Below are 57,671 nucleotides of genomic sequence, written 5' to 3'. Positions count from 1 at the left end.
GCTCGTAATGGGGGCGCTCGCTACGTTTTATCCAATCGCTTTGACGGTCGCAGGCTTCGAGATCGCGCTGCCCATTGGTCTCTTTACCGGGCTCGCCGTGTTCATTCCGTACATCGGATTCGCGACCGGACTGGCGCTCGCGCTTCTTGCCGCGCTGCTGCAATTCGGCAGTTGGTATGGCGTTGCCGCGGTGGCGGTCGTGTACGGCATTGGCCAGATTCTCGAAAGTTTCATTCTTACGCCACGCCTCGTCGGCGAACGCATTGGCCTGCATCCGCTCGCGGTGATTTTCGCCTTGCTCGCATTCGACCAGCTTTTCGGTTTCTTTGGGGTTCTGCTCGCGCTTCCAGCCAGCGCAATTCTGGCCGTAGGCCTGCGCGAACTCCGCGGCCGTTATCTGGCGAGCGCGTTTTACGGGGGATAGCAGGGCTTGATCAGCGGACGCGCGATTTTGCTCTGCCACGCTTGGTATCCGGCCTGCCCGTGGGTAACGGCAGGCGCGCAACTCTTTCCGCCTCCGCGCGCTTGAGTCCAAGCACCTGCAACACGACCGCCGCTACCCGTTCCGCGAAGTTCTGCTCGCCGAATCCAGACGCTTTTTGCCGCCGGGCCGCCGGCGTAACCAATGCGGCAAAGTGCAACTCGGCGGCGATCGCCGCGAAGATGATGCCCGTGACCGACACAACGCACACCAAATGGTCAGGGACGACAAAGCGCTCCGCGGAAATGCCTCTTTGGCTATCGCGCAGCAATCGTTGGCCGAGGCCCCAGCCCAGCGCATGCACAGACAATCCCTCGCGGATCAGCAGCCGCCCCCATACCGGCTCACGGCGTGCGCGCATCAATGTGTGCCGCACTGAGACGGCGACTATTTCGGCCGGGTCGGACAGGTCGCAGGCCAGTTGGTCCAGTGTATCGGCGAATTCCTCGAACACCCATTCGACGAGTGCAGTGAAGATCCCTTCCTTCGACCCGAAGTGGTTGTAGAACGAGCCGAAACCGACGTCGGCGGCCTCGGTAATGTCGTTGATAGCCACCGAATCCATTCCTCTTTCCGCCATCAGCCTCAGTGCGGCGTCGAGCAAGCGGGTGCGGGTTTCGCGCTTGCGGCGGGTACTGCGCGGTTGGCGCCCTTCGACCGCTTGAGCCGGGCCGCTCAAGGTCTGCACGCGCTGCGGGTTTCCACAGGGGTTCGCGATATCAGGCATCTCGACTCCAGGTCTTGGTATCGTCATATTTTAGAATTATACGTCATGATTGACAATATAATCAGTTATGGGTCTAATGTCACCTTAGCCAGAGAATCGGCAGCCGCGCAGACGAAATGAGAAGCGACGGTATCCACCCGCGTGCGATGACGAAGTATGAAGAGTTGCAAGCGGCTCGTATCAGAATGGGCGGATAGGAATGCCAAGTTAATGGCGTATGGAATCGTCCTTGACACATAGAGCAAAAGCATGTCGCCGGACGCGCCGTGTCTCCCTATGCCTCGCCTATTTTTCATTGCTGGACTATCACCTGCCTTGTGAACATCGTGAAACTATCCGGTCTTAACGCGCGGAATTTCGTGCGTCCCATCCTGTCTTCCATCGCCAGGCCACCGTTCAGAGGGCGTCTGCTCGTTGCGGCTTGTGGTGCAATTCTGCTCTCGGCTTGCCACCGCGGTGAAGTGGCGCCGCCGGTGCCCAAACCGGTTGTCGCGCTCGCGGTTCATCCCGACGCAAGCATTCCGACTGCCTCATTGCCCGCTCAAGTAGAGGCGCGCTACTCCACGCCACTGTCGTTCAGAGTTGGGGGCAAGGTTATCGAACGAAAGGTTCATCTCGGCGATACCGTCACGGCGGGGCAAATCGTTGCGCTGCTCGACCCCACCGATCTGCGCAATAACCTCGTCAATGCCCGCGCGCAACTGGACGCCGCCGAACATCGTCTCGTGTACGCCAGGCAGCAGCGCGATCGCGATCAGGCTCAGATCCAGGCACACCTGATTGCACCGGCGCAGATGGAACAGACCGAAGACGCGTACGCTACCGCGCTTGCGCAGCGCGATTCGGCCCTCGCGCAAATGGCGCTCGCCTCCGACCACCTGCGCTACGCCACGCTCACCGCGGATCACGACGGCGTCATTAAGTCGGAGGATGCGGACACCGGCCAGAACGTCCAGGCGGATCAGGCGGTTTATCACATCGACTGGACGGGCAGCGTGGACATCGTCTGCGACGCACCGGAGCGGGCGCTTGGCGCGATAGCCGTCGGCAGCAAGGCGCGCGTGAGCCTGTCCGCGCTGCCCGGCAAAAGCTTCGAGGCGACCGTGCGCGAGGTATCGCCCGCCGCCGACCCGCAAAGCCGCACGTGGCGCGTGAAACTCACGCTAGCCGCGCCGAGCGCGGAAGTCCGCGTCGGCATGACGGCCAATGTCACATTCGATGCCGCCAGCGGCGTGCCGGAGGCGGCGCCGTTCGCACTGCCTGTGACGGCGCTTTTCCACAAAGGCGAGAACCCCGCTGTATGGGTGGTGCGCGCCGGCAGCGACACTCTCGAACTGCGCGTCGTCAGCCTCGTGCGCTACGACGCGCGGACCGTCTCCGTCAGTGGCGGACTTCACGAAGGCGACCGCGTCGTGATGCAAGGCGTTCATGCGGTGAGCGCGAACCAGCACGTGCAGGTCGTGGCTCCGCTCCATCCGGAGGATTTTTCGTCATGAACGCCCGCGACCGTGAAACCGCGCGCGACAGCGCGCCCGTCATCCCGCCTGACGCCGAGGCACGCAGCGAAGGCGGTTTCAATCTGTCCGCGTGGGCGTTGCGCCATCAGCAGCTCGTGATATTTCTGATCGGGCTTGCGACGCTGTTCGGCGTGATCGGCTATACGAAGCTTGCCCAGTCGGAAGACCCGCCGTTCACGTTCCGCACCATGGTGGTCAAGACCTACTGGCCGGGTGCGACTGCCCGCGAGGTGCAGGAACAGATCACGGACCGGATCGGCCGGCAGTTGCAGGCCGCGCCGTACGTCGACAACATCAAGAGCTACTCGCGGCCCGGCGAGTCGATGATTTTCTTCGCAATGAAGGATTCGGCGCCGGTCAAGGAAGTGCCCGAAACCTGGTACCAGGTGCGCAAGAAAGTGGGCGACATTGCCGCGACACTGCCGAAGGGAACGGTTGGACCGTTTTTCAACGACGAGTTCGGCGACGTCTACACGAACATTTATGCGCTCGAAGGCGACGGCTATACGCCCGCGCAGCTGCACGACTACGCGGATCAGTTGCGCGCGGTCCTTCTGCGTGTGCCCGGTGTCGCCAAGGTCGACTACTTTGGCGATCCTGACCAGCACATCTTCGTCGAAATATCGAATGCGCAACTGACTCGGCTCTCAATCACGCCGCAGCAGCTCGCGCAGGCCATCGACGCACAGAACACGGTGACGCCGGTCGGCACCATCACGACGGCGGACGACCGGGTGTTCGTGCGCCCGAGCGGTGCGTTAAAGGACGTGCAGGCGCTTGCAGACACGCTCCTCACCGTGAACAAACGCGAGTTCCGGCTGGGCGACATCGCAAAGATCACGCGTGGCTACGACGATCCGCGCGTCACCGAGATGCGTGTCGGTGGGCAGGCGGTGCTCGGCATTGGCGTGACGATGCAAAAGGGCGGCGACGTGGTCAGCCTCGGCAAAGCGCTTGACGCGACAACCGCCGAACTGCAAGCCGCCATGCCGGCGGGACTCAAGCTGGCTCCCGTCTCGAGCATGCCTCACGCGGTTAAGCACTCAGTGGACGAGTTCGTCAGGTCGGTCGCCGAAGCGGTAGCGATCGTGCTGGTCGTGAGCCTGGTTTCGCTCGGCCTGCGCACCGGCATGGTCGTCGTGATCTCGATTCCGATCGTGCTCGCCGTGACGGCGCTGTGCATGCATGTGTTCAACATCGGGCTGGACCAGGTATCCCTTGGCACACTCGTGCTCGCGCTGGGGCTGCTCGTCGACGACGCGATCATTGCCGTCGAAACGATGGCCGTGAAGCTGGAGCAGGGGTGGACTCGCACGCGCGCGGCGGCCTTTGCGTACACGAGTACGGCATTTCCCATGCTGACCGGCACGCTCGTGACGGTATCGGGCTTCCTGCCGATCGCACTCGCGAAATCGAGCACGGGAGAATACACGCGGTCGATTTTCGAAGTGTCCGCCATTGCGCTGATCGTGTCCTGGTTCGCGGCTGTCGTGCTGGTCCCATTGCTGGGCTTTCACATGCTGCCCGAGCGCAAGGGCCAAGGCGGCGGCCAGCATCACGAGCACGACGTTTACAACACCGGCTTCTACCAGCGCCTTTCAGGCTGGGTATCGTGGTGTATCGACCGTCGTTGGGCCGTGCTTGGCGTTACCGGGGTGCTTTTTGTGATCGCGATGGCAGCGTTCACGCGCGTGCCGCAACAGTTCTTTCCGAACTCGGAACGCCCCGAGTTGCTCGTCGACCTGCGGCTGCCGGAAGGCGCTTCGTTCGAGGCGACGCTGCGTGAAACGAAGCGCCTCGAATCGGCGCTCAACGGCAAGCGCGAGATCGACCACTTCGTCGACTTCGTGGGCACCGGCGCGCCGCGCTTTTATTTGCCGCTCGATCAGCAGCTCCAGCAGCCCAACTTCGCGCAATTCGTGGTCACCGCGAAGAGCGTCGAAGATCGGGACGAGTTGATGCGCTGGCTCGATGCAAAACTCGAGAAGGATTTCTCCGGCGCGCGTGCGCGTGTGGCGCGGCTCGAGAATGGTCCGCCGGTGGGTTTCCCGATCAAGTTCCGGGTGAGCGGCAGCGATATCGCGACCGTGCGCTCCATTGCCGAAACGGTAGCCGACAAGGTCCGTGCCGATTTCCGCACGCGCAACGTCCAGTTCGATTGGGACGAGCCGGCAGAACGGTCGATCTCGTTCGAAGTCGATCAGATCCGGGCGCGCCAGCTCGGTGTGACGTCGGAGGACGTATCGAACTTCCTGGCCATGACGCTCTCGGGCTACACGGTCACGCAATTTCGCGAGCGGGACAAGCTGATCAACGTCGATCTGCGTGCGCCCAAGGGCGAGCGCGTCGATCCCTCGAAGCTCACCAGCCTCGCGGTGCCGACTCCGAACGGTCCGGTTCCGCTGGGTTCCCTCGGACACATCAAGGACACGCTCGAATACGGTGTGATCTGGCAGCGCGACCGGCAGCCGACGATCACGGTGCAGGCCGACATTCGGGGCGACGCGCAGGGTATCGACGTGACCCGCGATATCGAGCACGCACTTGCCGGCGAGCAAGCCAGATTGCCGGTGGGTTATCGCATCGAAGTGGGCGGTGCGGTTGAAGAAAGCGTGAAAGGCCAGACCTCGATCAACGCCGAGATGCCGCTCATGATCATCGCCGTTCTGACCTTGCTGATGATCCAGCTAAAAAGCTTCTCGCGGACCTTTATCGTCGTGTTGACCGCACCGCTCGGGCTGATCGGCGTCGTGGCTGCGCTGCTGCTGTTCGGCAAGCCCTTCGGCTTTGTCGCGTTGCTCGGCGTGATCGCCATGTTCGGCATCATCATGCGCAACTCCGTGATCCTGGTCGATCAGATCGATCAGGACATCGCGGCGGGGCATGGGCGCTTCGACGCGATTGTCGGTGCGACCGTGCGGCGCTTCCGCCCGATCATGCTGACGGCCGCCGCCGCCGTGCTCGCCTTGATTCCGCTGCTGCGCTCGGCGTTTTTCGGGCCCATGGCGACCGCGTTGATGGGCGGGATCACGATCGCCACCTTACTCACGGTGTTCTTCCTGCCGGCTCTTTACGCGACGTGCTTCAGGGTCCAGCGCGACGAGCGCGGGATGCAGCCGGTCGTCGTCGAGCACACGGAGATTTGAAGATGAAGTTTGCCCATAAGACATCCGTTGTCGCCGTCGCTATGGCGCTCGCGCTAACGGCTTGCTCGTTCGGCCCCGGCGGCGAACCCCCAGTGATGCCTTCGCCAACGCATTACGGCGCGCAGGCGCAGGCGTCCGGGACGGTCGTGGCAAATGGCGTCGCGCAGCAGTTCGATATCGGTTCGACGGCAGTGCCGCAATGGTGGCGGCTGTACCGGTCGGACGCGCTCGATGCGCTGGTCGAGGAAGGTCTGCGCAACAGCCCGACGCTTGCGGCGACGCAGCGCACGCTTTCGGCCGCACAAGAGGAATTGCGCGCGCAGGTCGGTTCGTCCACGCTGCCTTCGATCGACGCCGCCGCGCAGATCGAGCGGGCGCGTTCACCGGTCGTGCCCGGCATTGGTCCAACCGAGGTCCGGTACAACTTTTTCGCCGGGCAGATTCAGGCGCACTACACCTTCGACCTTTTCGGTGCGACGCGCTACGCCAACGCAGCGGCTGCCGCCCGTGTGAACGTGCAGGGCTATGAACTCGAAGCGGCTCGGCGTGCGCTCGCCGCGAACATCGTCGGCACGGCGATCGATGTGGCGGCGCTTGATCGTCAGATCGATCTCACCGAGCGGCTCGTTGCCGTGGCGAGCGAAACGGCGAATGAGGACCAGCAACGCTACACGCTCGGATCGCTCTCGCACGTGCAGGCGCTGAACTCGAAGGACGACGCGGAGTCGATTGCGGCCAGTCTGCCGCCCTTGCGGCAGCAGCGCGCTACAGCCGTCCACGCGCTGGCGGTGCTGATGGGGCGTACGCCGGACGACGCACCGGCCGTTCCCGACCTCGACAGCCTGTCTTTGCCCGACCACGTGCCGGTCGCCGTGCCATCGGATCTTTTGCGTTCGCGCCCCGACATTCTGGCGGCCGACGCCGCGGTGAAAGCGGCTGCGGCCGACGTTGGCGCCGCGACCGCGCAGCTCTTTCCGAGCCTGTCGCTGACGGCCGCGATGGGCCGCGGTGGCTTTAGCTGGCCGATGCTGCTCTCAGGCGCGGGCGGACTGTGGGCGATCGGGGCGGGTCTGTCGCAACCGATCTTTCATGGTGGGGCGTTGTTCGCGCAGCGCAGGGCCTCGATCGAGTCATACGACGCCGCGGTTCTCCACTACAAGTCGACGGTTCTGTCGGCATTCAAGGATGTCGCGGATTCGCTTGCCGCGCTGGAGAACGACGCGCAGGCGCTGGCGTCTACCGAACGAGCGGCGCAGGCAGCCCGTGCGGCCTTCGACGAAACCGCGTCGCGCGCCCGCCTCGGTTCCTTGCCGTCCACGGCGCAGTATGCCAGCGAGCAGCGATTTCTCACTGCGCAGCTGGGCGCCGTGCGCGCCGGAAGCCAGCGCATGACCGATACCGTCACACTGTTCCAGGCGATGGGCGAATTGCCGTCTGCTCAGCAGCACGTGACGTCAAAAGAGTGACGCGTCCCAGCATGGAACATCGGAACCTGATTGCCTGCCACGAATGTGACCTCCTTTTCCGCAAGCCGCCGCGCCTGGGTGGGTTGGTTGCACGGTGTCAGCGGTGCGGTGCGGGTTTCAAAGGACTGCATCGCAGTGGTCCGTCGCTCGAGACGATCTGCGCTTTGACCGTCGCTGCGTTGATTACTTTTGTGATTGCGCAGGCGTTCCCGGTACTACGGCTGGAGACAAACGGGATCGGCTCGCAGACCACGCTGTTTGGTGCAGTGCAATCGCTGTGGGGCGAACACATGCGTGTCGTCGCATGCATGGTGTTCTGTTCGTCGATGCTGTTTCCGCTGACGGAGTTGCTCGCCGTTCTTTACCTGCTGGTTCCCGTTCTGATGGGTAAACGGCCGTCCGGCTTCAATCGGGTCATTCGCCTCATTCAATTCGTTCGACCGTGGGGAATGATCGAGGTATTCATGCTCGGGGTGTTCATCACGATCGTGAAAATGGTAAGCATCGCGCAGGTGATTCCGGGGCCGGGCCTGTTTGCATTCGGCGCATTGACCGTGATGCTGGCTATCGTTGCCGCGTTCGACCCTGCCGTGTTGTGGGAGGTTTGCGACGAAATGAAAATTCGTCGGCGCGCCGACATTGCCCGGTCGAGCGTGAGTGACAGCCGCGTTGTGCCGGGTGACACCTCCGGCTCGCCGGAAACAGGAGCCACGGGTGATGTCTCGGCAAGACATGCAGGACTTCTCGCGTGTCATACCTGCGGCCTGGTTCAGACGGCAATCGCGCATCAGCCGCATCAGCACTGTTCGCGTTGTGACTCGCTGCTGCACGAGCGCCGTCCGCACAGTGTGACGCGTTCGCTGAGTCTGCTTGTCGCCGCAGCGATCGTCTATATTCCGGCGAATCTTTTGCCGATCATGCATGCCTCGTCGCTCGGCCGCTCAGAGGACGACACGATTCTCGGCGGCGTCGGCTACTTCTGGAGCTCGGGAGACTGGCCGCTCGCGGTCGTTATCTTCGTGGCGAGCGTCATGGTGCCAATGCTCAAACTCACGGTTCTCGCACTGCTGACCTTGACTGCTCGCCGGGGTTCGGACTGGCGCCCGCTCGAACGCGCGAAGCTGTTTCGTATTGTCGAGCGGGTTGGCCGGTGGTCGATGCTCGATGTCTTCGTTGTTGCACTCACGGTTGCCCTGGTGCACTTCGGCTCCTTTGCCTTCGTTACCGCGGGTCCGGGCGCGCTCGCTTTCGGGGCGGTCGTGATCCTCACCATGCTGGCATCGCATCAGTTCGACCCACGGCTCACCTGGGACAACGTCCGTCGCGCACAACCGCATTCCGAGGACGTCGAATCCGCACGGGTTCGTAGCTCCGTCGCCCCCATAAACTGAAATCAGCAACACTATTCTCTAGCGATGCATCTTCCTGATCTACCCCTTCCCGACATCAAACCACGAAAACGCTGGCTTCCCTCGTTGATCTGGTTGGTCCCCCTGATCTCGGCGTTGATCGGCATTGCGCTGGTAGCCCGATCCATTTCCGAAAAGGGGCCAGTGGTCACGGTTTCGTTCAATAACGCAGACGGAATGGAGGCAGGCAAAACGAAGGTCAAGTACAAGGATGTCGAAATCGGCTCCGTTCAGGCCATTACGCTGACGAAAAACCTCCAGCAAGTGATGGTAAAAATTCAACTCACCAGGGAGGCAGAAAAATTCGCGACACAAGGCACGCGTTTCTGGGTGGTCCGCCCGCGCGTGGGGGCCAACGGCATTTCGGGCCTCGGTACTTTGCTTTCCGGTGCGTACATCGGCGTCGACATCGGGCAATCGTCAGAGCGACTGACGGAGTTTGTCGGACTCGAGAATCCTCCCATCGTCACCAGCGGCCAACCGGGGCACCAGTACACGCTGCGAGGGGATTCGTTGGGGTCGGTCGATATTGGTGCACCTGTCTTTTACCGTCGTGTGCAGGTGGGCCAGGTGGTCGGCTTTTCACTCGACCCGCACGGCTCGGGCGTGATCGTGAACGTCTTCGTCAATGCGCCATTCGATCAGTATGTCGGGACGAACACTCGCTGGTGGCATGCGAGCGGTGTCGATCTTCGGCTCGACTCGAGCGGGCTCAAGATCAACACGCAGTCGCTGGCGACAGTGGTTGTGGGAGGTCTCGCGTTTCAGTCACCGCCGGGTCAAGACGCCGGACAACAGGCCGCTGACAAGGCGGTGTTTCGACTCGCGGCGGACGAGTCGGACGCGATGCGCGAGCCGGACGGACAACCACTCAATGTGGTGATGCGATTCAACCAGTCGCTGCGCGGATTGTCCGTTGGCGCACCTGTGGACCTGCGCGGCATTGCATTGGGTCAGGTGACGGAGATTGGTATTGAATACAGCGAAATGGACAAGAGTTTCAGCATGAAGGTCTCGATGGCACTTTATCCCGACCGGCTCAGCCGGCGCAGCAGGGAGGCGCTACCGGCCCCCAACACGCCAGGTGGGCATGAGCTGCTTCAGCACCTCGTGATGGAAGGGTTGCGTGGCCAGTTGCGAACCGGCAACCTTTTGACCGGGCAACTCTATGTGGCGCTGGACATGTTCCCGAAAGCCCCGCGTGCGACCGTGGATGTGCATCAGAACCCGATCGAACTGCCGACCGTGCCTAACACGCTTGACGAACTGCAGGTGCAGATCGCGGACATCGCCAGGAAACTGAACCAGGTGCCGTTCGACAAGATCGGCGCCAACCTGAATGGCGCGCTGGAAAATGCCAACAAGCTGTTCGGTCATCTGGATACGGAGGTTGTTCCACAGGCTCGGGATACGTTGGCGGCAGCGCAGCGGACGTTCGGAACCGCTGAGGCGACGCTTCAGCAGGCGGCGCCGTTGCAATCGGACGTGCAGGATGCGATGCAGGAACTGACCCGTACGCTGCAGTCTCTCAACGCACTCGCGGATTATCTGGAACGTCATCCCCAGGCGCTTCTGTTCGGCAAGAAAGGAGACCGGCCGTGACTCTGCTTCAGTCTTATTCGCTGCGCGCTTTCGTTCGTGTGGCGGCGGCAATCAGTCTCGCTGCTCTGGCGGCGTGTGGTTCTCCGCCGAGCCGGTTCTACACGCTCGACGCCGGCGGCGGTTTGCCCACGGCGGATCGCACGGCAAGCCCCGCCGTTCTGATCGATATGCGGCCCGTTACAGTGCCTTCCGCGCTGGCGAGGAGCCAATTTGTCGTTCAGGTGAATGCCACTCAGGTCAAGGTGCTGGAGGACGATCGCTGGGCGTCGCCGCTGCCGGATGAAATCCGCACCGCAGTGCTGGCAATGGTGACCCGGCAGTCGGGTGCGCTCGACGTGCACGGGATGGCGCGCACGGACGAGGTTCCGCTGTACCGCATTTCGGTGCAAGTGCAGCGCTTTGAGACGTGGCCTGGGTCGCACGTACTGATTGAAGCTGTATGGAGCATACAGCCGTCAAATGGTCAGGAAACGATGACCTGCCACAGCATAGCCAGCCAGCCGGTCTCAGCTGGCTATGATGCGATCGCAGATGGGCATCGGCAGGCGTTGCAACGAATCTCTACGCAGATTGCGCGGGGCCTCCGCGAGCTTGGCATGACGTCAGCATTGCACGGGAGCCGGCAAGCGGTGACACGCCCGGCATCCTGCCCGTTGATGGCCTATGCTGAAGCGGGGATCGGGGTGACCCGACGCCCCTGACAGTCCTTTTTCGCGTCCGCCTTATTCCGCCTCGACTTCCGCTTCGATGAGCGGCAACGCCCGCGTCGAAATCTTCTCAGCCTCCGCGCGCTTGAGCCCGAGTGTTTGCAAAAGCGTTGCTGCCGTACGCTCGGCAAAGTGTTCCCCGCTGAAGCCGAGTTCGTCGAGCAGCGCTGCCGCCGGCGCGCCAGGCGCGACGAAATTCAACTCGGCTGCGATTGCGGCAAGCACCGTACCACCCACCGAAAGAAAGCCGATGAAGGGGTCAGCGACCACGAAGCGCTTGGCGGCGATGCCATTTCCAATGTCCCGCAATAGCCGCTGGCCCAACCCACGGCTCAGGATGTGCGCCGAAAAACCTTCGCGTATCAGGAAACGTCCCCAGACGGGATCGCGCCGCGCTCGCATCAAGGTGTGGCGCATGGAGACGGAGATCACTTCCGCCGGATCGGACAGGCCGCCGGTGAGGCGATCGAGCATGTCGCCGAACTCCTCGAACACGTTGTCGACGAGCGTCGCGTAGATGGCTTCTTTCGACTCGAAGTGGTTGTAGAACGAACCGAAGCCCACGTCGGCGGCCTCGGTGATTTCGTTGATTGCAACGCCCTCCATGCCCTTGTCCGACATGAGCCTGAGCGCTGCGTCGAGGAGGCGCGCGCGCGTTTCACGTTTGCGGCGCGCTCCGCGCGGTTCGCGCTCCTCGGGAACTGGAGCCGGGGAATCGGAAGCCGCGGAAACGCGGGTCACACGGCCGGCGCGCTTAGGTGCAGGCCGGTTCAAAGAGTTCGCCATGACGAGTTCCAGTCTTTGCTCATACCCAAGTATAGATTGAAATGTCTCTATTGACAAAACTATCATCTATGACTTTAATGTCACAAAAGCGTGCGGCGACGCCAGATAAACAAATAGACAGACGGAGTGACAGTGGAGACAGGAGCAATAAACACTACCGGGCCGTTCGGCCCGCGCAACCCGGCTCAGCCGTCGGCGCATGAGGTCGACCGTGCTGGGCCTGTTCGGCAGCGTGAATTCGCTCGGCAGCCTGAATGCCGATCCGAAGTTCGTTACGTCGAGTCTCATCGGCACGCGCCGGCTTTCAAAGCCGAATACGGCCATTCAAACCGTTTGATTTCCGTCCTGCCATGAAACAGACCACCGTACAGCCGGCCCGTCATCCCAATCCCACGACGAAAGCCTCGGCATTGACCTACCTGATATTCGATCGGCCGGATCTTGTGAAGGCCGAGGCATTTCTCAGTGATTTCGGTCTACGAACCGTGTTGCGCAATGAAGAGCTTGTCCTGCTGAGAGGAACGGGCGCTTCGCATTTTTGCTATGTGATCCAAAGGGCGCCGAAATCCCGGTTTGTCGGCCTTGGGCTGCAGGTCGACACCAAGGCCGAGCTCGATGCACTTGCAAGGCTGCCTGGCGCATCTGCGGTCGAACGATCGCAGTTGCCGGGCGGCGGCTATACCGTGCGGCTGACTGACCCTTCCGGTTTTCGCGTCGATGCGATATGGGATCAGGCGCCGGCTTCAGTGCTATTTCATCGGCCACCGTTGCCGTTCAATTCCGTGGACGCGGCCGTGCGCATTAACGGAACACAGCGGCCACCCGAATGTGCGCCGGAAATCATCCGGCTTGGACATGTGGTGCTAGAACTCGTCGACTATCAGGAAACCTGCGCGTGGTACACGCAGCACTTCGGCTTCATTCCAAGCGATGTGCAGGTACTTCCCGATGGTTCCCCCGTCGTTGCGTTCATGCGGCTCGATCTTGGCGAACGGCCGGCCGATCACCATACGCTAGCGCTTGCACAAGGCTTTGTACCGACCTACAGCCATAGTGCGTACGAAGTCGTTGACGCTGACGCAATTGGCATGGGGCAGCGCGTGTTGCGCGACAAGGGCTGGACGCACGCGTGGGGGATCGGCCGGCATATCCTGGGTAGTCAGATTTTCGACTACTGGCAAGACCCGTGGGGCGACAAGCACGAACACTATTGCGACGGCGATCTTTTTACAGCCGACACGCCCGTGGGCGTGCATGCGGTGAGTCGCGAAGCGATGGCGCAGTGGGGACCGGCAATGCCACGCAGCTTCACCAAACCAAAATTCACGCCCGCGAGCATCGTGGCGCTCGTCAAGAACCTGCGTCGCAGCCCCGACCTGACGCTCTCCAAACTTCGCAGGCTGGCAAAGATTTTCGCCTGAACCAATCCATTCCATAAGATCCGGAGATCTAACCATGGCACTTCACGTTCTGCATTACAGGCATCATGGCCGTCCCCAATGGGGTGTCGTCGTCAACGGCGCGATCACGCCGATTCCGGGCGACTTCAAGACGACCGCTGAGTTTATCGAAGCCAATCCGGTTGAGCGGCTGTTCATGCTGAGCGGTCCGACGATTCCCGAATCGGAAGTGCAGTGGTTGTCGCCCGTGACAGCCAATCAGCAATTCATCTGTCAAGGCGCGAATTACCGCCAGCATATGATCGAGTCCGGACTGGATCCGGATGTGAAGAAATTCAACATGATCTTCACGAAAGCAACAAGCTGCATTGTCCCAGCCGACTCACCCGTGGTTAAACCGAAAGAGGTGCGGTTCCTCGACTACGAGATCGAACTCGGGCTCGTGCTCAGACGCGACATCAACTCGCGCGAAATGGTCTCTGACGCAAACCTGCATGACTATATAGCCGGCGTCGTGATCGTCAACGACTACTCCGCGCGCGACATCCAGATTCCTCAGATGCAGTTCTACAAGGGCAAGAGCTATCGCACGTTCGGCCCGGTGGGTCCTTACCTTTGCTTGCTGGAGGAACAGGATATTCCAAAGCTGAAAGAGTTCGTGCTGACGCTCATGGTGAACGGAACGGTCCGGCAGAGCGATTCCACGGCGGGCCTTGTCTATGGTCCGGCCGAGACGCTAACCGAGCTTTCCGCCGTCCACGACCTGCACGCCGGCGACCTGCTCGCCACCGGCACACCTTCGGGCTGTGCGCTGAGCATTCCGTCGCCCGAAAAGCAGCGCGCCGCGGCGCAACTGCCCGAAGCAGAAAAGTGGCGTCTTTTTCTGAAGATGCAGGAGGACAGGCCGCAGTACCTGCAGGCGGGGGATCTCGTGGAGGCGCATATCGTCAGCAGCGACGGTTCCATCAATCTGGGCGTGCAGCGTAACTTCGTTGTTGACGAGGCAGCATGACAGGCGTCGCGAACATGGACGATGTCCAGGCCATCGAAACGCAGGCGCGGTTGGCGGACCTGCCGTCGAGTACCTACGAGATGATCTGTCGGGGCGCCGCCATCAATCCATCGGCGCCCGCGCTTTCGTTCTTTGCAACGGCCGACGAGTACCGGAACGGCGAGTGCTGGACCTATGGCCAACTGGTGCGCGACATCACGCGAACCGCGAACCTGTTTTCGCGGCTGGGAGTACAGCGGGACTCAGTTGTCGCCTATGTACTGCCCAACCTTCCGGAGACGCACTTTGTGATCTGGGGCGGCGAGGCGGCGGGGATCGTGTGCGCGATCAACCCGCTGCTTGAAGGGGAGGCCATCGGCGACCTGCTCAATGCTTCGGGCGCCAGTGTGCTCGTCACACTGGCACCGTTTCCTGGGGTCGATCTCTGGCAAAAAGTGCAAACCGTGCTGCATACAGTGTCTTCCCTCAAGCATCTTGTGCTCGTCAATCTGGCCGACCGGATGCCGCGCGAAAAGCGTTCCGCGGCCCGAACGCTGCAGCGTGATGAGTCTTCAAGATTGCATGGACCTGGCGGCATTCATAGTGCCGTTCCTTCGCATATTTGCGTTCACGATTTCGGCACCGCGATAGCCAGTGAAGACGGCGATGTGCTCAGCAGCGTGGTTGAAATCGGTGTCGAGGATGTATCGTCGTTGTTCTGCACGGGCGGCACCACCGGACTGCCGAAGATTGCGATTCGACGGCACGGCAACGAGGTGGCCAATGCGTGGAGTGCGGGGCAATTCCTTGGCGAAAGCGTTGGTCCGGGAAAAACGATTTTTTGCGGATTGCCGCTCTTCCACGTCAATGCCGTGCTGGTGACGGGTCTGCTGGCGTTCTCGCGTGGTGCCCACGTCGTGCTCGGCACTCCGCAAGGCTATCGAGGCGACGGCGTTGTAAATCGCTTCTGGGAAATTGTCGAGCATTACCGCATCAACTTCTTTAGCGGGGTCCCGACACTTTATGGGTCTCTGCTGGACGTTCCCGTTGGCGCGCACGATATCAGTTCGCTCGAGTATGGACTGTGTGGCGCCGCCCCCATGCCGGTGGAACTGCTTCGCACGTTCCAGAATCGTACCGGCGTAAGAATCCTTGAAGGCTACGGCCTCACGGAGGGTACCTGCGTCAGCAGCGTCAACCCTCCGCTTGGCGAGCGCAGGGCCGGTTCGATTGGGCTTCGTTTGCCCGGTCAGGCAATGAAGGCAGTCGTGGTCGACGAAAACGGCCGCTACGTACGGGATTGCGTGGCGGATGAGGTCGGCCAACTGATTATCTCCGGGCCAAACGTGTTCGCTGGCTATATGCGAACGGACCAGAACAGTGGCATCTGGATGGAAGGCGGTGACGGTGCGCACTGGCTCAACACCGGCGATCTCGGACGCTGCGATCCCGACGGGTACTTCTGGCTCACCGGCCGGAAGAAAGAACTGATTATCCGAGGGGGGCACAACATCGACCCCGCGGCAATCGAAGAACCACTGCATCGTCATCCCGCTGTACAGATCGCAGCAGCGATAGGGCGCCCGGACATGCACGCCGGCGAATTGCCGGTTGCCTATGTCCAGTTGAAGCCTGGCACCACCGCAACCGAAGCCGAATTGGCCGAGTTCCTGCGCCGCGAGATAAACGAACGTGCCGCACTGCCAAAGGGCATACGGATCGTGGATGCGATACCTCTGACGGGCGTTGGCAAGATATTCAAGCCCGCACTGAAGCGCCGTGAAATGACGGACGCGATGCGGTCGGCCCTCGCGGAAGCGGGCGTCGAGGACGCAACCGTTAGTCTGATTGATGACACCTCACGCGGGGTTTCACTGCACGTCGAACTTTCAGACCCGACGTTGGAAGTATTGGCGACTTCCGTGCTGGGGCGTTTTCCGTTCGCATTTTCGATCTCGGTCTCCGCACGGGATTAGAACTTAATCAGAGGGCCACGTGGCGATGCCGCGATTCGATGGAAATGCGGTGTTGGTAAGTTAGTAAACCTAATTGGTGATAGGGACGAGGATAAGGGCTGTATTAAACAGGGAAGGAGAAGAACCCGCCAATCGGGAAATTGCAAAGGTCACACCAATAATCCATAAAAATTTTTAGGCAAAGGGACAGGAGAAGAGACATGGAAAATTGCAAACGAGCCTTCAGATCGGTCGGTATCGCAGCATGCATCTGCTTGGCCGGCTTGATCGGCAACGCCAATGCGCAGTCGGCCGGAAGCGTGACACTGTCGACAGGATGGCTTCACATTGCACCGCAGGGCGATGCAACACCGCTGACCGTCGAAAGCGTCGGTGGCGTAGCGGTGAATCGTCAGTTGACCGGCAGCGGGGCGCATGCCAGCTCAACCAATACGGTGGGCATCACCACCGAGTACTACGTCACGGACAGCATCGGTGTCGCAGTGTTGTTCGGACTGCCATTGAAGGTAAATCTGATTGGCGACGGCACGCTGCAGAAGTATGGCAACCTGGGTTCCACGAGACCGATGCCGCCAGCGATCGAGCTTCGATACCACCTTTTCTCAGCCGAATCGAAATTCCGCCCATTCGCCGCATTAGGCTTGAACTACACGTGGTTCACCCAGGTTCGGACAACCAATAGCCAGTTCGTGACCGATAGCGTGGGTCCAGGCGGTTCGGCACACGCCACGCTCAGTTCATCGTGGAATCCGGTGTTCGAAATCGGGGCAAATTACGCGATTACGAAGCACTGGTCCGTCGGAACCACTGTCAACTATATGCCGGTGAAAACTAATCTGGTGTTGTACGGACAGACAGCGACTGGAACGCAGATCGTGTCCAGATCGACGCTTCGGCTCGATCCCCTTAGCGTCTTCGTGAACGTCGCCTATACGTTTTAACGAGTACGGACCTTTGACTCCCAGCGTGACATGACCGCGCCAGTCAGGGCCGCTCACATTTCACGCAAGCTTGCCGCTCAGGCGTTCATGCCGCCGCTTGTGCAATAAGTTCTTTTTGGATCGAATATGAAACGACAGGTCCTCAAGACCATTCTTTTTGCGTTGCCCAAGCTCCTTGAGTTGACGGCACGCCGGTTTCCCGCCTATCGTGAACGCCTGAAGCAGCGCGATCTGGTCGTTTCGATCGGGCTCATGGACGGAAGTATCAATCGGCTCATCGAGTTCAAGAATGGCCACATTCGGTCGCGTGCCGGCAATCATCGGCGCTCCGACGTGCGCATGGCTTTCAAGGATGTCGCCACCGCGCTGAAGTTCTTTTCCCCCAAGCCGGACCAGGGCGAGATTATCCACGCCGCCAAGAACTTCAAAGTGGTGACCGAAGGCGAGGACGAACTGCTGGTTTGGGTCATGCAAACCCTGAGCATGATGCAGACCATCGGTTTGCCGATGGGCACGCGGATGCGCGACGGTACGCGCCGCTACACCACGTGCACAAACGGCGGCCCGCTGTTCGTCTACGTCAACCGTGGCCGCGTCGTCCGGGTCACGCCCATCGATCTCGACAGCACCGACGCGCCGAGCTGGGTAATCGAAGCGCGTGGACGCCGCTTCAGTCCGCCACGTCGTGGACTGGTCGCGCCCCACGCGTTGACGCTCAAGTCGCTCGTCTATTCGGACAAGCGCATCCTTCATCCCATGAAGCGAGTCGACTTCGATCCTGACGGCGAACGCAATCCGCAAAACCGCGGCAAGTCCGGCTATGTACGTATCGGTTGGGAGGAGGCGCTGGACATTGTCGCCAAAGAAATCAACCGGCAGAAGCGCGTTCATGGACCAGGTTCGATTACGTTCCCGCTGTCGTCCCACCACCAGTGGGGGAACGTGGGCTATTACCTCAGCGCGCTGACGCGTTTTGCCAACCTGATCGGTTTCACCCGGGTCGCCGCGAACCCCGACAGCTGGGAAGGCTGGTACTGGGGCGCGATGCATCATTTCGGCAATTCGATGCGGATCGGCGTTCCATCCGGCTATGGCGGTGTCGAGGATTGCCTGAAAGAAGCTGACATGATCGTCTTCTGGTCCTGCGATCCCGAAAGCACCAATGGCGCCTATGCGGGATTCGAGGGGACGCCGCGACGCCTGTGGGCCAAGGAACTCGGCATTGAGTTCGTGCATATCGACCCGCACTGCAATCCCACCGCGCAATTACTCGGCGGGCGATGGATTCCGGTCCGACCGCAAACCGACGCCGCACTCGCTACCGCCATCATGTACGTGTGGGCCGTGGAAAACCTGTACGACAAGGATTACGTCGCTACCCGCACGACCGGGTTTGACGAGTGGAAAGCCTACCTTCTCGGCGAAACCGACGGCGTTGCCAGAACGCCCGAGTGGCAGGAAAGCGAGACCGGCGTGCCCGCCAAGGACGTCCGCGCGCTTGCGCGCCGCTGGGGGAACAGGAAGGTCCATCTGGCTGTCGGGATGACCGGTGCGGGATTCGGTGGTGCGGGCCGAGGCGCGACGGGAGCCCAATGGGCACGCTGTATGATCATGATGATGGCGATGCAGGGCTGGGGTAAGCCGGGCGTGAATTTCGGCTGCCTTGAAGCGGGTGTTCCTCACGACCTCCATTTCTATTTCCCCGGCTACGCTGACGGCGGCATTTCCGGCGACCTGGCGTGGACCGCCAACGCGGTGAACAATTACCAGCGCATGCCGCATATCCTGACCATGAATCCCGTCAAGCAGATGGTGCCGCGGCAGCAACTTCCCGATGCCATCGTCAACGGTCATGCCACAGGCTACCTGTGGGACGGCATGTCGCAGGAAGCCCAGTTCGCGCCGTTTACCTATCCCATGCCCGGGTATTCGCCGATCCACATGATCTACCGTTACGGCGGATCCGCCTTCAGCACGGTGACGAATTCCGGACGCTGGGCCGACGCCTACCGACACTCGAGTATCGAGTTCGTGGTCAATCAGTCCATCTGGATGGAGGGTGAGGCTCAGTTTGCCGACATCATCCTGCCTGCCTGCACATCTCTGGAGCGCTGGGACATCGGGGAATGGTCGAATTCCGGCGGCTACGCACATCATGGCTACAGCACGGTCAATCATCGCATCATGACGCTGCAGCACAAGTGCATCGAGCCTTTGGGCGAGTCGCGTTCCGACTACGACATCTTCACCGCGATCCTGACCCGGTTGGGCCTGGGCGCCGTGTTCACCGAGGGCTGCAGTGAGCTTGACTGGGTCAAGCGCGTCTTCGACTCGTCGGATCTGCCGGATCATATTTCGTGGCGCCAGTTCTGCCGCAAGGGTTATTTTGTCGTGCCGCCCGAGAAGCCCGAATTGCGCCATCCGGTGGACATGCGTTGGTTCGCGGAGGGCCGGCGCAAAGACCTGCAGGAACCCCACCCGTTGCCGTCGCAGTTCGCCGAAAAATTCGGCTCGGGTCTGCAAACGCCCAGCGGCAAACTGGAGTTCGTACCCGAGTTGCTCAAGCGGCACACGGCAGACAATCCCGAACGGCCGGCGCTCAATCGCTACATTCCGTCGTGGGAGGGAATGCGTTCCGAACTCGCCGACCGGTATCCACTCCAGTTGATTGCCACGCACAGTCGTTACAGCTTCCATACCCATTGCGACGGCAAAAATTCTTCAGTGAACAGCATTGATGACCATCGCGCGCTGATCGGCGGCCACCGCTTCTGGCTGCTCAGGCTGAGTGTGGCGGACGCGGTGCTGCGAGGCATCGCCCATCGCGATCTGGTCAAGGTTTATAACAACCGGGGCGCTGTGATCTGTGCCGCCGACGTCTCGCCGCTGGTCAACGCGGGCGTTGTCAAGTCATACGAGGCGAGTGCCGAATTCAGACTGATTGAAATTGACGGCGAGCGCGTCGAGATCGGCGGCTGCATGAATATGCTGACCCCCGACCGGTCTCAAACCGCCGGCACGAGCAGCATGAGTCCCAACTCGTGTCTGGTGCAGGTCGAAAAGTGGAAATCCGCCGAGGCGTTCATGCTCGGTCGTGCAGCGTGAGGAGCATGGAATGAGCAAGTGGAATCTGATTGTCAAGGTCGGGCAGTGCGAGAACTGCCAGAACTGCGTCATCGCCGCCCGGGACGAGCATGTCGGAAACGACTTTCCCGGTTATGCCGCGCCCGCGTCGGCCAATGCAGAGAGCGTCGTGCGCATCCTGCGCCGTGTTCAGGGTGACGCCCATATGGTCGAGACCACGTATCTGCCGGTCATGTGCAACCACTGCGACGACGCGCCGTGCATGCGGGTGGGCGGCGATGCGATTCGCAAGCGCGCCGACGGCATCGTCATCATTGACCCGGACAAGGCGCGGGGTCGCAAAGACATCGTGAAGTCGTGCCCGTACAAGGCAATCGTCTGGAACGAAGAGCTTCAATTGCCACAGACCTGGATCTTCGATGCGCATCTGCTCGATCAGGGCTGGTCCCGGCCGCGCTGTCAGCAGTCCTGCCCCACCGACGTATTTGAGACCGTCAAGCTGGATGACGCAACAATGGAGGAGAAGGCCCGGCGCGAGGGGCTGAAGGTGTTGCGGCCGAATCTCGGCACGAAGCCTCGCGTATGGTATAGCGGCCTCGAGCGCTGGGAAACCTGCTTCATTGGAGGAAGCGTCAGCGTGCAGATGGAAGACGTGACGGAGTGCGTCGCGGATGCAGTCGTCACGTTGTACGTCGGTGACGAGAAGGTGGGCGAGACCGTTTCGGACTGCTTTGGCGATTTCCGCTTCGGTGGGCTTGCCAAGGGAAGTGGCCTCTATCGGGTCGAAATCCATCATGACGCCGGTAACGCCCGGCGTAATTGCGAACTGGACGAAAGCGCTTACCTGGGCGAGATCAGGCTCGCCCAGTCGACAACCGGCGTGGGAGTCGCGCGATCATGAGCACCGCAACACAGCTGCTTTGCCCAAGACCGGCGGATCCTATCTGGCTGGGATACGACAGAACGCGATGCCCCGACCGGGAAAAGGCGAGGATCTGGTCCGGCCTACGAGAGAGTTCCAGGTAGGATCCGCTTTGGGGGTCAGCCCAAGCTGACATCAATGCGGCGTGGTTTTGCTTCCTCCCGACGCGGGATGGTCAGCCTCAGCACGCCATCTTTCAGGTTAGCCTCAATCCGCGACGTGTCGAAATCATCGCTAACGGCAAACTGTCGCGAAAAGTGGGGGGCGCGTATCTCGGCGTGGGAGAGACGCAGGTTTGCCGGGGTAGGCACTGCCGACTGAGCTTCGATGGTCAGGCTCCCGCCATGGACGTTCACATCAAGCCGTTCCCTGGTGACGCCAGGCAAGTCAGCCAGTAGCGTCACACCATGACTGTCCTCGAAAATGTCGACCGCTGGAGTCAGCGTTAGCCGACGGGTCTCGTCTGCGGCGCTGCGGCTTGCTGGATCGGTCTCGCGCTGTGCAATTTGCGTGGTGTCGCTCATCGTGTCACCTCATTACTCAACTGTAATTGCGCGGGGTTTGGACATCTCGCGCTTACCAACCGAAATCAACAGGCATCCGTTCACGTAACGCGCCTGTACCTTGTCGGGATCGGCATGCTGGGGCAGCTCGACCGCTCGCCGGAAAGAGCCGGCAAAGCGCTCGTGCGTGTAGGCCCGTCGGCCGTCGGCGGGATCGGGCAGTGAACTCGTCCGCTCGCCGGCGATGGTCAGCAGGCCCTTGTCGATGGAAATATCCAGCTTCGATGCATCAATACCGGGCGCAAACGCGACGATTTCAATCGTATCGTCGGTCGTCCCGATGTTGATGGGTGGAAAGGTCCCGACTCGGCTTGAGCGAAGGCTGGAAGGAAATCCGCCGAAAAGGTTAGACATCTGCCGCTGCAGACGGTCCAGTTCGCTGAAGAGTTCGGTGCCAAAGTAAAGGTCACTCATGGTCGCTTTCTCCTCTGGTGGCGGGAAGACGAACCGGTGAACGCGCTCCAGTCCGCTTGCCCCAGCCGCAAAACAAACAAGGTTGAAACACGCAGCGCCCGCGTCGACCCGCGAGCGACTGCCCGAGCGTTTTCAAAATAAGATGCAGGAAAAGATTTTCAAGCCCCTCATTTGAGGAATTTTTCTGGCTTGTTGTCGGGCTTGAAAAACCGATGACCGCCCTTATCATCCGCGCACCAGTGTCACCCGAGGAGAACTCCATGGAATTCGAAACAGAGTGGATAACTCTCGGAAAGCATCGGTTGAGGTTGCGCTCGACGAAAGGCTTTCCGACTGAAGTGATGCATCAGCTTGCCGGCGTCGTGAGACTGGCGGTCGATAACAACATGAGCGCGCGAGCCCGCATAGTCGAAATCGTGCAACGGAAGGAGCAAAGTTATGACATATCCATAGGCACGACACTCGCCGAAGACCGCATTTGTGCGCCGCAACTTGAGGGCGCAATCTCAACAGTGATGGGACTGCTACCCGACCAGGTCAACGTTCTAGTCCAGACAGTTACGCAGGAAGAGGTAGACCTGCATTTCGGCGTCTATGAACGCATGCTGGCCGAAAAACTCGGTGTTGTGCCGCCTATCCAGTGATAAGGTTGCGTGGCCCGTTACCGCTCTCGGCCGCGGGTCCACTTCGGCTTTCCGGTCCGTTTGCAATCACGTGGAGCAGGATTTTGTGACTGCAGTCGATACTGGCCGTAGCAGCAGCCGTGATGCGGTTGCGAGGCCAACCGCGAAGGTCTCGTCCGTCTATGCGCTGCCGCATAGCTTCGCCACGGTTGTGAGAACGACGTTGATAGGCGCCGGCTTTTGCAGGCAGACGTGGTAACAATTCGCTTCACGAGCGGCCGCTGGCGCTGCTGTATGAACAAGCACAGGAATGCGTGAAAGTTCGGGATTCGATTTGATATGACGGCATAGCTCCCGACCGTCAACCAGCGGCATCATCCAGTCGGTGATGATAAGGTGCGGCCGCCAACCGTCCAGAATCCGGAGCGCCTCCGCGCCGTTCGCGGCGCATCGCACTTCGTACCCCTCTCCAATGAGAATCAGATGCCAGGCCGTCAAAATATCCGGCTCGTCATCGACAAGCAGAATCGAGTGCATGAGACGACTGCCTATATGTGTTGAGTAAGCGGATACGTGAGCGTGCAATTCGCGTTCCCGGTGTCTTCGCGCCGGTTACCCGTTCGCTGACGCTCGCTTATTTGGGGCAGCTGACCGGGGGGGCTGTTCAAACGAACTTGGGATGGCTCGGGAGTCGACGAATGAGGACAGAGTGCTCCCATCGCAGAACTTATATTGCGCCTGAAACGCGCGAGCAATTCGTACCTCCAGTACGTCCTTCGTAAGCTCGCGGCAATTTGTGCAGGGCAACTCATGCGGATCCATAGAAAAGGCTGTTGTTTTGTTGGGCGGGTAGATCTTTCCTGGCCACGCTATGGCAACGCGGCGACAGTGCGCCCAATTGGACGTTATTACCGACAGGCTCTGGCAATCTCCAGCGCCGCTCTCGCGTTAAAGTTATTTCGTCGGAGGCCGTTATGCCGTCTATTGGGCGGTTTCTTTGGGGCAACAAGTTGTCGCTATTTTCACCAGAAGCAGCACTTGGAACTCTTTGGATAAATAGCCGGTACGAACGAACTTGGTGTTGTGGCGCCACACGGGATAAGCGTGAACGAAGAATTCGAGGCGGTGCGAATAGGGGAGCTGGCTGGATTGGATACTGCCCGGTTAGATGAAATGCAGTTTGGCGTCATCGGGTTAAGCCCGGATGCACTTGTCACGGTCTATAACGCGACCGAATCGAAGAACGCCGGATTGCGGGCGCAGCGAGTATTAGGGAAACATTTCTTCGAAGAGGTGGCCCCGTGCATGAATAATTTCATGGTGGCGCAGCGCTTCGAAGACGAGGAGGCAATTGACGATATTGTTCCCTACGTTTTGACCTTGCGCATGCGCCCGACCCCGGTGCGGCTCAGGCTGCTGAAAGCGCCGGACTGCGCGACGCGGTTTGTCCTGATTGAGCGAAAGGCGGCCCATTGAACGCGGTGAATCCAGACACGAACGACCTCGAGTCCGAATACGAGGCGTTACTCTCGTTCATGTACCTGTCCCCGGTCGGGATTATCCGCAGCGACCAGGCGGGTCTCGTGGACATGATGAACCCCCTTGCCGCGCAGCTTCTCATGCCTCTGGTAAAAGGCGGCGGTATCGAGAATATTTTCGATAGCCTGGCGTCAGTGGCGCCGGAGCTTCGCAACCTGGCGGCCAGCTTTGAGGGCGAGCGGGGGGCAGTGTGTGAAAACCACCGGGTGTTTGTGACGCCGGCCAAAGAGGGGGCGGTCGTGCTCGCCTGTTCCATCATCAAGGTGGGTGAGAATCTGCTGATGACGGTGCTGACGGACATTTCCCGGCAGGTTGCGGCCGAGAGAAGAGCGCGGCAAACAGAATCGTGGCTGGCCGGAATCTACACGAGCGTCAACGACTTTGCTTTCTTCTCGCTTGATGCGCAAGGGCGTATTGAAAGCTGGAATCCATCGGTTGAACGCCTGACGGGATTTGGCGAGACCGACGTCGTCGGGCACACGCTCTCGTGCTTTTATGCCCGCGACGAGCACGTATCGCACCGCTCACCGGAGCATATCGCGCTAACGCGTGACGAGGGTTGGCATGTGGAGGAGTTCTGGTGTGAAACCAGGGGCGGTCGACGCTACTGGGGGCAGGTTCTCGTCGCGGTGCTGCGCGAAGAGGAAGGGGAGATAGCGGGGTATTCGGTCGTTCTGAGGGACGTGACGGAGCGCAAGGTGAGCAGCGACAACCTTGCGCGCCTGCTTACGACCGACCACCTGACAGGCGTATCGAGCCGGGCCCACTTCTTTGAAGTTGCGGAATCCGAGGTGGCACGCGCCGAACGACATGGGCGGGCATTGTCGGTCGTTATGCTGGACGCGGATTACTTCAAGCGGATCAACGACACGGCCGGGCATCAGGCGGGTGACGAGGTTTTGAAACGGATCGCCGGCGAAGCGAAGGGACTGTTACGCACGTCCGACACGGTCGCGAGACTCGGCGGCGAGGAATTCATTCTGATGCTGCCGTCTACGACGGCCGGCGAGGCGTTGGTGGTCGCTGAGCGACTGCGGGTTGCGGTCGAGCGGGCGCGAATCGAAACGGCGGTCGGGCAATTGAAAGCGACGATCAGTCTGGGCGTCGCGACATTGAGTCCTGCCAATCCGACGCTCCAGGGATTGCTGGCTGCCGCCGACCGCGCGCTCTACGACGCGAAAAGAGCAGGGCGGAACTGCGTACGCGGCGAGGTTTTGGAGCCGGCGGGCGAAGCATGCTCCGCCTGCGAAGAAGCCAACACACCGGGAGACTGACGGCCGCCCCGCAGCAGGACCAACGGCGTCAACCCTAATCAGCAAACAATCAGCGCGATAACACCAGATGGATTCCTTCATGATTCGTAGCCCCGATGGGGTGGCGGGACAGCCGCAACGATGTTCCGGGTGCAGGGACATAACGCCCCTGCCGATAGAGATCGATTTCGCGTTTCAGCCCATCGTCGATGTGAGCGCCCAGGCTGTTTTCGCATGCGAGGCGCTCGTGCGTGGTGCGAGCGGGGAATCCGCGCACTCGGTGCTGTCGCAGATCGACGATGCAAACAAATACCATTTTGACCAGCGCTGCCGGCAGGTTGCGATCGCCAGTGCAGCCGCGTTAGGTCTCGACTCATTTCTCTCCATCAATTTCATGCCCAACGCGGTCTATCGGCCGGAGGTATGCATCAGGAGCACTCTGGAAGCTGCGCAGACGCATGGTTTCCCGATTGAAAAAATCATATTCGAGACTGTTGAGGGCGAACATCTGGCCGACCGCACACATCTGGTCGAGATTTTCAGGGCATACAAGACATTTGGCTTCCTGACGGCAATTGATGATTTCGGAGCCGGTTATTCGGGGCTTGCTCTGCTGGTGGATTTCCAGCCCGACATCATCAAGCTCGACATGGGACTGCTCCGCGGTATCGACACTGACCCGGTGCGTCAGCGCATCGTGCGAGGCGTGATTTCAATTTGCGACGATCTTGGTATCCGTGTCGTGGCGGAAGGCATCGAAACCAGGGGCGAACGAGACTTCTTTGTTGCGCATGGAGTCAGGCTGATGCAGGGCTATTTTTTCGCAAAACCAGGTTTTAAAACGATTCCGGCAATCGATAAGCTAAAGTGCTTTACATAGCCATAAGCATGCTGGTCTGCTCGCAGTCCAGGTTACCTTGCACCTTTGATCTGGCTTGCTGACTGCTTTGTCGATTGGGCCGCCAGCTACCGGGTGGCGATTCGCTCGGCCAGCATCCGGCCGCTGTGCCACGCACCCTCCACTCTGCCGCCGTTGAGCCAATCGCCACACAATGCCAGGCCGCTGGCTTCATCCCAGATGTATCCGGGCGCGGGCTCCTCGCTAGGCTCGGTGTCAGCAAATCGCCAGCGGTGTGCCGTCCATTCGGTGGACTTTTGGCCGCCGTGCAGCGCAAACGCTTCGAGCAGACAATCCGCGACACGTTCCGCGCTGGCGTCGATGTAAAGCTCGCTCCAGTCCGCGTTCGCGTGCAACAGCCATGTTTCGGGGCCGTTGCGCCCCGGCTTGCTGCTGTCGCGCGCCATCCAGCGCAGAGGCCCCTGATTGATGAAAGCGGCATCGAACGGCACTGGCACGCGAGCGGGCAGGCGCACCATGAGTGCCCAACATGGGCGCATCGCGGTCTCGCGTGCGAGCGCCGCCAGTCCGGTCGCGGCTTCACGCAGCAAGTCCGCCGCCTGCGGGGCGGGCATGGCGAGGACAACGACGTCGAAGCGATCCGCAAGCGTGCCCTGTTCGGCTGACACGAGACGCCACTGTCGCCCATCCTGATGCAATGCCGTGACAGTGCAACCCAAGGTCACCGACTGAGCGTCAGCCAGATACTTCGCGGGCGAGTTCATTGACGGCGTACCGACGAAGCGGTCTTGCTTGCTCGCCCATGCGGTTTGTGCGGACCCATCGAGCACCGCGATTCGTGCAGGCCATATCGCGGCGACGCCCGCGTTCTGCCAACGCGCCACTTCCGCCTGGAAGAGCGGATCGCGAGCGGTGAAGTACTGCGCCCCATGGTCGCACTGCCAGTCGCCTTGGCGACGGGTGCTCATCCGCCCGGCAGGCCCGCGGCTTTTGTCGAACACGTTGACCTCGAACCCGCAGCGGCGCAGCACCGTCGCGCATGACAATCCGGCGATCCCCGCACCGACGACGGCTATTCGTGGGCCTTTCCGTTTTATAGGCATGACTTCTCTCTCCAGGGTTCGCGGACTCGCAGGGACCCGCCACCAAAGCCAATTTCGCATTGAGATGCGTCACAGTGACTCCGATTATGGAGTCTTGATGTCCAAGTATGACACATTGACGATCTTTTTTAACTTTAAAGAGGTGATGCGACTCGCAATAATGATTCACATTGACTCGAAACAGGAATATTATCCCGAGTCATGCAACGCTAAAGGAATGACCATGCCGTCGCCCTCCGTCGAAGACACGTCGCCCGCTCGCAATTACAGGAGCGGGGAGGCCGCCCGGCTCGCGCGGATGCCGGTCACGAGGCTCAGGCTTTGGGAGCGGCGCTACGAAGTGGTGGGCCCGGCCAAAAGTGAGGCCGGACAGCGCATGTATTCCGAGGACGACGTGCGCCGGCTGGTTCTGATCAACGCGCTGGTGCAGCGCGGCCACGCGATTGGAGCGATTGCGCGGCTCGAGCGCGAGGAACTCGAGTTTCTTGCCGCAGGGGAGGCGTCCAGCGGCAGATCGCGCCCCACCAATGGCAGTCATGAGGTCAGGTTCCGGCTCACGCTAGTGGGGGAGAACCTGGCCCGGCGCCTGGTTGAAACGGGTATCGATCTGCGGCGCTACGGCGTCGGCAAGCTCGCGGAGTATGCGGATCTCGCGGCGGCGCGCGAAGGCGCGTCATCTGAAGGGGAAGAGGCGAACCTTCTGCTGCTGCGTGTTCCTTCGCTGCATGAGGACGCCGCTTCGGAAGTTCTCGCGCTCAGCGACGCCTGCGGCGCGGCGGCGGTTGCGGTGGTGTACGGCTTCGGTACGGGGCGCGCGGCAGAAGCGTTGCGCCTCGCGGGTGTGCGGCTGTATCGGGAGCCCGACAGCAGGACCGAGCTTCGCCAGATGCTCGGCGATCTGTGCCACAGCGCTCGGGTGGCGCATGAGGCCGGCGAAGCCCCCTCCTGGTCGCGCTCGCCACGTCGGTACGACGACGCCGAGCTCGAAGCCATCGCTGCCCGCTCGTCGACGATTGCGTGCGAATGTCCGCGGCACCTCGCTGAACTGGTGATGCAACTGTCCACGTTCGAATCCTATAGCGACGAATGCACGTCGCGCTCGGCGCACGACGTTGCGTTACACCGGCATCTCGGCGACGTCGCCAATCGCGCGCGCGTGCTGATCGAGTCGGCGCTCGAGCGTGTGGTGCGCGAAGAAGGCTGGTCGCCTCAACCGCATCAGACGGATTGAGACGGGTCTTCGCGAGTCGGGGGCATACGGCGCAAGGTTTGCAGCGCACGTTACGCGTACGGATTGACACATTGACGTTGGGAGAAAAGTCTCATGGAATCAGTCGCGCAGGACATACGCCACGGCCTGGAGCTGGGCGAGGGCGTGCCGCTTTCGCAGCGGATCAGATGTCGGCTTCTCAGTGCGGGAGCCCGATTCCACGCGAACGACAACATCGCCGACTACCTTCGCGAGGGAGAACTGGAGCTGCTGCAAAAGGAAGTCGCGGACAAGCTACAGGGCGTTTTGCGCTCGCTCGTCATCGATGTCGACAACGATCACAACACGCAAGAAACCGCGCAACGCGTGGCAAAAATGTTCGTTCGCGAAGTCTTTGCGGGACGGTACGACACCGCGCCGGCTGTCACCGAATTTCCGAATGTCGAACGGCTCAATGAATTGATGATCGTGGGCCCGCTGCGTGTGCGCAGCGCCTGCTCCCATCACCTGTGTCCGATCATGGGCCGGGTCTGGATTGGAGTGATGCCCAACGAGAGTTCAAACCTCATTGGCCTGTCCAAGTACGGCCGCCTGATCAACTGGATCATGACCCGGCCGCAGATCCAGGAAGAGGCCGTCAAGCAGATCGCGGATCTGCTCGAAGAACGCATCCAGCCCGACGGGCTTGCGGTGGTGCTGGAGGCCGACCACTTCTGCATGCATTGGCGCGGCACGAAAGACGACGACGCAAAAATGGTCAACAGCGTCATGCGCGGTTCATTTCTTCGGGATCCCGCATTGCGTCGCGAGTTTCTGGATCTTCTACCGGGTCGGAATTGACTGGCGGGGCAGAAAGTGAGCCTTGGTGGTCGGTATTGAATGGCTGAACGTAGCGGGTACTTGTCGGGAGTGAGGCAATGGCGGCGATCTGGATTACTGGCGCGAGCGGTGCAGTCGGATCTGCACTGGCCCGGAGACTGTCAGCGCGCGGTCTAAGCGTTGTTCTTACATCTCGCGATGGAGCGAGGCTCACCGAACTCGCCGACGAACTTGGAGAGCGCGCACTCGCTGCACCCGCCGACGCAACCGATGCCGCGCAGGTGCAATGTGCAATTCAGGCAGGTATTGAGCGCTTTGGAGAAGTGACAGGTGTCGCCCATTGCGTTGGATCGATTCTGATCAGACCGCTGCACCTGACCAGCGAAGCGGATATGCGCGCGACGCTTGCCGATAACTACGTCAGTGCGTGGCATGTGCTTCGGGCTTTCGTTACCGCTGCGCTCGCCCATCGCAAGCCCTCGAGCGCCGTACTGGTAGGCACGGTTGCGGCGCAGTCTGGATTTCCGAATCACGAGGCCATTGCCGGTGCAAAGGCCGCGGTGGCGGCGCTCGCCGTCACGGCAGCCGCGACCTACGCTGAGCGGGGGATTCGGGTGAATTGCGTTCATCCAGGATTAACTGTCTCGAACATGTCGTCGAAGCTCACCGGCTCACCTGAGTCGATCGCCCGGATGTCAAAGCTCAATCCGATGAGGCGTCTGGGTCAAGGCGAGGACGCGGCGGCGTTGATCGACTTTCTGCTAGGCGATGATGCTGGCTGGATCACTGGCCAGCAGATCGGGGTGGACGGCGGCCATGGCATCCTTCATTCGATGGCGGGCGCGTGATGCCATATCGTTACGTGTCAGTCAGCGTGGAGTTTCCCCGAATCGCTTCGGGCTCCAGTTGCCTGCGCGTGGAATCGGCAGGCCTCCGATGGGGCGCCCACGGCCCAACGGAACAGATCATCGCGCTGTGCCCGCACTTTTCATAGAGATGCCGCCAGAGTGCGGATTCGCGTCGCTCGTGTCCTCGGGCAGCAAGTTACCGTCATCAAGACTTTCGTCGGCATGCGCGGTGGCCGGGTAGCGCTCCGGATAGAAATGACGCTCGGCGACCTGCGCGTCGAACGTATGCGACCACTTTGCAATCACGACCGTGGCAACGCTGTTACCGATCGTGTTGCAGGCGGCGATCGCCATTGACATGAAGCGGTAGACCCCGAAAATCACCGCAACCCCTTCAACAGGCAGGATGCCGGTCGACGCCACCGTCGCAGCAAACACCACAAACGATCCGCCTGACACCGTGGCCGCACCCTTGGAGGTCAACAGCATCAACAGGAGCAGGCCGACCTGATGCTGCAGCGTAATTGGCACGCCATACGCATGAGCGATGAAGAGCACGCCCATCGACATGAAAAGCGATGTGCCGTCGAGATTGAACGCATAGCCGGTAGGCAACACGAGACCGACTGTCTGCTTCGCGCAACCGAGCCGTTCGAGCTTGATTAAAAGGCGCGGCAGCGCGCTCTCGGACGACGCGGTACCCAGCACGATAAAAATTTCGTCCTTGATATAGCGGAGGAAGCGCCACAGACTAAAGCCTGCCAGTTTCGCGATGATTCCCATGACCACGACGATGAACAGGATCACAACCGCGTAGAAACTGAGAACGAGTTGGGCAAGTGCAATGAGCACGGCGGTGCCGTTGCTGCCCACCGCGTAAGCGACGGCGCCGAAGGTGCCGAGCGGCGCCAGCTTCATCACGAGGTTGATGAACGAGAACAGGACTTCGGAAACAAGATCGAGTCCCTCGTTGATCCGGACGCGGCGGCGTTCAGGGATCGCGAGTATCCCGATACCGACCATCACAGCCAGCACCACCACCTGCAGCAGTTCTCCTTTCACGAAGGCGCCGATGAAGTTATCCGGCACGAGGTGCATGACAAACGCGATGAAGCCTTGTGATTCCATTTTTGCAACCGCCGGCGGCGCTGCTCCGACGGCGATGGCCGTCATGCCCTTTCCGGTTTGCAGCAGGTTGCCAGCCAGCAGGCCGACCATCAAGGCAATGGTCGATACCACTTCAAAATAGACAATCGAGCGCCATCCTACGCGGCCCGCGCTCTTGACGTCACCGGCCGACGCGATGCCATGCACGATGGTGAGAAACACAAGCGGCGCGACACCGGCCTTGATAAGCGACAGGAAGATGTCGCCCAGTACCTTCAGCTGCCCACCCACCTTCGGGAAAATCAGACCGACGGCAATCCCGAGGATCAGCCCGGTCAGAACCTGCATTCCCAGCCTGCGGTACCACGGCAGCCTTCTGGGCGGCGGAACGTCCGGCGATGCGTTTGATGCGTTATGGTTGTTCATGATGTGCGCTCCTCCACGTCTTTCAATCAAATGCCGCTGGACAATTCGACGGCGCGATCGACCATTTGTGGCGCGAGGCCGAGATAGTTGGCTGGATCGGTCATTCGATCGATAGCCGCGCGGTCGAAGTGCCTGGTAACTTCAGGCAGCGCCGCGAGCGCTTCGGCGAGCGTGCCGCCTTTCTCGTTCACGGTACGGCACGCGTCGTAGACGATATCGTGAGCCTGCTGGCGGCCGGTGAACGGCGCCATTCCCATCATGACTGCCTCCGCGACGATCAACCCCCGGGTGATACCCAGGTTGTGCTTCATGCGTTCGGTGTCGACGATCAATCCCCCTAGCGCAAACTTGGCCTGATGCAGCGCGCCAGCCGAAAGGATGAAGCTTTCGGGAATGGCGATCCATTCCGCGTGCCATGGGCCCGTGGCGCGCTCGAAGTCCTGGATCATCGCGTCGACCATTAGACCCGCTTGCTGCCGCACTGCTTTCGCTGCGGCAAGCATCAGTTCGCTGGAAATCGGATTGCGTTTTTGCGGCATGGTGCTGCTTGCACCACGCCCCTTGACGAAAGGCTCGTACACTTCGGCGAACTCCGTCGACGCCATGATCATGATGTCGAGCGCGATTTTGCCGAGCGAACCCGTCACGAGCGTCAGCAGGTTGACGGCTTCGGCGAGACCATCGCGTGCTACGTGCCACGTGGTTGCGGGTACGCCGAGCTTCAGTTCATCGGCGAGCGCCTTCTGAACCTCGAAACCCTTGTCGCCGAGCGAGGCCAGCGTTCCCGCAGCCCCTGCGAATCCGACGACGGCCACCCTCGGCCGCAACTCTGCGAGGCGTTGTTGATGCCGGTCGAACATCGCGAGCCAGATGGCGACCTTGTAGCCAAACGTGATGGGCAGCGCCTGCTGCAAGTGTGTGCGGCCCGCCATCGGCGTATCGCGGTGTTTCTTTGCAAGACCGACCAGAATCGTGCGCAGATCGCGTATGTCGCTGTCGATTAGATCGAGCGCATCGCGCACCTGCAGCGAGACCGCCGTATCCATGATGTCTTGTGTCGTCGCGCCCCAATGGACGTAACGGCCCGCTTCGCCGCACATGCCGACGAGTTGGTGAACGAGCGGCAGAATCGGATAACCCACAATGTCTGTCTCCTCGCGCATGTGATCGAAATCGATCCGCTCGATCGTCGATTCACGGGCGATCACTTCAGCCGCATCGGCCGGAATCACGCCAACGCGCGCTTCAGCCCTGGCCAGCGCCACTTCCACGTCGATATAGCGCTGCACGAGCGCGTAATCGGAGAACAGCGCACGCATCTTCGGTGTGCCGAAGGCGTCGCGAAACAGGATTGAATCGACCACAGTGCTGGCCATAGGGACAGTGCGACTCGTCATGAAGACCTCTCGGAAGTGCAGGAAACCGGTTTAAAAAGGGCCGGGACGATTCGCGGAAAACCATCGATATGTCCGGACATAAATAAATTAATATGTTCGGACATGTTGAACAAGCTATGATTTACCCTAGCCCCTGATAAATTGGCTCCATCGCCACCCAAAAATGAATCGACCGCACTTCGCCGACATCGCTCGCGACTTGACTGAGAGCATTGCGTCCGGCCGCTATCCGGTCGGCTCGTATCTGCCCACCGAACTTGAACTGCGCGACCACTATCAGACGAGCCGGCATACGGTTCGCGCAGCGCTGCATGAATTGCAGCAGTTGGGGCTCGTGTCGCGACGCAAGAACGCGGGAACGCGCGTTGAATCGACGCAGCCGAAGAACGAGTTTCGGCCTTCGCTCGCATCGGTGGACGATCTCGTTCAGTTCGGCTCCGAGCACTTGCGTCTGGTGCAATCGACGGAGGAGATCTTCGCTAGCGGTAAGCTCGCCAAAACGCTGAAGTGTGCTGACGGTGCGCGATGGCTGCGCGTTTCGAGCCTGCGCATCGACGGCGACAGGGAGAGTGCGCCGGTCGGTTGGACCGACGTATATATCGATCCGGCTTACACGGAAGTCGCAGATGCTGCGCGATCTCAACCGGATGCGCTTATCAGCTCGTTAATCGAAGCGCGTTATGGTCGCTGCATCGCGGAGATCCAGCAGGACGTGCACGCCGCGTTGATTTCGCAGGAGATGGCGGAAAGGCTGAAAGTCGATAAGGGCACTGCGGCGCTTGAGATTGTGCGGCGCTACCTCGACTCCGCGGGGGAAACCTTTGAAGTGTCGATAAGCGTCCATCCGGCTGAACGCTTCTCGGTTTCGATGCGACTGAAGCGCTCCGACGCTTAGCCGTTGCAGGGGTTGCAAGCAGACCAATCGACTGCAGTTTGCGGGCAATTGGCTGTTCCGTTTCAACCCCGATCGACCGCAATGCTTAAGGCAATTGCCGCTCCAGCCGGTGACCGCTTTGAATGCCATTGCCGACCGTGGAGGCATCTTCATGGAGGGCAGTTCAGGGTCGCGTGCTGTCGATCGCGACCGTTCTGCATTCCGAAGTTCATGCCGTTTGCATGAGGCAGAGGTCGGCCAACAAGCGACATGGGTGGTGCGCTTGCGTCAGACATCCGGAAGGCAGCGTGAACCGCGAACGGAGATTCGCCTCCGGCACGTCCGCCTCGCTCGCCGATGCTCGCAAGCGAGAGTGCCCCGACTATCAAGGTTGGAACACCGACGGTTCGAACGCGGCGAGTTGCACCAATTCATCAACAGCGACTTTGACTTTCGGCTGAAGGTGTCGTGTCTTCTGCCAGATCGCATGAATCGGTGTTGTCGTCGACAGGCTCGGCAGCACTTCTCGCAGCGCGCCCGTGCGCAAAGCATCTCGCGCCAGCCATCCGGGAAGCTGGGCAAGGCCGCAGCCCGTCACGCACGCGTTCAGCAAGGTGTCGCCGTCCGTCAACTCGTGACGCGCTCGCACATCGAAGTAAGCGGCTCCGCTGTCGTTCGCCGCATCTGCCAATAGCCAGCCGGACCGTACGTTGCTACGCCATCCGATCAAGCAATCGTGTGTGAGCAGATCGTCGCGCTGCACCGGTTCGCCGGTTCGTGCCAGGTAATCGGGCGCGCCGCAAATAACGAGCCTCTGCTCGCCCAGCTTACGCGCGACGAGATCCGGAAATGCATCGAGTGTGCCGATGCGCACCGCCAGATCGACTCCCTCGCTGACGAGATCCACCGCCCGATCCTGCAACGTGACGGCGAGATCCAGCCGCGGAAATCGCCGGGTCAGATTCAACAGTGCAGGCACGATATGCCGGCGGCCAAAAGTCGTCGGAAGATCGACGCGCAGGCGGCCAATAGGTTGTTCGTGGCCCGTCGACAGAAAGGCTTCTGTCTGGTCCAGATCTTCAAGGATGCGTCGGCACGTGAGCAGGAAAGTCTCGCCTGCGGTCGTCAGGTCAATGCGGCGCGTCGTCCGGTGCAGCAGTTGCACACCGAGCCGCACCTCCAGCCGCGAGATGTTCTTGCCGACCGCGGAACCGGTAAGGCCCAGCAACTCACCGGCGGCGGTAAAGCTGCCGTGATCGACGGCGGCAACAAACTCGCGAATGCCAGCAAAACGATCGTCCATACTTAATTCTGGAATCACTGGATGGAATGTATGGAATTTTACCCTCTAACTCAACCGGATCGCCGAAATTACACTGTTTAGCACGATGGCATCCGCCGTTGCAGCGAACATGAGGTGTGAAATGAAAGCATGGCTTCTCCACGATTTTGGTCTCCCTAACCTACGCGCTGGCGAGGTGGAGACGCCCACGCCACAGCCGGGCGAGCTTCTTGTGAAGGTCGGCGCGGTATCGCTGAACTTCCGTGACAAGGCTATCGTTGATGGTATTTATGAGCCCGCGAGCGTACCCAAACCGCTAATTCCCGTGTCGGACGCAGCCGGCACGGTGGTCGCCATCGGTGACGGTGTAACCCGCTTCAAAGTCGGTGACCGCGTGAACTCGACGCTGTACTCGCACTGGATCGATGGTGCGCCCGGTCCCGACGAACCGGCATATTGCCTGGGTATGCCGTTGCCGGGAGGACTCGCCGAATTCATGATCATCCACGAAGACAGCGCGGTGCCAGCGCCCGCGTCGATGAGCGACGAGGAAGCATCGACCCTGCCGATCGCTGCATTGACCGCCTGGTACGCGCTGACCGACGTCGGCCACCTGGAATCAGGGCAAACGGTACTCGTGCAAGGAACGGGAGGTGTTTCGATCTTCGCGGCGCAGATCGCCATTGCCCATGGCGCACGTGTGATCGTCACGTCGAGCAAGGACGAGAACCTGGCGAAAGTGAAGGCGCTGCTCAATAGCGACAAGGTTGAAGGGATCAACTACAGGACGCATCCGAACTGGTCGGCGAAGGTGCTCGAACTAACCGGCGGTTTGGGGGCGGACGTGACGATCGACGTCGCGGGTGGGAACGGGATCAACCAGTCTGTTGCGGCCACCAAGGTGCAAGGCGTGATAGCGCAGGTTGGTTTCCTGACGGGACAGACGAGCGCTCTCGATCTGATGCCGCTGATCTTCCGGCAAACGACGATTCGCGGGATCGCGGTCGCGCCGCGCACGTCCTTTGAGCGCATGAACGTGTTCCTCAATGCACACAAGATCAAGCCCGTCATCGATCGCGTTTATCGCTTTGACGAGACCGTGCAGGCATTTGAACATCTTGCTCGCGGCCCCTTCGGCAAAGTCGTGATCAGCATCGGCGACGATTGATAAGCGTGGGGTCCGGGCGGCTGAGCTGTCAACGACTCTTCCATGTTCGAGCCCCTCGGATTCAGCGCGCCGTGGTCGCTGAGTCCACGGAAGGACCACCTCCGGACTTAGCGACCATTGCTGCCTAAGATCGCGCTGCCGCCAGCGCGCGGCGCTGGCGCTTTACCAAAGTCTGTTTGTGAACTCAAAGCTGCCGTCGCCCTGCGACGCGTCGAGCGTCCTTTCCGGTCGAACCAGGTCAATGACCGCGGCCACCCGCGGGTTTGCCAGCCGGCTTGCGTGAACCCGCGGCTGGCTTGCCGGCGGGTTTGCTGCGTGGCTTTTGCACGCTGAATGGGCTGCTGCCGGACAAGCTTGTGCCGCTTGTGCCGCTTGTGCCTTTTCCCGCGGCCGCAGCGCGTTGCGCCGCGGGCTTGCGTTTGTTTTCGCCACCTTACGTGCGCGGTTTCTTGCTGAGCACCTGTATGGCGCCCGCCACGGGATGCGGGACTTTGGGCTTCTTAGGCTTCTTGGGTTTCTTGATGATCTGGCCCGTCGCGCTGGTTTCCGGCACGCGGTGTTCGGCTTCAAAACCCGGCTCTTCTTCACGGGGCAGTGTTTGCCGGATCAGTGCTTCAATCGCGGCCAGTTGCGGCGCTTCATCGGCACACACGAGAGACACCGCCACGCCGCTGGCGCCGGCGCGTCCGGTACGGCCAATACGGTGTACGTAGTCTTGCGCCACGATCGGCAGGTCAACGTTGATCACCAGCGGCAGGTCGTCGATATCCAGCCCGCGCGCAGCCACATCGGTGGCTACCAGCATATGTACTTCGCGCGTCTTGAAGCGCTCCAGCGCACGCAGACGCGCGGGTTGCGGTTTGTCGCCGTGGATGGTGTCGACCGCATAGCCCGCTTCATCCAGCATGGCCGCCAGGTAATCCACGCCATTGCGGGTTTTGACGAACACCAGCGCGTGTTGCCAGTTGTTCTCGGCCACGAGATGCATGAAGAGGTCTGGCTTGTTCCTCTTATCCACCGGCACTACCCATTGCTTGATCTTGCTGGCCGTCGCATTGGGCGGGCTGACGCTGATATTGACCGGGCCGCGCAGAATGCCCGCCGCCATGGCGCGGATATCATCGGTAAACGTGGCGGAGAACAGCAGGGTCTGGCGCTGAGCGGGCAACGCGGCAAAGACGGCGTTGAGTTCGCGCGCAAAGCCCAGATCCAGCATGCGGTCGGCTTCATCCAGCACCAGCGTTTGTACTTGATCAAACTGCACCGCATTTTGGCGATTGAGATCCAGCAAACGGCCCGGCGTGGCAACGAGCACATCCACGCCTTTGCGCAACTTCATCATCTGCGGGTTGATACTCACACCGCCGTAGGCGGCCAGAAATCGTAAGTCGAGGCCCTTGCCGTAATCGACAAAGCTTTGCAGCACCTGTTCGGCCAGTTCACGCGTGGGCACCAGCACAAGAACACGCGCGCGGTTGCTGGACACCGCCGGGCCGTGTTGCACTAGCCGTTGCAGCAGCGGCAGCGCAAAACCCGCCGTTTTGCCAGTGCCGGTTTGTGCCGCTGCCATGACGTCCTTGCCACTGAGCACAGCAGGAATCGCCTTGGCCTGAATTGGCGTAGGCGTCTGATAATTGAGGTCCTGCAGATTACGCAGCAAGGGATCGATCAGGCCAAGCGAGGCAAAAGACATTGGCGTATTCCGGGCTAAAGCCGCGATTTTAGCTGTTGCCGCCTGATTTCGGCGCAGATCATGGTCAAGCACATCGACGTTGATCGCCACTGAAAAACGTAGCTTGCCGGGCACCGCGTCCGCACGCTGTATTCGGTTAGCAATGACGTAATCGTGCACCGAAATCGGCGTTTGGCCCGTTATCTGCTCGACCAGATCTTTAGTGCCAGCGAACTCGCCTGCCTGATAGCCGCAATACCCCGCCGTAATGTGCTGGATGAAATACCGCGGCAATCCAAATTGGTTATGCGCTCGCCAGTATGGTGAATCGTACTGGCGCTTCAATCTCCGAAGCGGGCTGCCGCGATAGCTCGTTCGCCGCCTCGACTCACATCATCTCGGGGCGGCTCAGTTTCGTTCCGTCGGAAAAGCGGGCAAGTTGGTAGGGTTTAATGTCGAACTGCAGCGCCTCGTCCATTACCAGCCGACTCACGAGCACCCCTGCGCCTGGCCCAAGTCCAAAGCCGTGTCCACTGAACCCGGACGCGATCACGAGACCGGGTTTCGCATTAACCTTCGAGATGACGGGAACGAGGTCCGGCGTCGTGTCGATCGCGCCCGCCCATGCGTGAGCGATCCGCAAGCCTGCGAGCTCGGGAAACACGCTGGCCACGTTTTGCAGGGCACGTCCGAGCCATTCGGTATCGGGCCGGGGATCCAGCACCCGCGTTGCTTCGAACGGCGAGACGCCATCGTCGCGCCAGCTCGCGCTTGCCTCCGGTCCGTGGAAGAAGCTGGCACCGACGCGAACCTTCAGTTTTTTCTTCAGCTTGCTGCGGAACATGGTGCGAAACTTCACCGAATGCCGCAGGTTTTGCGGCGCGAGTTCCACGCGTCCGTAGCCGGGGACAGCGATCGTGTAGCCGCCGTCCAACCGTCTCCTCAGCGCGAAGTTAGGCCCCGAGAAACAGCCTTCGATGACCCCCGGCGCCTCAGCGGTTCGCAACGCCGTTCCCATCACGTTGATGGAGGGTAGATCGATGCCGTGATGCTGGCAGAACAACGCGCTCCAGGCGCCTCCCGCGAGAACGACGGTATCGGCTGCGAGCCGGCCGCGTTCTGTCCAGATGCCGGAAACACGCCCCGCACTCGTGTCGAGACTTCGTACCGCGCAGTTCTGAAACACCTTCGCGCCGAGACCTTGCGCGCCGCGAGCAATCGCAGGCGCGGCTTTCGACGGTTCGGCGCGGCCGTCCGTGACCGACCACAGCCCGCCAGCCCACTTCGCGCGTCCGGACGGAATGCGCGCGGCCAACTCGCGCGCACTGAGGATCTCGCTGTTAAAGCCGACTTCCCGGGCGCGGGCCAGCCATGATTCCCATTGCGCGATGTCAGACTGATGCTCCGTGCCGTACAGGATGCCCGCCTGACGAAACCCAATGTCCTCGCCCAGTTCCTCGCTCAGTTCGCTCCAGCGCTTGAGGCTCTGCATCGCGAGGGGCAACTCGTGGAGGTCGCGATTCTGCTGACGCACCCAGCCCCAATTACGCCCCGACTGCTCGCAGCCGATGACGCCCTTTTCCAGCAGTGCCACCTGGACGCCGCGACGTGCCAGTTCATACGCAGTGCTGACGCCAATAATGCCGCCGCCTATTACCGCGACATCACATCGCTCGGGGAAACCTTCGCTGTCCGTGACTTCGTCGATCCTTAGCATTTCACCGCCGTTGGTTGCCGCTTACCGGTAGGTTACGGCTGTCGAGACCGTCGGAGATGCGCAAATGAAGGACGATTTCATCTTCCGAAGGTCATGGCCACGATTTTGGTGTCTTCGACCGCTTCGCCGATAGGACGATCCTGTTGTATCCCAAAGGGATACAACGATAGGCCACCAGGCACTGAGGCAAATCGTGAATCGTCTACCGAAGAAGGCAGCGGTTCGCTCTGTCAGCGCCGGACGAGGACCACGTGCGCCTGGGTCTTTGCGTCGACAGATCCCGTGCCGAATCGCTCAATGATCGCGGTCTCACACGCTGTCGTAGCCTCGTCAATACCCGCACCATGACGGGCCTCGATCTCGTTGCGCAACGGCGTCCCCTGGCAATAGGCGACGGCCGCCACGCGAGCCGATGCCGCGCGGCTGCGCGCCGCAATCGTCTCGAACTGCGGCGCCGCACTGAAGCCCGCATCCGCGAGGTCGCGCGAAATGACTTGCGTGTCGAAATAGCCGTGCGGTGTGCGCACCATGAAGAGCGGCGGGTCCAGGGGGAAGAGGCTGGCGAGCGCCGCCGTGACGGTATCGGCTAACTCGTTTTCCTCGATACGATCCCAGACGTTGAACAGAAACACGCCGCCGCGCCGAAGTACGCGCCGAGCTTCGGAAAACGCGCGCGCTTTGTCCGGAAAGAACATGGCCCCGAACTGGCAGACGACAACATCGAAACTCGCGTCGTCGAACGGTAGCCGGGTCGCGTCTGCCTGTTGCCATATTACCGGCGTTGGAGTGCCGATTGCCGCGGCGCGATCGAGCATCGGCTGATTCAGGTCGGTTGCAACGAGGTCGACATGCGCGGGCAATGCATACGCCATCGCGCGGGTCACTACGCCAGTGCCGGCTGCGGTCTCAAGCACGTGGGACGGATGGTGCGCAGCTACCCGCTGCGCGAGATCCATCGCGTAGGGTTCGAAGATCAGCGGAACAAGGTGGCTTTCGTAGAGCTCGGGGATTGAGCCAGCGAAGCGGCTGTCGGTACCAATGCTGTCCATAGCGCCTCCTTCATGCTCTTGCGGAAATTATAGGCCCGGTGAGACATTTGACGGCTTTCCCCACGAACGCGTGGCGTTACCCTTGAAGCAGTGATGTGGTCCAACCGTTGCGTCTAGATTCGGGAGAGGCGCTTTCTACCGGGATCGACGCACATGCTCGAACATGCATCGAACTTCATCGCCGTAGTCACCCTCACCCGAGACCAAGTTCGAAGCAGTCGAATCCAACCGGTTAGTTCATCAAAGCGAACGCTCGATTGCCTGCCCGAGCAGCGCCAGCCCCAGGTCGATCTCATCCTCGCGCACGGTCAACGGCGGCGCGATCCGGAAGACACCGCCCATACCAGGCAATTGCACGATATTCATGCTGAGCCCCAGGTTCATGCACTCGCGGGTGATTTTGGCGCCTAGTCCATCCGCCGGCTCCTTGGTGCGGCGGTCTTTGACGATCTCCATGCCGAGAAGCAGCCCTCGTCCGCGAATGTCGCCGATGCACTCGAAGCGTTCCATCAGATCCAGCAGCCCGCGTTTGAGTCGCGCGCCCATCACGTTCGTACGCGCAACAAGCCCTTCACGCTCGACCACATCCAGCACCCGCAGACCAACGGCCGCAGGAAGCGGGTCGGACACATGGGTCGTATAGAACAGATAACCCAGTTCGTGGGCGCGCTCTTCGATCTGGGCTGAGGTCACGACGGCCGCGAGCGGCAGACCGGCGCCCAGCGTCTTCGACAGGGTGAGAATATCGGGCGTGACGCCGTCGCGCTGACAGGCGAACATCGTGCCAGTGCGCCCGATGCCGGTTTGCGCTTCGTCGAGAATCAGCAGCATGCCGCGCTCTTCACATTTGCGCTTCAGTGCGGCCATGTAGCCTTCCGGCAGTTCGATGATGCCGCCGGAACTGAGAATCGGCTCGGCAATAAAGGCGGCGAGATTGCCACTCGACTGACGATCGATGAGATCGAACGCGTAGTCCAGCTCCGCCAGATAATCGTATTCACCATGGCGCTCGAAACGCGGCCGATACGGAAACGGAGCAGGGATTGCAAACGAGCCGACGGCGGCGGGGCCGACGCCTTTGCGACCGGCACTGTAGGTAGCGGATGCCGCACCGCCCGTCATGCCGTGCCACGACTGCGCGAAGCCGACGATTTCATATTTGCCGGTGACCAGCTTCGCCATGCGAATGGCGGCTTCATTCGACTCAGCACCCGTACTGAGCAACAGAGCCCGGTCGAGTCCGTCAGGCGTGATCTCGGCCAACCGGGTCGCCAGGTCGACAACCGGACGCGAAAGCATCCCGCTAAAAAGGTGATCGAGCTTGCCGGCGTATTCATTGATGACCGCCACGATGTCCGGATGGCTGTGCCCAAGCACCGCGCTCATTTGCCCCGAGGTGAAATCAAGAATCGCGCGGCCGTCCGCGTCATAGACGAAACTGCCCTGCGCGCGCTCGATGATCATCGGCTCGAAGGTGCCGCCGTAGCGAATCAGGTGCTGCCTGGCGTTGCGCCAGAAAGTTGCATCGTTGTTCCGGGACACTTTGCTTCTCCTTGGCTTGGGCGGGAATGCTTGCAGTCTAAAATGGCTCTCTGGTTTCATAGAACCTAATAGTTCTTATGGAAGATAGAAGTGGGCCTAATATCTTGAGTCTTTCACTCGAAATCGATCTGCTGCGTTCGTTCATCGTCGTGGCCGAAGTCCGATCGCTCAGCCGTGCGGCGAACCGGATCGGCCGGACCCAGTCCGCGCTGAGTCAGCAGATGAAGCGCCTCGAAGAAATCATCGACCAGCCGCTGTTCCAGCGCACGGGGCGCGGCGTGGTGCTGACGAATCCCGGCGAACGCCTGTTGATCCACGCGCAACGCATTCTGCGACTGCACGACGAAGCGATCGCCGATCTGTCGGGCAAGGGGCTGTCGGGCACGATCCGCTTCGGCTGCCCGGACGATTACGCCGCTGTTTTCCTGCCGCATTTACTGCGTCATTTCTCGAGCCTGCATCCTCATGCGCTGGTGGAAGTCGTCTGCGCGCCAACGCCGCGCTTGCTCGAACAACTGGAAATGCATGCACTCGACCTTGCGATGATCTCGTTGCCGGAAGACGCGGCCAACGAGGAAATCATTCGTCGCGAACCGTTAGTCTGGGTCGGCTGCCCGGGACTGGATTCCGCGCACTTCGACCCGTTGCCGCTGGCGCTCTCCGATCCCGACACGCTCGACCATGTGGCAGCGTGCGAAGCGCTGCGACGCGCGGGCAGGGCTTACCGCATCGCCTATGCGAGCAGCAGTCTCGCCGGTCTCACGGCGCTGGTCCGTTCGGGGCAGGCGTTCGCTGTCATCACGCAGACTGCCGTCGCCGCCGATCTCCATGTACTCAATGGCGATCCGACGCTTCCGCCGTTGCCCACTATCGGTATTTCCCTGAGGTTCGAGCGGAAGCGTCCCGCTCATCTGATCACGGTATTCGCGGAACACATCAGGCTGACACTGCCGTTGCTGTGATCGATCGGACTCGGAAGAGGGCGGTGGTCCAGCGATGGGCAGCGCTCGGTTCAGTCGCCTGTCGCGTGCCGGTGGTTTGCGCGAGAGGCAGCAGTGATCGGCCGCAAGTGCGCGATCTCACGGTCCGAATTCCTCGACCAGCAAATCAATGAAAGCGCGCAATTTCGGCGTAGCGCGCCTCGCGGTAAAGAGCGCGTGCATTGGGCGTTCCGGCGCCTCGTACTTGCGCAGAAGACGTACGAGCCGGCCTGCGGCAATGTCGTCCCTGACCGCGATCTCCGGCGCGAGCGCGATGCCAAAGCCGTCAATCGCAGCGGCGATCAATGCCTTCGTATCGTTGGCCTGAAAGCGCCCGCTGACCGTTACCGCATGTTTGCCGCGCGCGCTGCCGAAGACCCATTCGTTGTATGGAGGTAGCGACGTGAAGGAAAATCCAAGGCATTCATGCCTGGCCAGTGCTTCCGGCGTTTTAGGTTCACCACGCTCTTCCAGATAAGCCGGCGACGCACAGGCGAGCAGTCGGTACGGCATGAGTGGTTTCGCGATCATCGACGAATCCGACAGCGCGCCGAGCCGGATCGCCACCTCATACCCTTCATCCACGAGATCCACAAAACGATCGGTCAACGTGAGATCGACCTGGACTTCGGGATGCTCGCGAAGATAACGGGTAATCAACGGCGCGAGGCAACACGATCCAAATGTGACCGGAGCAGTGACACGCAGGCGTCCGCGCGGCGAGGCTGAGAAATCCATCGCTACCGATTCCGCCGCCTCAGCGTCCGCCAAGAGGGCCTTGCAGCGCTCATAGAAAATCTGGCCGATTTCAGTGAGGCTCTGGCGCCGGGTTGTCCGGGCAAGGAGCGGCGCGCCGACACGCTCTTCGAGTGCGATCACATGTCGTCCAGCCATTTGCGACGAGATACCGAAGGCGAGAGCGGCCGCCGCAAACGAGCCGCTTTCGGCGGCTTTCACGAAGATAGCCATGCTGGTCAGGCGGTCCATGATTCCCCACTTATAGTTTCTACAGGCGAACCAGAATCATCGTTTATCTCGGTTAGGTTTTCAATCATAGTGATTGCACGGTGCGGGCGGTGAATGGCGCCGCCCGCAGGTCCAACAGGAGATTGAAAATGAAGATGGGTATTCTGGGTGCGGGATTTCTTGGCAGGGCGCTCGCGACGCTGGCAAAGCAGAACGGCTACGAGGTGATGATCAGCAATTCGCGAGGCCCGGAAACGCTGATGAGCACGGCTGCGGCGACAGCTTGCCGCGTCGGAACCGCGCGTGAGGCGGCGGTATTCGGCGACATTGTCGTGATCTCGGTGCCGCTGCGCAGCTATCTCACGCTGCCGGTTGCGGAACTGGAAGGGAAGATAGTGATCGACACCTGCAACTATTATCCCGAACGCGACGGCCATATCGATGCGTTGGACCAGTACACCCTGACCACCAGCGAACTGATGGCGCGCCACTTGCCCGGAGCGAGGCTCGTGAAGGCGTTCAGCGCGATTCTCGCGAGGGATCTCGAAACCGACGGCGTCCCGACTGGAAGACCCGATAGACGCGCGTTGCCAATCGCAGGGGACGACGTTGCGGCAAAGCAGGCGGTCGCCGGCATTCTCGATCAATTCGGCTTCGATGCGGTCGATGCGGGCTCGCTGTCCGCGAGTTGGCGCTTTGAACGGGCGAAGCCCGCCTATTGCGTTCGGCTGGATCGTGCCGGGCTTCTGGAGAAGTTGGCGCAAGCCGAGCGAAATGTGGAGTTGCCGCATGGTTCGTGGCGGCACTAGGCATCTCATTGCTTTGGGCAAGCGGCGGCGCGGATATGCATCTGGGAGCGTTTCTTTCGATCGGGACGATGAGAGCGATCTTCGTGGAAAGAATGAGCGGTGGAGTTTCATTTCCCTGACCAGACCACATTAATATCTTTTCCGACCTAATCCAGCCAGAAAAATATATTGGACGTCTTACTCGCTCTCTCGCATCATTCGTCCATTCTCGTCGCAGACCGTCCGCGCTATCGCTCGCCATTGCTCACGGGGCAGTGGTAAGTCATCACCGCCCTTTAAGGCACGACTGGCCGGGCTGCGCCGGGGCAATTCAAACTCAAACGACCCCAATATCTGAGGATACAGATGCCTGAATATCGTTCACGAACTTCGACTCATGGTCGCAACATGGCCGGCGCGCGCGCCTTGTGGCGCGCTACCGGCATGAAGGACGGTGATTTCGGCAAGCCCATTATTGCGGTGGTGAACTCGTTCACCCAGTTCGTGCCCGGCCATGTGCATTTGCACGACCTCGGCGCGCTGGTCGCGAAGCAGATCGAAGCGGCCGGCGGCGTCGCCAAGGAATTCAACACCATCGCAGTGGACGACGGCATCGCCATGGGCCACGGCGGCATGCTGTACTCGCTGCCCTCGCGCGAACTGATCGCCGACTCGGTGGAATACATGGTCAACGCGCACTGCGCCGACGCCATGGTCTGCATCTCCAATTGCGACAAGATCACGCCGGGCATGCTGATGGCCGCCATGCGCCTGAACATCCCGGTGGTCTTCGTCTCCGGCGGTCCGATGGAAGCCGGCAAGGTCAAATCGCCGAAAGACGGCCAGGTGATCGCCAAGATCGACCTGATCGACGCGATGATCAAGGCGGCCGACTCGAGCGTCAGCGACGCGGAAGTCGCGGAAATCGAGCGCAATGCCTGCCCGACGTGCGGTTCCTGCTCGGGCATGTTCACGGCGAACTCGATGAATTGCCTGACCGAAGCGATCGGTCTGGCGCTGCCCGGCAACGGCACGATCGTCGCCACGCACGCATGGCGCAAGGGGCTGTTCGAGCAGGCGGGCCGTCTGGTGGTGGACTTGTGCCGCCGCTACTACCAGGAAGAAGACGCGTCGGTCCTGCCGCGCAGCATCGCCACCAAGCAGGCATTCGAGAACGCCATGGCGCTCGACGTGGCCATGGGCGGTTCGACCAATACCGTGCTTCACCTGTTGGCGGCGGCGCAGGAAGCCGGTGTCGATTTCACCATGTCCGACATCGATCGCATCTCGCGCAAAGTGCCGTGCCTGTGCAAAGCCGCGCCCGCTACCGACAAATACCATATCGAAGACGTGCACCGTGCCGGCGGCATCCTCGGCATTCTCGGCGAACTGGCGCGCGCGGACCTGCTCGACCTGTCGTGCGGCAACGTGCATAGCGGCACGCTGGGCGATGCGATCGCCAAATGGGACATCGCGGGCGGTGCGGGCGAAGAAGCGCAGAAGTTCTTCCGCGCGGCTCCGGGCGGGATTCCGACCACCGTCGCGTTCAGCCAGGAAGCCACGTTCACCTCGCTGGATACCGATCGCAAGACCGGCTGTATCCGCAGCAAGGAGAGTGCGTATTCGAAAGACGGCGGTCTCGCGGTGCTTTACGGCAACCTCGCGGACAAGGGTTGTATCGTCAAGACCGCGGGTGTCGACGAATCGCAGTGGATTTTCTCGGGGCGTGCGCGCGTTTTCGAGAGCCAGGACGATGCTGTCGAAGCCATTCTGGGCGACAAGGTCGTGGCCGGCGATGTGGTCGTGATCCGCTACGAAGGCCCCAAGGGCGGTCCCGGCATGCAGGAAATGCTTTACCCGACGTCGTATCTGAAATCGAAGGGCTTGGGCAAGACCTGCGCGCTCTTCACCGACGGCCGTTTCTCCGGCGGTTCGTCCGGGCTGGTGATCGGGCACGCGTCGCCGGAAGCGGCCGAAGGCGGCACGATCGGCCTGGTGGAAGACGGCGATGTGATCGAGATCGACATTCCCAAGCGCAAGATGCACCTGGTGGTGTCGGACGAGGAACTGGCGAGCCGCCGTGCAGCCATGGAAGCCCGCGGCGACAAGGCGTGGATGCCGGTTGCTCGCGAGCGCGTAGTGTCGCAGGCGTTGCAGGCCTATGCGGCGCTGGCCACCTCCGCCGACCGCGGCGCGGTGCGCGATATCTCGCAACTGAAGCGCAAGTGAAGTGCCAAGGTCCTGTCGCGGTCAGGCGATCAGGACCAGGAGTCGACACGCCGGGTAATGCCCGGCGGTCGCGTTGCTGCTCGAGCTGAAAAGCGTCGGGCAGCGACTGTCCCTGACGGCCGCGCCCTTGCAACGAGGGCAGGCCGCGTGGACTTTCCGCGCACAGAGTTCACTGCGCGTGGCGTCGGCAGATCAGCACCTGCCGCGTATGAGGCTACGCAGCCGAATACTTCGGACGCGCTTCGCGTTCCAGATACCCCAGACAGAGCGACTCGAGTTGGCCGCGAAGCTTGCGGATCATCGATTGCGGCGGCTTCCCTTCAAGCAGCGAACGTACGGGGCCGGCCAATGCGCCCATGAACATGAAAGTGGTCGTGGGAATGTCGTCAAAATGCGCGTCGGACGCCGTCTTTAGCATAGCCTCTAGCGCCACGCGGTGACGCGACTGCACTTCGCGAACGTAGTCGCGCGAGTCGAGTTCGAGCGCCACCGCGTATAGAGCACGCGATTCGTCCAGATTCTCCGTTTTTGCCTTCACGAATGCCGCAACGACAGCCTTCACCATCGTCGACAAAGAGGCGCTGTGCGCTGACAAGGCGGCGGCCTCCATTGCGCTCACCACCTTTTCCAGATGCCGTTGCAGCACGGCGAAGAGAAGCGCCTGCTTTTGCGGGAAGTACTGGTAAAGCGTGCCGACCGAAACGCCGGCTCTCTCCGCCACCCGGATCGTGGTGAGCCGCTGCAACCCCTCGGCCAGCAAAACCTGAATAGTCGCGTCGAAAATCGCGTCCACGGTCGCCTGGGAACGCGCCTGCTGTGGCTGCTTGCGGGCGTTCAGCCCCTGTCCGTTATCCGTGCGCATATGCGAATTCACAATCTGAATGATTATTCGTATTCTATTCGAACGCGTTGCAGCTACTGCAACAACAATCCGAACGAAGGAGTGCATCGATGACCGAAGTTACGCGGGCAGGTACTTTTCAACTTGGCGAGCGTCCTGTGACGCGCATGGGATACGGTGCGATGCAGCTAGCGGGGCCGCACGTTTTCGGGCCACCGAAAGACCGCACCGCGGCGATAGCGGTGCTTCGTGCTGCAATCGAAAGCGGAATCACCCACATCGATACGAGCGATTTTTACGGCCCCCATGTCACGAATCAGCTCATTCGCGAGGCGCTTCATCCTTATCCCGATGCGCTAACGATCGTCACGAAGGTGGGCGCCAGCCGAGGGAGCGATGCCTCGTGGAACCTTGCGTCGTCGGCGGCCGAACTGGAATCGGCGGTGCATGACAACCTTCGCCATCTCGGTCTCGATGCGCTCGACGTCGTGAACTTTCGCGTGATGTTCGACGTGGGTGCACCGGCCGAGGGCGATATCGAGGCGCCGCTAACCGCGCTTGCGGAACTTCAGGCGAAAGGCTTGATTCGTCACATCGGGTTGAGCAATGTGACCGCAAAGCAGATCGCGCAGGGACGCACGATCACGAAGATTGCGTGCGTGCAGAACATGTACAACCTCGCGCATCGTAACGATGACGCGCTGATCGACAGTCTTGCCGAAGATGGCATCGCGTATGTTCCGTTTTTCCCGCTCGGCGGCTTCTCTCCGCTGCAGGCCGAAGCGTTGAGCGCTGCTGCAGACCAATGCGACGCGACACCAATGCAGGTGGCCCTTGCCTGGTTGTTGCAGCGTTCGCCGAACATCCTGCTGATACCTGGCACCTCGTCGGTCGAGCATCTGAAGCAGAACATCGCCAGCGTGAACCTTCGTTTGCCAGAGGATGTCTTGTCGTCGTTGGACACCATCGGTTCCGGGAATACGAAAGACTAAGGTGCTCATCTGCCACGAGGTGTGGTCGCGCGTGAAAACGTGGACGAACGTCCTGAACATGCTGGCGCGTTGCCATAACCCTTCACAAAGCGACCATGCTGCATTTCGATCGTCCCATGATCGACTGCCGATAAAAAGACGGTAATTATCAAACGGAGCGGCCAAACCTAAGATGCCTCCATGATTCGGGTCGGACCTGATCCGATCCGCCACCGTGCCATCGGCACACCAGATCAGGGAGCATCGCAATGGATATCCGGACGAGCGGCGCGAGAATTCGCGTCAGGGAGCAGGGGGAGGGAGAACGGGCACTCGTGTTCCTTCACTACTGGGGCGGATCGTCCCGCACTTGGGACGGCGTCGTCGGCCGCTTGTCGACGCCATGCCGAACCGTTGCCACCGATCATCGCGGATGGGGTGACTCGGACGCGCCGGAGCACGGCTACACGATTGCCGATCTCGCGAACGATGCACGAGAGGTCATCGAAACACTAGGACTGCGGCGCTACATTCTGGTCGGTCATTCAATGGGCGGAAAAGTAGCGCAGTTGCTTGCGTCCCGGCGACCAGCGGGATTGCAGGGCCTGGTGCTCGTGGCGCCGTCGCCGCCTTCGCCCATGGCTCTTCCTGAAGAGCAGCGCGCGGCGATGGCAGCAGCCTATGATTCGCGCGAGTCGATCGAGTGGGTGCTGGACAACGTACTCACGGCGAATCCGCTCACGCCGGCCTGTCGTGAGCAAGTCGTCGCCGACAGCCTGCGCGGTGCGCCGCAAGCCAAAGCTGCGTGGCCACGCACCGCCATGCTCGAAGACATTACTGACGATGTGAGGTCCATCAATGTCCCCGTGCTGGTGATTGCCGGCGAGTTGGACAAAGTTGATCGTGTGGAGACGTTACAGAAGGAGTTGCTGCCCCGGATTGCAGGCGCGCGCTTGCAGGTATTGCCGGGCATCGGCCATCTGTCGCCGCTCGAGGCACCCGAGGCGGTCGCGGCGGCGATCGAGAAGTTCGTGGCCGCCGAAAACGCCGCCGCATAGCTCGTGCATAGACGACGTGTCACGCGCATGCGGCGCCAGGCTGAGCGGCACGCCGCTTCTGCCGTCTAGGACTTCACCCGTTTCGGCTTGTCGGAGGAACGACGCGGGCTGGCGCTACGCCGTGTCGGAATGCGATCCCACGGCGGATCGTCTCCGAATGCCGCCACCAGATGCTCGAGGAACCGGCGCACTTTGAGTGGCAAGTGACGCGCGCTCGGATAGACCGCCTGGATCGTCAATTCCGAGGTGTGGTACTCCGGCAGCAGTTCGACGAGTTTTCCAAGCGCGATCTGCTCTCCAAACACGAACGAGGGTCCATAAACGATACCGGCTCCGGCGAGTGCCGCGGCAAGCAGCATCTGGGTGTTGTTGGCCGAGATCCGGCTCGGCCCGTCGATCACATGCGACCGGCGTTTCGCATCGACCAGCGTCCAGTCTCCTACCGACACCGCTTCACTGAACGTGAGCCGCGGCGCCTGCCGCAGGTCGTCCGGATTGCGCGGCGCTCCGTGACGCCTGAGATAATCTGGGGACGCGCAGATCACCATTCGGCACGGTGCGAGCCGGCGTGCGATCAACCCCGAATCGGGCAAACGCCCAATTCGAATCGCAATATCAACGCCGGCTTCGAGCAGGTCGACATAGCGGTCACTCAACGACACTTCGATTTTGACCTGCGGATTGTCTTCCACAAAGCTCGCGAGCACGTCGCCGAGATGCATGGCGCCGAAAGTGACCGGAGCGGAAATGCGCAGCACGCCACCAGGGGCTCCGTGTGCATCGCCCGCCTCGCGATTGGCCTCGTCGTAGGCTTCGAGGATCTGTTTGCAGCGTTGGTAATAGTTTTGACCGATATCGGTCAGGCTCAGACGGCGCGTCGTGCGCTGGAGCAGTCTTACATTCAGTTCGGCTTCGATCGCACTCACGTATTTGCCGGCCATCGCGGCGGATAACCCGAAGCGTCGCGCGGCGGCTGCAAGACTGCCTTCATCGACCGCCGCGACGAACACGCCCATGCCAGTCAACCGGTCCATTTGCTCCTCGATTCGATAGCTGGATTATCGGATGGGTCAGCATAAACGAAAATACCCAACTTCCAGCCAACTCCAGGAAACGGGAACGCAGCAACTTTGCTGCGACAGGCGAAGTCATGCGAAGTCAGGCGATCGCGGCCTTCGCCATCAGCCCCAATGCGACGCATATCAGGATCGTCGCGAAACCGAGTTGCACCCGGTGCGCCGGGAGACGGTGCGACGCGGCGCGTCCTGCGAGCATGCCCGCGCCTGTGGCGAGGCTGAACCACAGCACCACTTCGAGCGGTAGCGAAGCGCCGTGGCGCATCGTGGCGATGACACCGCCACCGCCGACCAGCGTGATGACCAGAAGCGAGGTGGCCACGACACCGTGCATCGGCACGTTGGTCAGCTTGCGCATCATCGGCACGATGATGAATCCTCCGCCGACACCGAGCATGCCGGTCATCAGTCCGGTAACCGCACCCGTTGCCGCGAGCGCCGCGCCCGTCGCCCACGACCAGACGAGCCGGCCGGTCGCGGGGTTGACGCGCGCCACGCACAGCGCCGATTCGGGCTGCGGTGCCGCACCGCTGCGGAGTGTCTGGCGTAGCAGCCGGACCGCGACGATCAGCATCACGCTCGCAAAGAGCGCAAGCAGCAGGCGTTGTGGCAACGCGTGGGCGAGACGGGCGCCCACGGCGGTCGCTGGAATGCCGGCGATCGCCATGAACAGCGCCGCACGATATCGGACCAGCCGCTTGCGGAAGGCTTCAAGTGCGCCGACCGCGGCACTGCTCGATACGGCGACGAGCGCGACCGGCGTGGCCTGCTGCATTGGCCAGCCCATCCCGAACACCAGCGCGGGCACCGCGAGAATGCCGCCGCCCGCGCCCGTCAGACCAAGCAACGCGCCGACGATCGCGCCGAGAAGAAGTGAGATCAGCATCGATAGCCTTGAGGGTTGATGACAAGCCGCCGCTCATTCGGCGAGACGGGGATGGGCGAGCCACTCCTTGCCTTTGAGCATGCCGCGCCAATAGAGCGGCGGCAGGATGCGCTCCTTCAGCAGCCAGGCGAGCCGCGATGGATGCTTGCCGTCGATCAGCCAGCCGGGGAACGTCGGTGCGACCTTGCCCCCGTAGAGAAACTCGGCAAGCACGATCTTGCCGCGTTCGACCGTGAGCGGACACGATCCGTATCCGTCGTACGTTGCGACACCCGACATAGCGCCGAGCGCCGCGAGCACGTTGTGCGCGACGACGGGCGCCTGCTTGCGAGCGGCGGCCGCTGTCTTTGCGTTGGGCGTGTTCGTCACGTCGCCGAGCCCGTAGACGTTATCGAAGCGCTTGTGGCGCAGCGTGCTCTGGTCGACGTCGACCCAGCCCGCCGCGTCGGCAAGCGGACTGACGGCGATGAAGTCGGGCGCCGTCTGCGGCGGCACCACGTGGATCATGTCGAATTCCGTTTCGACACGTTCGGGCGCGCCGCCCGCCACCGTACGCGTGAAAGTGGCGCGCTTCGCCTCGCCGTCGATCGCGCTCAGGTTGAATCCGAAATTCAGCTTGATGCCGTAACTCTCGACGTATTTCATCAGCGCGGGCACGTAGTCGGCCACGCCGAACAGCACCGCTCCCGCGTTATAAAACTCGACGTCGATCCCGCCGAGCCTCCCGGTGCGCTGCCAGTGATCGGAGGACAGATACATCGCCTTTTGCGGCGCGCCGGCGCATTTGATCGGCATCGGCGGCTGCGTGAAGAGCGCGCGTCCGCCCTTTAGCCCCTGTACGAGGCGCCACGTGTACGGGGCGAGGTCGTAGCGATAGTTCGAGGTGACGCCATTGCGGCCGAGGGTCTGCGGCAACCCTTCGACGGCCTTCCAGTTGAGCTTGAGCCCTGCGCAGACGATGAGCTGGCTATACCTGACAACGCGGCAACCCTCGAGCACCAGCGCATTGTTCTCTGGCTCGAACGCCGCTACGGCGGCCTTGATCCGGTGCACCCTGGCCGGCAGCACGTCGTCCATGGTGCGCGCCGTCGTCTCGGGCCGGAACACACCGGCGCCGACCATCGTCCAGCCCGGCTGGTAATAGTGCGTGTCGGCCGGATCGATCACGGCGATATCCAGACCCGGCGCGCGCGCGAGCAGGCTCGACGCTGTCGCGATGCCCGCGGCGCCGGCCCCCACGATGACGACGTCATGCCGCTCCTGTGAGACGACGAGGGGCGACGCGATCCGCCCGGCAAGGCCGGTCAGGTCGTGGCCGGCAGCTTGCGGGTTCGTGTGCTTTCTGATTTCCATTGCTTCTCCTAACTATTGTGCCGACGCTCAACGCACCCGTCAGAGCGCATTCACCGGAATCTTGATGTACGAAACACCGTTACTCTCGGGCTCGGGCAGATGGCCGGCGCGCATGTTCACCTGAACGGAAGGAAGAATCAGAACAGGCATATCGAGCGTCGCATCGCGGGCCTTGCGCATTTCGACGAAGGCCTGCTCGGGTGTTCCTTCGCGTACGTGAATGTTGTGCTCGCGTTCGTCCGCGACCGAGCTTTCGTACTGCACCGGACGGCCACCCGGCTGATAGTCGTGGCACATGTAAAGGCGTGTTTGCGAAGGCAGGCTCAGGACACGGCGGATCGAGCGGTACAGGGTGGATGCGTCGCCGCCCGGAAAGTCGCAGCGGGCGGTGCCGTAATCGGGCATGAAGAGCGTGTCGCCCACGAATGCCGCGTGATCGTCGCCGTCGCTCACGACATAGGTGACGCACGCCGGCGTGTGGCCGGGCGTGTGCATCACGCGCACTTGCAACTGTCCCAGGGCGAAGGTTTCGCCGTCGGCGAAGAGGTGATCGAACTGCGAGCCGTCGGTGGCAAAACCATGCCCGGCATTGAAGAGCTTGCCGAACACCTGCTGCACGCGCGTGACCTGATCGCCGATCGCGATTCGCCCGCCTAGCCGTTCCTTGAGATACGGCGCGGCGGACAGATGGTCCGCGTGCACATGCGTCTCCAGCAACCATTGCACGCTTGCGCCTAGTGCTTCGACGCGGGCGGCTAGCCGGTCGGCCGACACGGTTCGCGTCCGGCCCGACTTCGGGTCGTAATCGAGCACGCTGTCGATCAGCGCGCATTGCTGCGAGCGCGGATCCAGCAGCAGATAGCTGATGGTCCACGTGGCGGGGTCGAAGAATCCTTCGACGATAAATTGGCTGGCTGTCATTGCAGTCGTTCCTCGTGCCGGACGGGCTGTCCAGCAACATTCGGAGGCGACTTCAATCAAGTATCGTGCCAATCGCGCCTTAGTTTCGCGCGGAGGTTCTAAATCCATGATCTACATCGATTTTTATGTGCCCCACAACGTTCTGAACCGGCGCGCGCCAGAGAGAACGTCCAATGGCGGACTGCCACTGTCTGCCATGTGGCAGTCGTGGCAGAAATGGCAGTCGGCGCGTATAGTGCTCCTTCCTCGACGAATTTCCGGTCTGCGACCATGATCCTGCCCGAGCCCTCATCCGCCCCGAGCGCTTCGTCTGATGCGATGCCCGCGCAGCCTGGCGCCCCCGAGATTGCCGCTCTCGTCTCCTATCTGGAATACGACCCGCAGCCGTCGATCGTGCTCGACCCGGACTACCGCATTCTTGCGGCCAACACTGCGTACCGGCGGCAGTTCGGGGTCGCGGGGCAGCCGCACGTTGGGCGCCGTTGCTACCAGGTATCGCACCACTACGACGTACCGTGCGACCAGGCGGGCGAGCATTGCCCGATGAAGCGGGCGTCCGAACTCCGCAGCGCGGATCGCGTGCTGCACATCCATCACACGCCGCGCGGCCCCGAGCATGTGGACGTGGAATTGCGGCCAATCTTCGACACGCGGCGCGAGATCGTCGCGTATGTCGAGCGGCTCTCGACGGTGCGCGGCGCCTCCGCGCGGCCAAGCGTAGACGGGTTGGTGGGACGCGCGCCTGCGTTCAACGAAGCGCTCGCGGCATTGCAGCGTGTCGCGCCCTCGATGTTGCCTGTCCTGCTGCTCGGCGAGTCCGGCACGGGCAAGGAACTGTTCGCCCATGCGCTGCACGAGGCGAGCGATCGGGCACAACGGCCGTTCGTGGTGGTCGACTGCTCTGGCATCACGGAGACGCTGTTCGAAAGCGAATTGTTCGGCTACGAGAAAGGTTCGTTCACCGGTGCCGTCAACCGCAAGCCTGGGCTCGTCGAGACGGCCCAAGGCGGGACTCTGTTTCTCGACGAAATAGGCGATGTGCCATTGTCGATGCAGGTCAAGCTGCTGCGTCTCATCGAGACGGGCGCATTTCGCCGCGTCGGCAGCGTGGAGACGCAGCGCGCGGACTTCCGGCTCGTCGCCGCGACGCACAAGCCCCTTGAGCAGATGCTGGCGGCCGGACAGTTCCGCTCGGATCTGTATTTCCGGATCAGCGCGTTCCCGATTCGTCTGCCCGCGCTGCGCGACCGCTCCGACGACATTCCATTGCTGGTGGATTCAACGCTGCAACGCATCGCCTCGGGGCGCGACACCGCGCCGCGCAAGACTTCGGTCGCACCAGAGGCGCTCGCACTGCTACGCGCGTATCGCTGGCCGGGCAACATTCGCGAGCTGCGCAATGTGCTCGAACGCGCGAGCCTGCTGGCCGACGATGGCGTGATCCGGCCGGAACACCTGCCGGAGATGGTCAGGGGCGAGGTACCGTCGGCGAGGCCGGAGCATGCGGCCTTACGCCATGCTGGTCGCACCAAGCTCACGGACGCCGAACTGGCCCGCATAGCAGCGGGTTTCGTGGGGATGCGCAGAGACCTTGCAGCACAACTCGGCATTAGCGAGCGCACGCTGTACCGGCGGCTGAAGGCTCTCGACCAGGTTGACTCCAACGGCGAGCACTAAAGAAAAGCATTGCGCGCGATGACCGTCCGCGGCATAGAAAAAGCGCAGTGCAGGCGGTTCAAATGCACGCCATCTGGCGTGCGCGCTGTGCCAGGCATTCCGGCCGCCGGGCGCACTAGGAACACGAGAAACACGAAGCGAATTGGCAATCAGCGCGGGTCCCGCCAGGCAACTCTCGCCTCATCAAAAGATCACAATCGCGGTCGCTTGCCTTGCCCCCAAACCTGAAAACTCATTTGCGCCGAGGGCACTACCGGCGCGGTTTGCCAGAACGTAAATTCATTTCACGACTTCGCTGCAAACACAGCGGAGCTGGCCAACCTTGATTTCAGGAGAAACAACATGCTTGATCGCACCGACGCAGCCCTTCTGGAAGACGACACCAACGTCACCGATAGCGCGCAATACTTCGAATACACCAAAGCGGCCAACCCGATTGGCGCAAAGCTGATTTCACGCGTTCCCTTCAAGACGTTCCCCGCTGACCTGTATGCCGACGGGCCGACTCGCGTCGTTGCGCTCGATCTGTCAGCGGAACTGGGTTGCGACGCGCCGGCGACCGGCCCGGGATTGGTCGCCAACTTCGTTCGGATCCTGAAGGGGGAGCGTGTCGAACTGGACCCGCTGGCCACGTCGCAGATTTTCTATGTCATTCGCGGATCGGGATCGGCGGTGCAGGGCGGACACACGATTTCATTTACGCAAGGCGCGTTCTTCTCGTTGCCCGGCGGTATCGAATCCACGATTTCGGCGCTCGAAGATGTCGCGTTGTACTACGTCACCGACGCGCCATTGCTGACTTACCTGGGAGTGGATTCGGTTTCTCCGCGATTCGTCCCGACCTTGTATCCGGCGGAACGCGCCGAGGCCGAACTGCAGAAAGTCGCCAAGGATACGCACGCCGCGCTTCGTAGCCGTATTTCCGTGCTGCTGGCCAACGCCAGTTTTCCGCAAACCCGCACGGTGACGCACGTGCTGTGGGCAATGTTCGGTTTGCTTCCCGGAAAGTCGGTTCAGAAGCCGCACCGTCATCAGTCGATTGCGCTGGATTTCATCGTTGATTGTCCGCAGGGATGCTATAGCCTCGTCGGCACTGAGTTGGACGAGCAGGGCAATATTGCGGACGCCACCCGAGTCGATTGGGCGCCGGGCCTCGCGTTCGTGACGCCGCCGGGATACTGGCACGCCCACTTCAATGAATCGGACGAAGATGCCCGACTCATTCCCATTCAGGACGCCGGCTTGCAAACTTATTTGCGCGCACTGGATATCCGCTTTGCCAAATAAGCAGGCTGTCATCGAAAA

General features: G+C 61.3%; 48 protein-coding genes and 1 pseudogene (1 of these 49 running past the window's edge). 30 read left to right on the top strand and 19 right to left on the bottom strand.

The features are described from left to right. Positions 1-424: the 3' end of an AI-2E family transporter gene (locus tag P0D71_RS32455; RefSeq protein WP_408185487.1), read on the top strand. 632 nt of this gene lie to the left of the window's left edge; only the last 424 of its 1,056 coding nucleotides appear in the window; the start codon falls outside the window, past its left edge; its stop codon occupies positions 422-424. Positions 425-434: 10 nt separating this feature from the next. Here P0D71_RS32455 and P0D71_RS32450 read toward each other — a convergent pair whose 3' ends face one another. Next, a complete protein-coding gene (locus tag P0D71_RS32450) occupies positions 435-1,208 on the bottom strand; it encodes a TetR/AcrR family transcriptional regulator (RefSeq protein WP_408185488.1) in 774 nt (257 codons plus the stop codon). A gap of 359 nt (positions 1,209-1,567) precedes the next feature. Here P0D71_RS32450 and P0D71_RS32445 point away from each other — a divergent pair, with 359 nt between their 5' ends. Genes P0D71_RS32445 through P0D71_RS32420 form a run of 6 tightly spaced genes read left to right on the top strand, consistent with a single transcriptional unit; the run spans position 1,568 to position 11,049 of the window. Then, positions 1,568-2,704, top strand: coding sequence for an efflux RND transporter periplasmic adaptor subunit (locus P0D71_RS32445; RefSeq protein ID WP_408185489.1), 1,137 nt, complete (start codon positions 1,568-1,570; stop codon positions 2,702-2,704). Next, a complete protein-coding gene (locus P0D71_RS32440; protein ID WP_408483568.1) occupies positions 2,701-5,871 on the top strand; it encodes an efflux RND transporter permease subunit in 3,171 nt (1,056 codons plus the stop codon). The genes P0D71_RS32445 and P0D71_RS32440 overlap by 4 nt, the downstream gene beginning before the upstream one ends. A gap of 2 nt (positions 5,872-5,873) precedes the next feature. Continuing rightward, positions 5,874-7,337 carry an efflux transporter outer membrane subunit gene (locus tag P0D71_RS32435; RefSeq protein ID WP_408483567.1) on the top strand — a complete coding sequence of 488 codons (1,464 nt, stop codon included), beginning with the start codon at positions 5,874-5,876 and terminating at the stop codon, positions 7,335-7,337. Between the two features lie 11 nt (positions 7,338-7,348). Then, complete coding sequence (locus P0D71_RS32430; protein ID WP_091806863.1) at positions 7,349-8,728, top strand: paraquat-inducible protein A; 1,380 nt, start codon at positions 7,349-7,351, stop codon at positions 8,726-8,728. 24 nt (positions 8,729-8,752) lie between these two features. Next, positions 8,753-10,348: a PqiB family protein gene (locus P0D71_RS32425; protein WP_408483566.1), complete on the top strand. Its 1,596-nt coding sequence runs from the start codon at positions 8,753-8,755 to the stop codon at positions 10,346-10,348. Then, positions 10,345-11,049, top strand: a complete 705-nt coding sequence (locus P0D71_RS32420) for a PqiC family protein (RefSeq protein ID WP_408185494.1) — start codon at positions 10,345-10,347, stop codon at positions 11,047-11,049. Before P0D71_RS32425 ends, P0D71_RS32420 begins: the two co-directional genes overlap by 4 nt. Before the next feature lie 21 nt (positions 11,050-11,070). On the opposite strand, the gene P0D71_RS32415 is transcribed toward P0D71_RS32420, so the two are convergent. Beyond that, the gene (locus P0D71_RS32415) at positions 11,071-11,841 is read right to left on the bottom strand and encodes a TetR/AcrR family transcriptional regulator (protein WP_091806870.1); all 771 of its coding nucleotides are present in this window, start codon (positions 11,839-11,841) and stop codon (positions 11,071-11,073) included. Positions 11,842-12,040: 199 nt separating this feature from the next. Here P0D71_RS32415 and P0D71_RS32410 point away from each other — a divergent pair, with 199 nt between their 5' ends. From P0D71_RS32410 to P0D71_RS32380, 7 genes are all read left to right on the top strand, one after another. After that, positions 12,041-12,178 (top strand): hypothetical protein, encoded by a 138-nt coding sequence (locus P0D71_RS32410; RefSeq protein WP_177205102.1) that lies wholly within the window; start codon positions 12,041-12,043, stop codon positions 12,176-12,178. A 13-nt stretch (positions 12,179-12,191) separates the two neighbouring features. Then, positions 12,192-13,262, top strand: a complete 1,071-nt coding sequence (locus P0D71_RS32405; RefSeq protein ID WP_408483565.1) for a VOC family protein — start codon at positions 12,192-12,194, stop codon at positions 13,260-13,262. A gap of 34 nt (positions 13,263-13,296) precedes the next feature. Then, positions 13,297-14,253, top strand: a complete 957-nt coding sequence (locus P0D71_RS32400) for a fumarylacetoacetate hydrolase family protein (RefSeq protein ID WP_091806872.1) — start codon at positions 13,297-13,299, stop codon at positions 14,251-14,253. Beyond that, complete coding sequence (locus P0D71_RS32395) at positions 14,250-16,208, top strand: acyl-CoA synthetase (protein ID WP_408483564.1); 1,959 nt, start codon at positions 14,250-14,252, stop codon at positions 16,206-16,208. The genes P0D71_RS32400 and P0D71_RS32395 overlap by 4 nt, the downstream gene beginning before the upstream one ends. 200 nt (positions 16,209-16,408) lie before the next feature. Then, a complete protein-coding gene (locus P0D71_RS32390) occupies positions 16,409-17,149 on the top strand; it encodes an OmpW/AlkL family protein (RefSeq protein ID WP_408483563.1) in 741 nt (246 codons plus the stop codon). Positions 17,150-17,275: 126 nt separating this feature from the next. Further along, positions 17,276-20,254, top strand: coding sequence for a molybdopterin-dependent oxidoreductase (locus P0D71_RS32385; protein WP_408483562.1), 2,979 nt, complete (start codon positions 17,276-17,278; stop codon positions 20,252-20,254). 10 nt (positions 20,255-20,264) lie between these two features. After that, entirely contained in the window at positions 20,265-21,134 is an 870-nt protein-coding gene (locus P0D71_RS32380; RefSeq protein WP_408300190.1) for a 4Fe-4S dicluster domain-containing protein, read from the top strand. A 140-nt stretch (positions 21,135-21,274) separates the two neighbouring features. On the opposite strand, the gene P0D71_RS32375 is transcribed toward P0D71_RS32380, so the two are convergent. Both P0D71_RS32375 and P0D71_RS32370 read right to left on the bottom strand, forming a co-directional pair. Then, the gene (locus P0D71_RS32375; protein ID WP_091806882.1) at positions 21,275-21,679 is read right to left on the bottom strand and encodes an Hsp20/alpha crystallin family protein; all 405 of its coding nucleotides are present in this window, start codon (positions 21,677-21,679) and stop codon (positions 21,275-21,277) included. 12 nt (positions 21,680-21,691) lie between these two features. After that, positions 21,692-22,132: an Hsp20/alpha crystallin family protein gene (locus P0D71_RS32370; RefSeq protein ID WP_408185499.1), complete on the bottom strand. Its 441-nt coding sequence runs from the start codon at positions 22,130-22,132 to the stop codon at positions 21,692-21,694. Positions 22,133-22,392: 260 nt separating this feature from the next. Here P0D71_RS32370 and P0D71_RS32365 point away from each other — a divergent pair, with 260 nt between their 5' ends. Further along, positions 22,393-22,776: a hypothetical protein gene (locus P0D71_RS32365; protein ID WP_408300187.1), complete on the top strand. Its 384-nt coding sequence runs from the start codon at positions 22,393-22,395 to the stop codon at positions 22,774-22,776. Between the two features lie 159 nt (positions 22,777-22,935). Here the strand turns inward: P0D71_RS32365 and P0D71_RS32360 are convergent, their stop codons facing one another. Then, on the bottom strand, positions 22,936-23,292 hold the full coding sequence (locus P0D71_RS32360) for a response regulator (RefSeq protein ID WP_091806886.1): 357 nt from the start codon (positions 23,290-23,292) through the stop codon (positions 22,936-22,938). Between the two features lie 567 nt (positions 23,293-23,859). Here P0D71_RS32360 and P0D71_RS32355 point away from each other — a divergent pair. The 3 genes from P0D71_RS32355 (at position 23,860) to P0D71_RS32345 (ending at position 26,427) form a co-directional block, all read left to right on the top strand. Next, positions 23,860-24,231, top strand: coding sequence for a phosphonate transporter (locus P0D71_RS32355; protein ID WP_408185500.1), 372 nt, complete (start codon positions 23,860-23,862; stop codon positions 24,229-24,231). A 5-nt stretch (positions 24,232-24,236) separates the two neighbouring features. Then, positions 24,237-25,568, top strand: coding sequence for a sensor domain-containing diguanylate cyclase (locus P0D71_RS32350; RefSeq protein ID WP_286162228.1), 1,332 nt, complete (start codon positions 24,237-24,239; stop codon positions 25,566-25,568). 79 nt (positions 25,569-25,647) lie between these two features. Further along, a complete protein-coding gene (locus tag P0D71_RS32345; protein WP_286162171.1) occupies positions 25,648-26,427 on the top strand; it encodes an EAL domain-containing protein in 780 nt (259 codons plus the stop codon). An 86-nt stretch (positions 26,428-26,513) separates the two neighbouring features. On the opposite strand, the gene P0D71_RS32340 is transcribed toward P0D71_RS32345, so the two are convergent. Further along, the gene (locus P0D71_RS32340) at positions 26,514-27,509 is read right to left on the bottom strand and encodes an NAD(P)/FAD-dependent oxidoreductase (RefSeq protein ID WP_408483561.1); all 996 of its coding nucleotides are present in this window, start codon (positions 27,507-27,509) and stop codon (positions 26,514-26,516) included. Positions 27,510-27,732: 223 nt separating this feature from the next. Here P0D71_RS32340 and P0D71_RS32335 point away from each other — a divergent pair, with 223 nt between their 5' ends. From P0D71_RS32335 to P0D71_RS32325, 3 genes are all read left to right on the top strand, one after another. Then, entirely contained in the window at positions 27,733-28,740 is a 1,008-nt protein-coding gene (locus P0D71_RS32335) for a MerR family transcriptional regulator (RefSeq protein ID WP_408483560.1), read from the top strand. Positions 28,741-28,833: 93 nt separating this feature from the next. After that, complete coding sequence (gene folE, locus P0D71_RS32330; protein ID WP_091806891.1) at positions 28,834-29,559, top strand: GTP cyclohydrolase I; 726 nt, start codon at positions 28,834-28,836, stop codon at positions 29,557-29,559. 77 nt (positions 29,560-29,636) lie between these two features. Continuing rightward, entirely contained in the window at positions 29,637-30,386 is a 750-nt protein-coding gene (locus P0D71_RS32325; RefSeq protein WP_408483559.1) for an SDR family NAD(P)-dependent oxidoreductase, read from the top strand. A gap of 117 nt (positions 30,387-30,503) precedes the next feature. Here the strand turns inward: P0D71_RS32325 and P0D71_RS32320 are convergent, their stop codons facing one another. Together P0D71_RS32320 and pcaB are read right to left on the bottom strand one after the other, a co-directional pair. Continuing rightward, positions 30,504-31,919 (bottom strand): cation:dicarboxylate symporter family transporter, encoded by a 1,416-nt coding sequence (locus P0D71_RS32320; protein ID WP_408483558.1) that lies wholly within the window; start codon positions 31,917-31,919, stop codon positions 30,504-30,506. 26 nt (positions 31,920-31,945) lie between these two features. Continuing rightward, positions 31,946-33,316, bottom strand: coding sequence for a 3-carboxy-cis,cis-muconate cycloisomerase (gene pcaB, locus P0D71_RS32315; RefSeq protein WP_091806894.1), 1,371 nt, complete (start codon positions 33,314-33,316; stop codon positions 31,946-31,948). 163 nt (positions 33,317-33,479) lie between these two features. On the opposite strand from pcaB, the gene P0D71_RS32310 reads away from it, so the two are divergent. Continuing rightward, entirely contained in the window at positions 33,480-34,211 is a 732-nt protein-coding gene (locus P0D71_RS32310; protein WP_091806895.1) for a GntR family transcriptional regulator, read from the top strand. A 364-nt stretch (positions 34,212-34,575) separates the two neighbouring features. Here P0D71_RS32310 and P0D71_RS32305 read toward each other — a convergent pair whose 3' ends face one another. After that, positions 34,576-35,493, bottom strand: a complete 918-nt coding sequence (locus P0D71_RS32305) for a LysR family transcriptional regulator (protein ID WP_408483557.1) — start codon at positions 35,491-35,493, stop codon at positions 34,576-34,578. A 121-nt stretch (positions 35,494-35,614) separates the two neighbouring features. On the opposite strand from P0D71_RS32305, the gene P0D71_RS32300 reads away from it, so the two are divergent. After that, the gene (locus P0D71_RS32300) at positions 35,615-36,640 is read left to right on the top strand and encodes a zinc-dependent alcohol dehydrogenase family protein (RefSeq protein ID WP_408483556.1); all 1,026 of its coding nucleotides are present in this window, start codon (positions 35,615-35,617) and stop codon (positions 36,638-36,640) included. A 238-nt stretch (positions 36,641-36,878) separates the two neighbouring features. Here the strand turns inward: P0D71_RS32300 and P0D71_RS32295 are convergent. From P0D71_RS32295 to P0D71_RS32280, 4 genes and pseudogenes are all read right to left on the bottom strand, one after another. Then, positions 36,879-38,333, bottom strand: a pseudogene (locus P0D71_RS32295) (DEAD/DEAH box helicase). Positions 38,334-38,700: 367 nt separating this feature from the next. Continuing rightward, the gene (locus tag P0D71_RS32290; RefSeq protein WP_408483555.1) at positions 38,701-40,029 is read right to left on the bottom strand and encodes an NAD(P)/FAD-dependent oxidoreductase; all 1,329 of its coding nucleotides are present in this window, start codon (positions 40,027-40,029) and stop codon (positions 38,701-38,703) included. A gap of 230 nt (positions 40,030-40,259) precedes the next feature. Further along, positions 40,260-41,078 (bottom strand): class I SAM-dependent methyltransferase, encoded by an 819-nt coding sequence (locus P0D71_RS32285; RefSeq protein ID WP_408185509.1) that lies wholly within the window; start codon positions 41,076-41,078, stop codon positions 40,260-40,262. Between the two features lie 240 nt (positions 41,079-41,318). Further along, positions 41,319-42,620 carry an aspartate aminotransferase family protein gene (locus P0D71_RS32280; protein ID WP_408483554.1) on the bottom strand — a complete coding sequence of 434 codons (1,302 nt, stop codon included), beginning with the start codon at positions 42,618-42,620 and terminating at the stop codon, positions 41,319-41,321. Positions 42,621-42,697: 77 nt separating this feature from the next. Here P0D71_RS32280 and P0D71_RS32275 point away from each other — a divergent pair, with 77 nt between their 5' ends. Continuing rightward, a complete protein-coding gene (locus tag P0D71_RS32275; RefSeq protein WP_408483553.1) occupies positions 42,698-43,582 on the top strand; it encodes a LysR family transcriptional regulator in 885 nt (294 codons plus the stop codon). A 117-nt stretch (positions 43,583-43,699) separates the two neighbouring features. On the opposite strand, the gene P0D71_RS32270 is transcribed toward P0D71_RS32275, so the two are convergent. Next, positions 43,700-44,587 carry a LysR family transcriptional regulator gene (locus P0D71_RS32270; protein WP_408483552.1) on the bottom strand — a complete coding sequence of 296 codons (888 nt, stop codon included), beginning with the start codon at positions 44,585-44,587 and terminating at the stop codon, positions 43,700-43,702. Between the two features lie 128 nt (positions 44,588-44,715). On the opposite strand from P0D71_RS32270, the gene P0D71_RS32265 reads away from it, so the two are divergent. Further along, positions 44,716-45,375, top strand: coding sequence for an NADPH-dependent F420 reductase (locus P0D71_RS32265; RefSeq protein ID WP_408483551.1), 660 nt, complete (start codon positions 44,716-44,718; stop codon positions 45,373-45,375). Positions 45,376-45,720: 345 nt separating this feature from the next. After that, on the top strand, positions 45,721-47,583 hold the full coding sequence (ilvD, locus tag P0D71_RS32260; protein WP_408483550.1) for a dihydroxy-acid dehydratase: 1,863 nt from the start codon (positions 45,721-45,723) through the stop codon (positions 47,581-47,583). Positions 47,584-47,797: 214 nt separating this feature from the next. Here the strand turns inward: ilvD and P0D71_RS32255 are convergent, their stop codons facing one another. Continuing rightward, on the bottom strand, positions 47,798-48,445 hold the full coding sequence (locus P0D71_RS32255; protein WP_408300160.1) for a TetR/AcrR family transcriptional regulator: 648 nt from the start codon (positions 48,443-48,445) through the stop codon (positions 47,798-47,800). Between the two features lie 89 nt (positions 48,446-48,534). On the opposite strand from P0D71_RS32255, the gene P0D71_RS32250 reads away from it, so the two are divergent. Beyond that, positions 48,535-49,416, top strand: coding sequence for an aldo/keto reductase family oxidoreductase (locus P0D71_RS32250; protein ID WP_408300158.1), 882 nt, complete (start codon positions 48,535-48,537; stop codon positions 49,414-49,416). Between the two features lie 248 nt (positions 49,417-49,664). Further along, on the top strand, positions 49,665-50,453 hold the full coding sequence (locus P0D71_RS32245) for an alpha/beta fold hydrolase (RefSeq protein WP_408300156.1): 789 nt from the start codon (positions 49,665-49,667) through the stop codon (positions 50,451-50,453). Positions 50,454-50,518: 65 nt separating this feature from the next. On the opposite strand, the gene P0D71_RS32240 is transcribed toward P0D71_RS32245, so the two are convergent. The 4 genes from P0D71_RS32240 to P0D71_RS32225 form a co-directional block, all read right to left on the bottom strand. Next, complete coding sequence (locus P0D71_RS32240) at positions 50,519-51,487, bottom strand: LysR family transcriptional regulator (protein WP_408300154.1); 969 nt, start codon at positions 51,485-51,487, stop codon at positions 50,519-50,521. A gap of 124 nt (positions 51,488-51,611) precedes the next feature. After that, positions 51,612-52,415, bottom strand: coding sequence for a sulfite exporter TauE/SafE family protein (locus P0D71_RS32235; RefSeq protein ID WP_091806921.1), 804 nt, complete (start codon positions 52,413-52,415; stop codon positions 51,612-51,614). A 33-nt stretch (positions 52,416-52,448) separates the two neighbouring features. Next, positions 52,449-53,768, bottom strand: coding sequence for an NAD(P)/FAD-dependent oxidoreductase (locus P0D71_RS32230; protein WP_408483549.1), 1,320 nt, complete (start codon positions 53,766-53,768; stop codon positions 52,449-52,451). 39 nt (positions 53,769-53,807) lie between these two features. Further along, the gene (locus P0D71_RS32225) at positions 53,808-54,689 is read right to left on the bottom strand and encodes an MBL fold metallo-hydrolase (RefSeq protein ID WP_408185521.1); all 882 of its coding nucleotides are present in this window, start codon (positions 54,687-54,689) and stop codon (positions 53,808-53,810) included. Positions 54,690-55,007: 318 nt separating this feature from the next. Between P0D71_RS32225 and P0D71_RS32220 the strand changes: the two genes are divergently transcribed. Together P0D71_RS32220 and P0D71_RS32215 are read left to right on the top strand one after the other, a co-directional pair. Continuing rightward, complete coding sequence (locus P0D71_RS32220) at positions 55,008-56,366, top strand: sigma-54 interaction domain-containing protein (RefSeq protein WP_408483569.1); 1,359 nt, start codon at positions 55,008-55,010, stop codon at positions 56,364-56,366. Positions 56,367-56,708: 342 nt separating this feature from the next. Beyond that, positions 56,709-57,653, top strand: coding sequence for a cupin domain-containing protein (locus P0D71_RS32215; RefSeq protein WP_408483548.1), 945 nt, complete (start codon positions 56,709-56,711; stop codon positions 57,651-57,653). Positions 57,654-57,671: the final 18 nt, after the last annotated feature.

This window comes from Paraburkholderia sp. RL17-383-BIF-A, from assembly GCF_046028015.1.
Classification (GTDB): domain Bacteria; phylum Pseudomonadota; class Gammaproteobacteria; order Burkholderiales; family Burkholderiaceae; genus Paraburkholderia.
This window is presented reverse-complemented; position numbering and strand designations above follow the sequence as displayed.

What these genes read in the sequence shown, in the direction of transcription:
- P0D71_RS32255 (WP_408300160.1), bottom strand. Translation starts at nt 48,445, where the DNA reads ATGCGCACGGATAACGGACAGGGGCTGAACGCCCGCAAGCAGCCACAG.
- P0D71_RS32385 (WP_408483562.1), top strand. Translation starts at nt 17,276, where the DNA reads ATGAAACGACAGGTCCTCAAGACCATTCTTTTTGCGTTGCCCAAGCTC.
- P0D71_RS32240 (WP_408300154.1), bottom strand. Translation starts at nt 51,487, where the DNA reads ATGGACCGGTTGACTGGCATGGGCGTGTTCGTCGCGGCGGTCGATGAA.
- P0D71_RS32365 (WP_408300187.1), top strand. Translation starts at nt 22,393, where the DNA reads ATGGAATTCGAAACAGAGTGGATAACTCTCGGAAAGCATCGGTTGAGG.
- P0D71_RS32430 (WP_091806863.1), top strand. Translation starts at nt 7,349, where the DNA reads ATGGAACATCGGAACCTGATTGCCTGCCACGAATGTGACCTCCTTTTC.
- P0D71_RS32450 (WP_408185488.1), bottom strand. Translation starts at nt 1,208, where the DNA reads ATGCCTGATATCGCGAACCCCTGTGGAAACCCGCAGCGCGTGCAGACC.
- P0D71_RS32345 (WP_286162171.1), top strand. Translation starts at nt 25,648, where the DNA reads ATGATTCGTAGCCCCGATGGGGTGGCGGGACAGCCGCAACGATGTTCC.
- P0D71_RS32265 (WP_408483551.1), top strand. Translation starts at nt 44,716, where the DNA reads ATGAAGATGGGTATTCTGGGTGCGGGATTTCTTGGCAGGGCGCTCGCG.
- P0D71_RS32400 (WP_091806872.1), top strand. Translation starts at nt 13,297, where the DNA reads ATGGCACTTCACGTTCTGCATTACAGGCATCATGGCCGTCCCCAATGG.
- P0D71_RS32435 (WP_408483567.1), top strand. Translation starts at nt 5,874, where the DNA reads ATGAAGTTTGCCCATAAGACATCCGTTGTCGCCGTCGCTATGGCGCTC.
- P0D71_RS32320 (WP_408483558.1), bottom strand. Translation starts at nt 31,919, where the DNA reads ATGAACAACCATAACGCATCAAACGCATCGCCGGACGTTCCGCCGCCC.
- P0D71_RS32275 (WP_408483553.1), top strand. Translation starts at nt 42,698, where the DNA reads ATGGAAGATAGAAGTGGGCCTAATATCTTGAGTCTTTCACTCGAAATC.
- P0D71_RS32215 (WP_408483548.1), top strand. Translation starts at nt 56,709, where the DNA reads ATGCTTGATCGCACCGACGCAGCCCTTCTGGAAGACGACACCAACGTC.
- P0D71_RS32225 (WP_408185521.1), bottom strand. Translation starts at nt 54,689, where the DNA reads ATGACAGCCAGCCAATTTATCGTCGAAGGATTCTTCGACCCCGCCACG.
- P0D71_RS32415 (WP_091806870.1), bottom strand. Translation starts at nt 11,841, where the DNA reads ATGGCGAACTCTTTGAACCGGCCTGCACCTAAGCGCGCCGGCCGTGTG.
- ilvD (WP_408483550.1), top strand. Translation starts at nt 45,721, where the DNA reads ATGCCTGAATATCGTTCACGAACTTCGACTCATGGTCGCAACATGGCC.
- P0D71_RS32440 (WP_408483568.1), top strand. Translation starts at nt 2,701, where the DNA reads ATGAACGCCCGCGACCGTGAAACCGCGCGCGACAGCGCGCCCGTCATC.
- P0D71_RS32235 (WP_091806921.1), bottom strand. Translation starts at nt 52,415, where the DNA reads ATGCTGATCTCACTTCTTCTCGGCGCGATCGTCGGCGCGTTGCTTGGT.
- P0D71_RS32375 (WP_091806882.1), bottom strand. Translation starts at nt 21,679, where the DNA reads ATGAGCGACACCACGCAAATTGCACAGCGCGAGACCGATCCAGCAAGC.
- P0D71_RS32290 (WP_408483555.1), bottom strand. Translation starts at nt 40,029, where the DNA reads ATGCTAAGGATCGACGAAGTCACGGACAGCGAAGGTTTCCCCGAGCGA.
- P0D71_RS32410 (WP_177205102.1), top strand. Translation starts at nt 12,041, where the DNA reads ATGAGGTCGACCGTGCTGGGCCTGTTCGGCAGCGTGAATTCGCTCGGC.
- P0D71_RS32285 (WP_408185509.1), bottom strand. Translation starts at nt 41,078, where the DNA reads ATGGACAGCATTGGTACCGACAGCCGCTTCGCTGGCTCAATCCCCGAG.
- P0D71_RS32425 (WP_408483566.1), top strand. Translation starts at nt 8,753, where the DNA reads ATGCATCTTCCTGATCTACCCCTTCCCGACATCAAACCACGAAAACGC.
- P0D71_RS32310 (WP_091806895.1), top strand. Translation starts at nt 33,480, where the DNA reads ATGAATCGACCGCACTTCGCCGACATCGCTCGCGACTTGACTGAGAGC.
- P0D71_RS32325 (WP_408483559.1), top strand. Translation starts at nt 29,637, where the DNA reads ATGGCGGCGATCTGGATTACTGGCGCGAGCGGTGCAGTCGGATCTGCA.
- P0D71_RS32250 (WP_408300158.1), top strand. Translation starts at nt 48,535, where the DNA reads ATGACCGAAGTTACGCGGGCAGGTACTTTTCAACTTGGCGAGCGTCCT.
- pcaB (WP_091806894.1), bottom strand. Translation starts at nt 33,316, where the DNA reads ATGACGAGTCGCACTGTCCCTATGGCCAGCACTGTGGTCGATTCAATC.
- P0D71_RS32305 (WP_408483557.1), bottom strand. Translation starts at nt 35,493, where the DNA reads ATGGACGATCGTTTTGCTGGCATTCGCGAGTTTGTTGCCGCCGTCGAT.
- P0D71_RS32300 (WP_408483556.1), top strand. Translation starts at nt 35,615, where the DNA reads ATGAAAGCATGGCTTCTCCACGATTTTGGTCTCCCTAACCTACGCGCT.
- P0D71_RS32340 (WP_408483561.1), bottom strand. Translation starts at nt 27,509, where the DNA reads ATGCCTATAAAACGGAAAGGCCCACGAATAGCCGTCGTCGGTGCGGGG.
- P0D71_RS32230 (WP_408483549.1), bottom strand. Translation starts at nt 53,768, where the DNA reads ATGGAAATCAGAAAGCACACGAACCCGCAAGCTGCCGGCCACGACCTG.
- P0D71_RS32270 (WP_408483552.1), bottom strand. Translation starts at nt 44,587, where the DNA reads ATGGACCGCCTGACCAGCATGGCTATCTTCGTGAAAGCCGCCGAAAGC.
- P0D71_RS32395 (WP_408483564.1), top strand. Translation starts at nt 14,250, where the DNA reads ATGACAGGCGTCGCGAACATGGACGATGTCCAGGCCATCGAAACGCAG.
- P0D71_RS32220 (WP_408483569.1), top strand. Translation starts at nt 55,008, where the DNA reads ATGCCCGCGCAGCCTGGCGCCCCCGAGATTGCCGCTCTCGTCTCCTAT.
- P0D71_RS32390 (WP_408483563.1), top strand. Translation starts at nt 16,409, where the DNA reads ATGGAAAATTGCAAACGAGCCTTCAGATCGGTCGGTATCGCAGCATGC.
- P0D71_RS32335 (WP_408483560.1), top strand. Translation starts at nt 27,733, where the DNA reads ATGCCGTCGCCCTCCGTCGAAGACACGTCGCCCGCTCGCAATTACAGG.
- P0D71_RS32405 (WP_408483565.1), top strand. Translation starts at nt 12,192, where the DNA reads ATGAAACAGACCACCGTACAGCCGGCCCGTCATCCCAATCCCACGACG.
- P0D71_RS32245 (WP_408300156.1), top strand. Translation starts at nt 49,665, where the DNA reads ATGGATATCCGGACGAGCGGCGCGAGAATTCGCGTCAGGGAGCAGGGG.
- folE (WP_091806891.1), top strand. Translation starts at nt 28,834, where the DNA reads ATGGAATCAGTCGCGCAGGACATACGCCACGGCCTGGAGCTGGGCGAG.
- P0D71_RS32380 (WP_408300190.1), top strand. Translation starts at nt 20,265, where the DNA reads ATGAGCAAGTGGAATCTGATTGTCAAGGTCGGGCAGTGCGAGAACTGC.
- P0D71_RS32370 (WP_408185499.1), bottom strand. Translation starts at nt 22,132, where the DNA reads ATGAGTGACCTTTACTTTGGCACCGAACTCTTCAGCGAACTGGACCGT.
- P0D71_RS32360 (WP_091806886.1), bottom strand. Translation starts at nt 23,292, where the DNA reads ATGCACTCGATTCTGCTTGTCGATGACGAGCCGGATATTTTGACGGCC.